This window comes from Micromonospora sp. NPDC005237, assembly GCF_040607775.1.
Lineage (GTDB): Bacteria > Actinomycetota > Actinomycetes > Mycobacteriales > Micromonosporaceae > Micromonospora.
Genome location: NZ_JBEXHJ010000009.1, coordinates 171,433 through 227,940, shown reverse-complemented (window position 1 = coordinate 227,940; position 56,508 = coordinate 171,433). Strand labels below are relative to the sequence as shown.

General features: G+C 70.9%; 52 protein-coding genes (1 of these 52 only partly in view). 18 read left to right on the top strand and 34 right to left on the bottom strand.

Annotated features, from left to right (window positions below; translation table 11 throughout):
- Positions 1-654 precede the first annotated feature (654 nt).
- Positions 655-1,701, top strand: a complete 1,047-nt coding sequence (locus ABZT87_RS25090) for a polysaccharide deacetylase family protein (protein ID WP_355138514.1) — start codon at positions 655-657, stop codon at positions 1,699-1,701.
- Here ABZT87_RS25090 and ABZT87_RS25085 read toward each other — a convergent pair.
- Entirely contained in the window at positions 1,649-2,098 is a 450-nt protein-coding gene (locus tag ABZT87_RS25085) for an STAS domain-containing protein (protein ID WP_355138512.1), read from the bottom strand. The two genes, ABZT87_RS25090 and ABZT87_RS25085, sit on opposite strands and share 53 nt — an antisense overlap.
- Before the next feature lie 416 nt (positions 2,099-2,514).
- Here ABZT87_RS25085 and ABZT87_RS25080 point away from each other — a divergent pair, with 416 nt between their 5' ends.
- The 3 genes from ABZT87_RS25080 to ABZT87_RS25070 all read left to right on the top strand — a co-directional run bounded on the left by ABZT87_RS25080 (position 2,515) and on the right by ABZT87_RS25070 (position 6,748).
- Positions 2,515-4,017, top strand: coding sequence for an FAD-binding oxidoreductase (locus tag ABZT87_RS25080; RefSeq protein WP_355138510.1), 1,503 nt, complete (start codon positions 2,515-2,517; stop codon positions 4,015-4,017).
- A 175-nt stretch (positions 4,018-4,192) separates the two neighbouring features.
- Entirely contained in the window at positions 4,193-6,268 is a 2,076-nt protein-coding gene (locus ABZT87_RS25075; RefSeq protein ID WP_355138508.1) for a copper resistance protein CopC, read from the top strand.
- Between the two features lie 108 nt (positions 6,269-6,376).
- Positions 6,377-6,748, top strand: coding sequence for a metalloregulator ArsR/SmtB family transcription factor (locus tag ABZT87_RS25070; RefSeq protein ID WP_354855751.1), 372 nt, complete (start codon positions 6,377-6,379; stop codon positions 6,746-6,748).
- A gap of 34 nt (positions 6,749-6,782) precedes the next feature.
- Here ABZT87_RS25070 and ABZT87_RS25065 read toward each other — a convergent pair whose 3' ends face one another.
- Positions 6,783-7,601, bottom strand: a complete 819-nt coding sequence (locus tag ABZT87_RS25065) for an SAM-dependent methyltransferase (RefSeq protein ID WP_355066418.1) — start codon at positions 7,599-7,601, stop codon at positions 6,783-6,785.
- A 76-nt stretch (positions 7,602-7,677) separates the two neighbouring features.
- Positions 7,678-8,691, bottom strand: a complete 1,014-nt coding sequence (locus tag ABZT87_RS25060; RefSeq protein WP_355138506.1) for a PaaX family transcriptional regulator C-terminal domain-containing protein — start codon at positions 8,689-8,691, stop codon at positions 7,678-7,680.
- 282 nt (positions 8,692-8,973) lie between these two features.
- Between ABZT87_RS25060 and ABZT87_RS25055 the strand changes: the two genes are divergently transcribed.
- Entirely contained in the window at positions 8,974-10,362 is a 1,389-nt protein-coding gene (locus ABZT87_RS25055) for a PHB depolymerase family esterase (protein WP_354855754.1), read from the top strand.
- A 136-nt stretch (positions 10,363-10,498) separates the two neighbouring features.
- Here ABZT87_RS25055 and ABZT87_RS25050 read toward each other — a convergent pair whose 3' ends face one another.
- The gene (locus tag ABZT87_RS25050) at positions 10,499-11,113 is read right to left on the bottom strand and encodes a dihydrofolate reductase family protein (protein ID WP_354855461.1); all 615 of its coding nucleotides are present in this window, start codon (positions 11,111-11,113) and stop codon (positions 10,499-10,501) included.
- A 153-nt stretch (positions 11,114-11,266) separates the two neighbouring features.
- On the opposite strand from ABZT87_RS25050, the gene ABZT87_RS25045 reads away from it, so the two are divergent.
- Positions 11,267-11,977: a DNA alkylation repair protein gene (locus tag ABZT87_RS25045; protein ID WP_355138504.1), complete on the top strand. Its 711-nt coding sequence runs from the start codon at positions 11,267-11,269 to the stop codon at positions 11,975-11,977.
- An 89-nt stretch (positions 11,978-12,066) separates the two neighbouring features.
- Here the strand turns inward: ABZT87_RS25045 and katG are convergent, their stop codons facing one another.
- Together katG and ABZT87_RS25035 are read right to left on the bottom strand one after the other, a co-directional pair.
- Entirely contained in the window at positions 12,067-14,343 is a 2,277-nt protein-coding gene (gene katG, locus ABZT87_RS25040) for a catalase/peroxidase HPI (RefSeq protein ID WP_355138502.1), read from the bottom strand.
- A 23-nt stretch (positions 14,344-14,366) separates the two neighbouring features.
- On the bottom strand, positions 14,367-14,795 hold the full coding sequence (locus ABZT87_RS25035; protein WP_355138500.1) for a Fur family transcriptional regulator: 429 nt from the start codon (positions 14,793-14,795) through the stop codon (positions 14,367-14,369).
- A gap of 440 nt (positions 14,796-15,235) precedes the next feature.
- On the opposite strand from ABZT87_RS25035, the gene ABZT87_RS25030 reads away from it, so the two are divergent.
- Complete coding sequence (locus tag ABZT87_RS25030; protein ID WP_354855465.1) at positions 15,236-16,276, top strand: glycoside hydrolase family 11 protein; 1,041 nt, start codon at positions 15,236-15,238, stop codon at positions 16,274-16,276.
- A 100-nt stretch (positions 16,277-16,376) separates the two neighbouring features.
- Here the strand turns inward: ABZT87_RS25030 and ABZT87_RS25025 are convergent, their stop codons facing one another.
- The 4 genes from ABZT87_RS25025 to ABZT87_RS25010 all read right to left on the bottom strand — a co-directional run bounded on the left by ABZT87_RS25025 (position 16,377) and on the right by ABZT87_RS25010 (position 20,072).
- Positions 16,377-16,796, bottom strand: a complete 420-nt coding sequence (locus tag ABZT87_RS25025; protein WP_355066424.1) for a VOC family protein — start codon at positions 16,794-16,796, stop codon at positions 16,377-16,379.
- 88 nt (positions 16,797-16,884) lie between these two features.
- Complete coding sequence (locus tag ABZT87_RS25020; protein WP_355138498.1) at positions 16,885-18,624, bottom strand: multicopper oxidase family protein; 1,740 nt, start codon at positions 18,622-18,624, stop codon at positions 16,885-16,887.
- Positions 18,621-19,073 carry a DUF6220 domain-containing protein gene (locus ABZT87_RS25015; protein WP_354855468.1) on the bottom strand — a complete coding sequence of 151 codons (453 nt, stop codon included), beginning with the start codon at positions 19,071-19,073 and terminating at the stop codon, positions 18,621-18,623. The genes ABZT87_RS25020 and ABZT87_RS25015 overlap by 4 nt, the downstream gene beginning before the upstream one ends.
- A gap of 9 nt (positions 19,074-19,082) precedes the next feature.
- Positions 19,083-20,072, bottom strand: coding sequence for a carboxymuconolactone decarboxylase family protein (locus tag ABZT87_RS25010; protein ID WP_354855469.1), 990 nt, complete (start codon positions 20,070-20,072; stop codon positions 19,083-19,085).
- A 143-nt stretch (positions 20,073-20,215) separates the two neighbouring features.
- On the opposite strand from ABZT87_RS25010, the gene ABZT87_RS25005 reads away from it, so the two are divergent.
- Positions 20,216-21,343: a sensor histidine kinase gene (locus ABZT87_RS25005; RefSeq protein ID WP_355138496.1), complete on the top strand. Its 1,128-nt coding sequence runs from the start codon at positions 20,216-20,218 to the stop codon at positions 21,341-21,343.
- Positions 21,344-21,368: 25 nt separating this feature from the next.
- Complete coding sequence (locus ABZT87_RS25000) at positions 21,369-22,031, top strand: response regulator transcription factor (RefSeq protein WP_354855471.1); 663 nt, start codon at positions 21,369-21,371, stop codon at positions 22,029-22,031.
- Positions 22,032-22,113: 82 nt separating this feature from the next.
- Here the strand turns inward: ABZT87_RS25000 and ABZT87_RS24995 are convergent, their stop codons facing one another.
- Entirely contained in the window at positions 22,114-25,110 is a 2,997-nt protein-coding gene (locus ABZT87_RS24995) for a glycoside hydrolase family 95 protein (RefSeq protein ID WP_355138494.1), read from the bottom strand.
- A 506-nt stretch (positions 25,111-25,616) separates the two neighbouring features.
- Positions 25,617-25,751, bottom strand: a complete 135-nt coding sequence (locus tag ABZT87_RS24990) for a hypothetical protein (RefSeq protein WP_354855473.1) — start codon at positions 25,749-25,751, stop codon at positions 25,617-25,619.
- A 48-nt stretch (positions 25,752-25,799) separates the two neighbouring features.
- Between ABZT87_RS24990 and ABZT87_RS24985 the strand changes: the two genes are divergently transcribed.
- Positions 25,800-26,291 carry an LLM class flavin-dependent oxidoreductase gene (locus ABZT87_RS24985; RefSeq protein ID WP_355138492.1) on the top strand — a complete coding sequence of 164 codons (492 nt, stop codon included), beginning with the start codon at positions 25,800-25,802 and terminating at the stop codon, positions 26,289-26,291.
- Between the two features lie 29 nt (positions 26,292-26,320).
- The gene (locus ABZT87_RS24980; protein ID WP_355138490.1) at positions 26,321-27,064 is read left to right on the top strand and encodes an NADPH-dependent F420 reductase; all 744 of its coding nucleotides are present in this window, start codon (positions 26,321-26,323) and stop codon (positions 27,062-27,064) included.
- 13 nt (positions 27,065-27,077) lie between these two features.
- Here the strand turns inward: ABZT87_RS24980 and ABZT87_RS24975 are convergent, their stop codons facing one another.
- The 3 genes from ABZT87_RS24975 to ABZT87_RS24965 form a co-directional block, all read right to left on the bottom strand.
- Positions 27,078-28,310: a tetratricopeptide repeat protein gene (locus ABZT87_RS24975; RefSeq protein WP_355138488.1), complete on the bottom strand. Its 1,233-nt coding sequence runs from the start codon at positions 28,308-28,310 to the stop codon at positions 27,078-27,080.
- A gap of 205 nt (positions 28,311-28,515) precedes the next feature.
- A complete protein-coding gene (locus ABZT87_RS24970) occupies positions 28,516-29,091 on the bottom strand; it encodes a TMEM175 family protein (protein ID WP_355138486.1) in 576 nt (191 codons plus the stop codon).
- A gap of 131 nt (positions 29,092-29,222) precedes the next feature.
- Positions 29,223-30,821 carry a polysaccharide lyase family 1 protein gene (locus ABZT87_RS24965; RefSeq protein ID WP_355138484.1) on the bottom strand — a complete coding sequence of 533 codons (1,599 nt, stop codon included), beginning with the start codon at positions 30,819-30,821 and terminating at the stop codon, positions 29,223-29,225.
- A gap of 28 nt (positions 30,822-30,849) precedes the next feature.
- Here ABZT87_RS24965 and ABZT87_RS24960 point away from each other — a divergent pair, with 28 nt between their 5' ends.
- The 3 genes from ABZT87_RS24960 to ABZT87_RS24950 all read left to right on the top strand — a co-directional run bounded on the left by ABZT87_RS24960 (position 30,850) and on the right by ABZT87_RS24950 (position 34,040).
- The gene (locus tag ABZT87_RS24960; RefSeq protein ID WP_355138482.1) at positions 30,850-31,059 is read left to right on the top strand and encodes a hypothetical protein; all 210 of its coding nucleotides are present in this window, start codon (positions 30,850-30,852) and stop codon (positions 31,057-31,059) included.
- A gap of 83 nt (positions 31,060-31,142) precedes the next feature.
- Positions 31,143-31,811, top strand: coding sequence for a CDP-diacylglycerol diphosphatase (locus ABZT87_RS24955; protein WP_355138480.1), 669 nt, complete (start codon positions 31,143-31,145; stop codon positions 31,809-31,811).
- A 495-nt stretch (positions 31,812-32,306) separates the two neighbouring features.
- Positions 32,307-34,040: a cellulose binding domain-containing protein gene (locus ABZT87_RS24950; RefSeq protein ID WP_355138478.1), complete on the top strand. Its 1,734-nt coding sequence runs from the start codon at positions 32,307-32,309 to the stop codon at positions 34,038-34,040.
- Here the strand turns inward: ABZT87_RS24950 and ABZT87_RS24945 are convergent.
- Positions 34,030-35,058: a DUF1731 domain-containing protein gene (locus tag ABZT87_RS24945; RefSeq protein ID WP_355138476.1), complete on the bottom strand. Its 1,029-nt coding sequence runs from the start codon at positions 35,056-35,058 to the stop codon at positions 34,030-34,032. The genes ABZT87_RS24950 and ABZT87_RS24945 overlap by 11 nt on opposite strands.
- A gap of 168 nt (positions 35,059-35,226) precedes the next feature.
- Here ABZT87_RS24945 and ABZT87_RS24940 point away from each other — a divergent pair, with 168 nt between their 5' ends.
- Positions 35,227-36,162 carry a hypothetical protein gene (locus ABZT87_RS24940; protein ID WP_355138474.1) on the top strand — a complete coding sequence of 312 codons (936 nt, stop codon included), beginning with the start codon at positions 35,227-35,229 and terminating at the stop codon, positions 36,160-36,162.
- A gap of 42 nt (positions 36,163-36,204) precedes the next feature.
- Here the strand turns inward: ABZT87_RS24940 and ABZT87_RS24935 are convergent, their stop codons facing one another.
- The 3 genes from ABZT87_RS24935 to ABZT87_RS24925 form a co-directional block, all read right to left on the bottom strand.
- Positions 36,205-37,287 carry a glycosyltransferase family 2 protein gene (locus ABZT87_RS24935; RefSeq protein ID WP_355138472.1) on the bottom strand — a complete coding sequence of 361 codons (1,083 nt, stop codon included), beginning with the start codon at positions 37,285-37,287 and terminating at the stop codon, positions 36,205-36,207.
- A gap of 54 nt (positions 37,288-37,341) precedes the next feature.
- Complete coding sequence (locus ABZT87_RS24930; RefSeq protein ID WP_355138470.1) at positions 37,342-39,126, bottom strand: hypothetical protein; 1,785 nt, start codon at positions 39,124-39,126, stop codon at positions 37,342-37,344.
- A 171-nt stretch (positions 39,127-39,297) separates the two neighbouring features.
- Positions 39,298-40,764: an endo-1,4-beta-xylanase gene (locus ABZT87_RS24925; protein WP_355138468.1), complete on the bottom strand. Its 1,467-nt coding sequence runs from the start codon at positions 40,762-40,764 to the stop codon at positions 39,298-39,300.
- Positions 40,765-41,371: 607 nt separating this feature from the next.
- Here ABZT87_RS24925 and ABZT87_RS24920 point away from each other — a divergent pair.
- Both ABZT87_RS24920 and ABZT87_RS24915 read left to right on the top strand, forming a co-directional pair.
- Positions 41,372-42,199 (top strand): hypothetical protein, encoded by an 828-nt coding sequence (locus tag ABZT87_RS24920; RefSeq protein ID WP_355138466.1) that lies wholly within the window; start codon positions 41,372-41,374, stop codon positions 42,197-42,199.
- A gap of 12 nt (positions 42,200-42,211) precedes the next feature.
- A complete protein-coding gene (locus tag ABZT87_RS24915; RefSeq protein ID WP_354855487.1) occupies positions 42,212-42,493 on the top strand; it encodes a hypothetical protein in 282 nt (93 codons plus the stop codon).
- Between the two features lie 79 nt (positions 42,494-42,572).
- Here the strand turns inward: ABZT87_RS24915 and ABZT87_RS24910 are convergent, their stop codons facing one another.
- From ABZT87_RS24910 to ABZT87_RS24865, 10 genes are all read right to left on the bottom strand, one after another.
- Positions 42,573-42,959, bottom strand: coding sequence for an AtzH-like domain-containing protein (locus ABZT87_RS24910; RefSeq protein ID WP_355138464.1), 387 nt, complete (start codon positions 42,957-42,959; stop codon positions 42,573-42,575).
- A gap of 82 nt (positions 42,960-43,041) precedes the next feature.
- Positions 43,042-44,679 (bottom strand): regulator, encoded by a 1,638-nt coding sequence (locus tag ABZT87_RS24905; protein ID WP_355138462.1) that lies wholly within the window; start codon positions 44,677-44,679, stop codon positions 43,042-43,044.
- A 12-nt stretch (positions 44,680-44,691) separates the two neighbouring features.
- Positions 44,692-45,381: a cysteine hydrolase gene (locus tag ABZT87_RS24900; RefSeq protein ID WP_355138460.1), complete on the bottom strand. Its 690-nt coding sequence runs from the start codon at positions 45,379-45,381 to the stop codon at positions 44,692-44,694.
- A 9-nt stretch (positions 45,382-45,390) separates the two neighbouring features.
- The gene (locus ABZT87_RS24895) at positions 45,391-46,080 is read right to left on the bottom strand and encodes an isochorismatase family cysteine hydrolase (RefSeq protein ID WP_354855491.1); all 690 of its coding nucleotides are present in this window, start codon (positions 46,078-46,080) and stop codon (positions 45,391-45,393) included.
- Between the two features lie 38 nt (positions 46,081-46,118).
- On the bottom strand, positions 46,119-47,921 hold the full coding sequence (atzF, locus tag ABZT87_RS24890) for an allophanate hydrolase (RefSeq protein ID WP_355138458.1): 1,803 nt from the start codon (positions 47,919-47,921) through the stop codon (positions 46,119-46,121).
- An 84-nt stretch (positions 47,922-48,005) separates the two neighbouring features.
- Positions 48,006-48,662: a GntR family transcriptional regulator gene (locus tag ABZT87_RS24885; protein WP_355066601.1), complete on the bottom strand. Its 657-nt coding sequence runs from the start codon at positions 48,660-48,662 to the stop codon at positions 48,006-48,008.
- 151 nt (positions 48,663-48,813) lie between these two features.
- Positions 48,814-49,737 (bottom strand): SpoIID/LytB domain-containing protein, encoded by a 924-nt coding sequence (locus ABZT87_RS24880; protein WP_355138456.1) that lies wholly within the window; start codon positions 49,735-49,737, stop codon positions 48,814-48,816.
- Between the two features lie 6 nt (positions 49,738-49,743).
- Positions 49,744-50,628, bottom strand: coding sequence for a peptidase inhibitor family I36 protein (locus tag ABZT87_RS24875; protein ID WP_354855494.1), 885 nt, complete (start codon positions 50,626-50,628; stop codon positions 49,744-49,746).
- Positions 50,629-50,660: 32 nt separating this feature from the next.
- Positions 50,661-51,518, bottom strand: coding sequence for a peptidoglycan-binding domain-containing protein (locus tag ABZT87_RS24870; RefSeq protein ID WP_355066535.1), 858 nt, complete (start codon positions 51,516-51,518; stop codon positions 50,661-50,663).
- Positions 51,519-51,717: 199 nt separating this feature from the next.
- Complete coding sequence (locus ABZT87_RS24865) at positions 51,718-52,641, bottom strand: NBR1-Ig-like domain-containing protein (protein ID WP_354855496.1); 924 nt, start codon at positions 52,639-52,641, stop codon at positions 51,718-51,720.
- 137 nt (positions 52,642-52,778) lie between these two features.
- Between ABZT87_RS24865 and ABZT87_RS24860 the strand changes: the two genes are divergently transcribed.
- Positions 52,779-53,195, top strand: coding sequence for a hypothetical protein (locus ABZT87_RS24860; RefSeq protein ID WP_354855497.1), 417 nt, complete (start codon positions 52,779-52,781; stop codon positions 53,193-53,195).
- 87 nt (positions 53,196-53,282) lie between these two features.
- Here ABZT87_RS24860 and ABZT87_RS24855 read toward each other — a convergent pair whose 3' ends face one another.
- The 5 genes from ABZT87_RS24855 to ABZT87_RS24835 all read right to left on the bottom strand — a co-directional run.
- Complete coding sequence (locus ABZT87_RS24855) at positions 53,283-53,861, bottom strand: dihydrofolate reductase family protein (protein ID WP_355138454.1); 579 nt, start codon at positions 53,859-53,861, stop codon at positions 53,283-53,285.
- The gene (locus ABZT87_RS24850) at positions 53,858-55,057 is read right to left on the bottom strand and encodes an RNA polymerase sigma factor (RefSeq protein ID WP_355138452.1); all 1,200 of its coding nucleotides are present in this window, start codon (positions 55,055-55,057) and stop codon (positions 53,858-53,860) included. Before ABZT87_RS24850 ends, ABZT87_RS24855 begins: the two co-directional genes overlap by 4 nt.
- Before the next feature lie 20 nt (positions 55,058-55,077).
- Positions 55,078-55,431 (bottom strand): YciI family protein, encoded by a 354-nt coding sequence (locus ABZT87_RS24845; RefSeq protein ID WP_354855500.1) that lies wholly within the window; start codon positions 55,429-55,431, stop codon positions 55,078-55,080.
- Between the two features lie 37 nt (positions 55,432-55,468).
- The gene (locus ABZT87_RS24840; protein ID WP_354855501.1) at positions 55,469-55,882 is read right to left on the bottom strand and encodes a DUF6069 family protein; all 414 of its coding nucleotides are present in this window, start codon (positions 55,880-55,882) and stop codon (positions 55,469-55,471) included.
- 152 nt (positions 55,883-56,034) lie between these two features.
- Positions 56,035-56,508 carry the 3' portion of a TMEM175 family protein gene (locus ABZT87_RS24835; protein ID WP_355138450.1) on the bottom strand. It continues 177 nt past the right edge of the window, so 474 of the gene's 651 nt are visible here — the last part of the coding sequence; the start codon falls outside the window, past its right edge; its stop codon occupies positions 56,035-56,037.

Sequence of the window (56,508 nt, the reverse complement as noted above, 5' to 3'; positions counted from 1 at the left end):
GCCCGCCGTGCGGGGCGATCCGGCCGGCGGTCAGCTCGCCCTGCGTGAGACCGTTGGCCAAGGTGCGGCCGCCTGCCGTCGCCGCCCGGCAGACCAGGTCGCCGCGAGCGACCCGAATCGACACCCGTCAAGGTCTGTCGATGGCGGAAGTATTGGTAGTACGTCGGCGCACTGTCAACGTTTACCGGAAAGATTGCGGAGCCGCCTGGCGACCCCCGCGCACTTGACGAACTGTCGAGCCTGGCCACGGCCCTGATCAATCTCTCCAGAACGGATGCTTCGGCGAAGCCGTTCGTTGATTGGTCGGATCTCCGTCGGGAATTCCGGGAGGTTTCCGGATCACGACCGTCCGGCCGCCCTGAATACCGAGGCGATCAGCCCCACCGCCGCAGCCACCGGATCGCCATTGCGGCGACATCCCGGCTGCTCCGGATCGGTCCGGTGACGCGAGGACAGCTCCGGGTGGCTATCGGCGCGGGTTCCGGAAATTGTTGACGCGTCGGAATTCTCGCTGTAATACTTCGATCCATTCTGGTCGATGCGATCCCGCTTCCGGCGGGTTTCGGTCGATCTCCCCACCCACCACCCACACGTCCGGACCGGACCATGCCGCCCGCACACCGGGGCACGTTCGGACCGGTAGAAGGGGCACAGATGAGCACTGTCTCCGCTGGCACGCTCGTACGGTCGAGGCGACTACGTGCGGCGCTGTCCATCCTCGCCACCGCCGTCGCGACGTGCGGCATCGTCGTCGTGGCCACCGCCAACCCGTCGAGCGCCGCCACCTGCAACGGCTACGTCGGCCTCACCTTCGACGACGGTCCGACCGGCAGCACCAGCGCACTGCTGAACGTGCTGCGCGCCAACGGCGTACGGGCCACCATGTTCAACATCGGGCAGAACGTGCAGAACAACAGGTCGGCGGCGCAGGCACAGGTGGCCGCCGGCATGTGGGTCGGCAACCACAGCTGGAGCCACGCCCACATGACGTCGATGAGTCAGTCCCAGATGCAGTCCGACCTGTCCCAGACGAGTTCGGCGATCCAGTCCGCGACCGGCATCCGGCCCCAGCTGTTCCGGCCGCCGTACGGGGAAACCAACTCGACCCTCCAGTCGGTCGCCTCGTCGCTCGGGATGCGGCAGGTGATCTGGGATGTCGACTCACAGGACTGGAACGGCGCGAGCGTCAGCCAGATCGTGTCGAACGCCAGCCGCCTCCAGGCCGGCCAGGTCATCCTCATGCACGACGGGATCCAGAACACCCGGGACGCCATCGGCCAGATCGTGGCCAACCTGACCAGCCGCAACCTCTGCCCCGGCATGATCTCGCCGTCCACCGGTCGCGCGGTCGCACCCGACGGCGCGACCCCGCCACCGGGCAGCACGACTCCCCCGCCCAGCAGCACGACCCCGCCGCCGTCCGGCGGCAGCTGCACCGCGACGGCGACGACGACGAACGTCTGGGGTGACCGGTACAACACCTCGGTCACCGTCAGCGGCACCAACACCTGGACCGTGGTGGTCGCCCTCACCTCGCCGCAGAAGGTCTCCACCATCTGGAACGGCAGCGCCACCTGGGACAGCAGCGGCAACGTCATGACCGTACGTCCCAACGGCGGCGGCAACACGTTCGGCTTCACCACGATGTTCAACGGCAACAGCAGCGCCCGACCGCAGATCCGCTCCTGTACGGCCGGCTGACACCGCGACGGTCCTGCGTGGCGTCAGCCGGATGCCACGCAGGACCAGAGCCCGTCTTCACTGCCTCGCGGCAGGAGGCGATTCGCTCGAACAGGTGCTCCACCTGGGTGATGCGCAGTACACGCTGGGTGATACCGCCGGCACCCCTGATCGAGAAGCGGGAGCCGCCCCGCTTCGCCCGGTCGGCGGCCAGGAGCAGGACGTGGACCCCTGCGGCGCTGAAGAAGTCGACAGCCGCGAGATCGCAACAGACGTCGGGGTGGCTGTCCAGGGCGCTGGTCAGCGCCGCCCCCAGCAGCGGGGCGGTGTCCATGTCGACATAGGCCGCCGGGGCGACGATCAACCGGTCGGCGGAGAACGGGGCAGACGAGTTGATGGGCTCGGTGTAACGGGCCACGGAGAAGGGCCGTCCCGGGACAGCCGGGCCCCAGAACCCACTCCGGTAGCGACGAGCGAATCGGGTCGATGTCGCCCGCGGAGGCTAGATCGCCATCTCTACGCGGTCGATCATGGGCACACGCCTCCCGTTGGAGATCCTGGACAGGATGGGCGCGTGACTTGACCCAGTCACACCGTAATGAGGATTTCCGCTGGCCGCCAGTGCACTCGTCCCCGCACGACTTGCACGCCGTGGCGTGACGGCCCAGCCGTGCGGGCCCGCCCCGAGCCGGCCCACCCCGATCACTCGACTGGGTTTTCGGACAAAAAGGCTCATCTCCGAATAACTCTCCCGTAATACCGTGAGTTGCGTGCCACTGAACCAGAGTCGCTCTGGTCGATCGCTGGCGTAACCCACATCGAGAGGATCGGACCATGCGCGACCTATCTCGTCGCGAAGTACTCAAGGCGACGGCGGCCGTCGGCGCGGGGGCCGCGGTTTTCCCCGGCATCGTGGCCGCCGGCGCCCCGGGATTCGCGGCCGACGGCGGCCCGGGTCCGTCTTCCACCGCGGAGTATCCGCCGGCGGAGCTGACCGGCCGCATCGTCCGCCCTCAGGATCCGGGGTACGCGAACGCGAGCCTCGGCTGGGACGAGCTGTTCGTCCGCTACCCGCTGGTCATCGTCTTCGCGCAGAACACCCAGGACGTGGTCAACGCCCTGACCTGGGCGCGGCAGAACGACGTCGCGCTGCGGGTACGCAGCGGCCGGCACAGCCTTGAGGGCTGGTCGAACGTCGACAACGGCATCGTGATCGACGTGAGCGAGCTCAAGTCGACCCACATCGACTACGCGAGCCGCATCGCACGGGTGGGCGCCGGGCTCAACCAGCTGGAGGCGGTCACCGCGCTCGGCGAGCACGACCTCGCGGTGACGACCGGCACGGAGGGAAGCGTGGGCCTGTCCGGCGCGACCCTCGGCGGCGGTCTCGGGTTCCTCACCCGCTACCTCGGGATGGCCTGCGACAGCCTGATCGGGGCGGAGATCGTCGTCGCGTGGGGCACCAACGGCGCCAAGGCGATCGAGGTGGACCTGCACAACCACGAGGACCTGCTCTGGGCCCTGCGCGGCGCGGGCAACGGCAACTTCGGGATCGTCACCTCGCTCACCTACCGGGTGACGCCGCTGCGCAGCGTCGCCTACGTCCAGGCGACCTGGGACGGCCTCGGCGACCTGGAGGAGATCTTCGAGACCTGGCAGCGCGTCGCTCCGTTCACCGACTACCGCCTGGGGACCCAGGTCGAGATCCACAAGTCCGAGATCCTGCTGTTCGCGGTGCTCGCCGACGGTCCGGAGGCGGAGGCGCGGGAGCTGCTGGAGCCGATCCTCTCGATCGGCAATCCCGAGGTCACCGTGCAGACCGGGGGCTGGGGCGAGATCTACGCGGGCTTCCAGATCCCGACCGAGGACGAGCCCGCCAACTGGAAGTTCTTCTCGCAGTTCTCCAACAGGCCGTTCCCGAAGAAGGCGATCAGCGTGGTCCGCGCCTTCATGGAGGAGGCGCCGACGGACGACAGCAACTTCTTCCTCCAGGCGTTCGGTCGCGGGGCCCAGGCGCACGAACCCCGTGGCGGCTCCGCGTTCCCGCACCGCGACGCGCTCTTCTACTCCGAGCCGGGCGCCGGCTGGGGCACCCGCGGGGAGCCGGACAGCGGCGATGCGCTCACCCCGATCGCCCAGACCTGGATCGCCGAGTTCAGCCAGGCCCTGCGGCCGTACGTCGACGGCGCCTACGTCAACGTGCCGAACATCGGGATGGCGGAGTGGGAGTCGGCCTACTGGGGGTCCAACTTCTACCGACTGCGCAAGGTCAAGGCGAAGTACGACCCGCACAACGTCTTCCAGTACGAGCAGAGCATTCCACCCGCGACCTGCTGAAGCGACGGTCCCGGGCCACGCGTGGGCGTGGTCCGGGGCCGCGGCCCCTCGGCGACGGTCGTGGCCTGTCCCGGCGTCGGCCAGCCGGAGCGAGCGGAGCGGCGCCAACTTTTGCCGTCCATGAAAAAAGATCAGCTCCTTGTGAAAAAAGCCTCACCCCGGTGAGGATATTCAGATGCGTCGTCTCCCCCAGAGTCTCGGCCGGCTGATCGCGAGCCTGCTCGCCCTCGCCCTCGCCACGGCGGTCACCCTCCTCACGTCCGCTCAGCCCGCCGCAGCTCACGGGACGCTCGCGATGTCCACTCCCGAGAGCGGCGCCACGGTACAGGGGCCGGTGACGTCGGTGGCGCTGTACTTCACGGAAAAGGTCGGCGCCAACGCGTACTTCACGGTCACCGCGCCGAACGGCGTCCGCGTCGACAACGGCTGGACGTACGGGGAGCCGAAGACGCTGACCAAGCCGGTGCGGGAGTACTTCCTGGTCGACGGCCAGTTCCAGCCACGCGAGTACACGACGGGGTTTCCGGCGATGGTGTCGGTCGCGCACCTACCGGCGGCCGGCCAGTACTCGGTGAGCTACCTGTCGGTGGCCTCCGACGGTGACGCGGTGCGCGGCACGATGACGTTCCGCTACACCGGCCGGGCGACCACGGCGCCGCAGGGTTGGCAACCGCCGACCCAGCAGCCCGACCCCGCGCTTCTGGCCGCCATCGACCAGCACGCGTCCACGGGGCAGCAGCCGGTGGCCTCGGCGGCGCCCGCCGGATCGCCGAGCACAGCGCAGGCGGCTCCCGCCGTACCCTCGGATGGGCGAAGCGGCCCGGGCGCGCTGCTCTGGGTCGGCGGGGCGGTCGCGGTCCTGGCGGCGGTGGCGGGCTTCGTCGCGTGGCGTCGTCGCTCGTCGACGGCGGGTGGACCGCCTGGCCGGGCCCGCCCGTCGAAGGCTCCGACCGGCCGGGGTGGCCGCGTCGCACCCTCGGCACGCAAGCCCGTCGCCCGCAGGAGCGCGGCAACCGCGAGCAGGAGTGCGGCAACCGCCGCCAAGAACGCGGCAACCGCCGGCACGAACGCGGCAACCGCCGGCGGCGGTCGCCCGGCCGGCGGCAGACAGCGAAGCGCCGCCGTACCCGCGGCGCGCAGGAGCGGCGCGCTCGCCAGCGCGCGGAGTCCGGTCGTCGTTGAGTCCGCGCCGGCGGGACGGCCGGCGCCGTCCGCGCGGGCCCTGGCCACACCGGAGGACACGTCGACAGTCGACCGGCCGCGACCCGAGGCGCAGGACAGCAGCGTGGTACGCGGGTCACGGCTGACCAACACCCACCTGGCGCTGCTCGTCGGCGGCTTGGTGGCGGCTCTGCTGGCCGGCTTCGGGCTCGCCCGCATCGGCACCGGCGACGCGTCGCCGGCCGGTGACGCGCGTCGGCCCGCGGCCGCCGGCGGAGTGCCGACCGGCTCCGGGGAAGCCCTGTCGGCCGGGAACGGGCACGACCACGCGCCCGGGACCGGGCCGCACTCCCATCCGGGGGACGTCAGCACGGGTGAGACGCTGGCGACCGGGACGACGGTAAGCGCGGGCGGCTACACGTTGCAGCCCCTGGAGCGGACCCAGCCGCCCGGCGTACGCGCGGACTACCGGTTCCGGATCGTCGGGACCGACCGGCAGCCGGCGACGCGTTTCGCCGTCGTGCACGAGAAGCCGTTGCACCTGATCGTGGTGGGTCGCGACCTGGGCGGCTACCAGCACCTGCACCCGACGATGGCGCCCGACGGCACCTGGAGCGTCCCCCTGACACTGGCCCGGCCGGGTGGCTACCGCGTCTTCGCCGACTTCTCCGTCAGCGCCCCCGACGGTCGACAGGTGCCCCTCGTGCTGGGCGTCGACCACCACGTGCCGGGCGCGTACGCCCCGGCCGCGTTGCCACCGGCCCAGGCGCAGGCGACGGCCGGACCGTTCACGGTGTCGATGACCGGGACGCCCACCGCCGGGGTGACGGCGCCGGTGCGATTCCAGCTCACGCGCACCGACGCCGCCGGGCCGGTCCAGCCGCAGCGGTACCTCGGCGCGTACGGGCACCTGGTCGTCGTTCGCGAGGGTGACCTCGGGTACGTGCACGTCCACCCGGAGCAGGAGCTCGTCGACGGCGCGGTCGCGTTCTGGCTGACCGTCCCCAGCTCCGGCCGGTACCGGGCCTTCTTCGACTTCCAGGTCGACGGGAAGGTCCAGACCGCCGAGTACACGATCAACCTGCCCTGACAGCTGGCCCACGCGGCCACGACACGCGTCGATGGTGTTGTGATGAGCACAGCATCGGCTCGGGGATTTGTCCGGTTCCGCCGCTCTGTTCCCCAGGTTGGTGGAACGATGGCTGTCGTGGGAACTGCCGATACTGCCATGCCTGCCATCTCGCCGCTTGCCGGTGAGCCGATCAAACGCGCGGATGCCGAGCGGCTCGCGGGGGTGCTGAAGGCGTTCGCCGATCCGGCCCGCCTGCGACTGCTCAGCCTGATCCAGGCCGCCCCGGAGGGCGAGGCCTCGGTCACCGACCTCACCGCGCCGCTCAACCTCTCTCAGCCGACCGTGAGCCATCACCTGCGGATTCTCACCGAGGCCGGTCTGATCGAGCGCGAGAAGCGCGGCGTCTGGGCGTATTACCGCATCGTGCCGTCGGCGATCGCGGCGATCGCCGACCTGTTGACGCCGCCCCGCAAACGGCCGACGAAGAAGACCCGCTGAGCGACCGCGGCACCGGCTTCGGTGGCGGTCGTCGTCACCGGACCCGGGCGACGGCGCCGTTGAACGACACGTCCTGCACGGACGGACGCGGCTGCGGCGCGTCGTCGGCGTGCCACCGCGCCACGGACACGACGCCGGGCTCGACGAGCTCCAGCCCGTCGAGAAGGGCCGCGAACTGCTCGGTCGTCCGGGCCTGGAACCGGCCGTCGCGGTTGTTGGCTTCGAGCTGAGCGATGGCGGCGGGCGGCAGGTATTCCCAGGTCACGTGCGAGGCGACCACGTAGCTGCCGGACGGCAGCGCCGCGATGAGCCGATCGAGGATGCCCTTGGGGTCCTCGTCGTCCCGGATGAAGTGCAGGATGGCCACCAACATCAGCGCGACGGGTTCGGTCAGGTCCAGTGTCGTGCGCAGGTCGGGATGGGCGAGGATCTTGTCCGGTTCCCGCAGGTCGGCGTCGAGGTAGGCCGTCCGCCCCTCGGGCGTGCTGGACAACAGCGCGCGGGCGTGGGCCAGGACGATCGGGTCGTTGTCGACGTAGACCACCCGTGCCGACGGTTCGATGGCCTGGGCGACCTCGTGGGTGTTGTCGGCGGTCGGGATGCCGGTCCCGATGTCCAGGAACTGCCGGACGCCGTGCTGCGCCAGGAAGCGCACCGTGCGTTGCAGGAACATCCGGTTCTCCACGGCGGCGAGCCGGATGGTGGGCATCGCGGCCGCGAGCGCGTCGCCGGACTCCCGGTCGGCGGCGAAGTTGTCCTTGCCACCCAACAGGTAGTTGTACCGACGGGCAGGGTGCGCGACGGAGGTGTCGATCCGGTCGGCCGCCGAAAGGTCTGCACCGCGTGACGTCATCCGGCCTCCCCAGCGCTGCGCGTTCTCCACAAGGTACACACCTCGTCGCCGGTGGGGAGACCCCGTCAGTTCCCGTTCAGGTCGCGCAGCTCTCGACCGTCGCCGATGCACCGCCCGGGTCCGGAGCCGGGTCCGCACGGAGTACCCCGGCGAGGAGGTCGGCGGTGGTGTGCGCCTGGATGCCGGGCTGCGTGCCGTCGACGAACCGCGCGACGACCGACCGGACGTGGCGCGCGGCGGGTTCGGCGAGGCCGTCGTAGACGGCTTCGAACAGCTCCCGGGCCGGCCGTCGGAGCCATCCCGCCGGCAGCAATTCCAGCGGCAACCGGGGGTCGAGGGTGGGAAACCGGCGGAAGGTGTCCATGACCTCGGTACGCGCCCGCACCGCCGCCGCGCCGTCGACGGCTCCGGATCGCAGCATGGGCACCAGGGGCGTCCACCGTCGCAGGAACTCCTCGTAGTGCCGACCGATCGCCTCGATGTCCCAGGCGTCGATGGGAGCGCGCTGGCCGATCACGTCGAGCGCCGCCTGTCGCCCGCGAAACACCGTGACGGCGCCGAGGGTGAACCGGGCGAGCTTCGCCCTGCCCTGCGCGCCCAGTTCGTACGGCGAGATCCACAGCCCGTCGTACAACGGCGCGAACCCGAGCCAGCGGAGCTGGCCACGCAGGGCCCGCCGCTGGGTGCTGTGATCCTGCGGCAGGGAGAAGGCGACGAGGGTCCAGCATCCGTCCCACGCCGTGACCTCGGTGGTGGCGGCCAGGATCCAACTGCCTCCGCTGGACAGGTTCGCGGCGGCGGCGCGGCTGATCCGGTAGGAGCTGCGCCGTCCCTCCCGGCTGCCCTCCAGCACACCCCGACGGGCCAGGCGGCTGATCGCGGCGCGGGCTCCGGCCGTGCTCACCCCGGCCTCGGCGAGCAGCGCGACGAGGGCGGCGGACGGGATCCGCGCGCGGTACCGCAGGGTGTAGTCGGCCAGCAGGGTCACCGCGAGATCCTGCGGCGAGCTGCCGGCCTGCCGCCGGGGCAGCCGCGGCGGGTCGTCCCCGTCGTCGGGATAGATCTCCTCGATGGTGAAGGGGCTTGCCACAGGCGCTCCCGGCTCGGCTCAGGGACGGTGCACCGACTGTAGACGGAGGGCCCGTGCCGCCGGGCCCGTCGCGGCGGGCACGACCACGCATGCAATTGAGGTACGTCGATTGACACTTCGGCGACCGCGAGGAACACTATCTGCTACGCGACGCCGCACGGAGCCGGGCACCGGGCAAGCACACGTAGTGGGCGAGGCGCGATCACCACGGGCAGTCGGGCGCACCCGTGACCGCCCCGCGACCACACGCAACCCGCACAGGTGATCGAAGGAGTCGTCCCCGTGAAAATCCGAAGGAAACTGCTGCTCGCCCTGGTCACGTCGCTGGCGGCGGCCGGCCTGGTGGCACCCGCGCTCCAGCCCGCGTACGCCGCGTCGCTCACCGAGGTGACCAGCTTCGGCGACAATCCGGGCCGGATGCGCATGCACGTCTACGTGCCCGACACCCGCCCGACCAGACCCGCGATCGTGGTCGCGATGCACGGCTGCGGAGGGTCGGGCCCCGGCTTCTACTCCGGCAGCGAATTCGCCGCCCAGGCCGACCGGTACGGGTTCATCGTGATCTACCCGACGGCCACCCAGCAGGCCGGCTTCGGCAACTGCTTCGACACCTGGTCGGATGCCGCCAAGCGCCGCGGCGGCGGCAGCGACCCCGTGTCGATCATCTCGATGATCCGCTACGCACAGCAGCAGTACGGCGGCGACCCCGACCGGGTGTACGCCACCGGCAGCTCGTCCGGCGGCATGATGACCAACCACATGCTGGCGTTGTACCCCGACGTGTTCAAGGCCGGCGCGGCGTTCATGGGGGTCCCCTACAACTGCTTCGCCAACGCGGCGGACTATCCGCCCGGGAGCAGCCAGTGCACCGGCGGGAACATGAACCGCACGCCGCAACAGTGGGGTGACGCGGTCCGGCAGGCCTACCCCGGCTACTCCGGCCCCCGCCCGCGCGTGCAGTTGTGGCACGGCACCAGCGACACCCTCGTGCCGTACTCGCTGCTGCAGGAGACCATCGAGCAGTGGACCAACGTGTTCGGGCTCAGCCAGACACCCACCTCCACCGACACGCCGCAGACCAACTGGAACCGGCGTCGGTACGCCGACGCGAGCGGGACCGTCCAGGTCGAGGCGTACAGCATCCAGGGCGCCGGGCACAGCCTGCCCGCCGGCGGCATGGCCGCTGCCGCCGTCGCCTTCTTCGGCCTGACCGCCCCGCCGAACCCGACCACGCCGCCCCCGAACCCGACCACGCCGCCGCCCAACCCGACCACCCCGCCCCCGAACCCGACCACGCCGCCGCCCAACCCGACCACGCCGCCGCCGAACCCCACCACGCCGCCGCCGAGTTCCGGCGCGTGCCGCGTGAGCGTGGCCATCAACGCCTGGAACACCGGCCTGACCGAGAACCTCACCATCACCAACACCGGCGCCAGCGCCGTCAACGGCTGGTCGCTCGTCTTCACCCTGCCCGGCGGGCAGAGCGTCACCTCGGGCTGGAACGCGACCTACTCCCCCGCGTCCGGCCAGGTGACGGCCCGGAATGTCGCCTACAACGCCAGCATCCCGCCGAGCGGATCGGTCACCATCGGCTTCCAGGCCACCCACACCGGCAACACCGCCCGACCGAGTTCGTTCACTCTCAACGGCGCGACCTGCACGATCGCCTGACCGCGGGCGATCCCCGACGTCCACCCGGGCCGAGCTGTCCGAGCCCGTACGAGATCGAGCCGGCCCCGTCGCGGCAAGCGACGGGGCCGGCTCGGACCAGGCGTCGGGCGGCCGGCGAGATGGGTGGCCGAGTCGCCTAGTTTCCCGCGGGCACCTGGTCCTTGACGTCGTCGTAGCCGACCGCGCCGGGCGCGTCGGTCGGCGCGTAGATCACGCGGAGCACGCCCGTCGGGAACACCTCGGTCGCCATCACCCGCAGGTGGTACGGCGTGTCGCCGTCGTCGAACAGCCTGCGGCCCTTGCGCGCCGCCACCGGGTGCACCAGCAGACGCAGCTCGTCGACCAGCCCGGCGGCGAGGAGCTGCTGCACCACGGAGATCGACCCGGGAATGAGGATGCCCTTGATCCCGGCGTCGGCCTTGAGCGCGGCGACGGCCGCCGGGAGATCGCCGTCGATGACCTCCGAGTTGCGCCAGGAGAATTCCAGCGGCTGGCGGGAGACGACCACCTTGCGCACGTCCCCGAGCTGCTTGGCGAACCCGGCGTCCTCGCCACCCGCCGCCTCCCGGTCGGGCCAGGCTCCGGCGAAGCTGTCGTAGGTCACCCGGCCGATGAGCAGCACGTCGGACGTGTCGTAGTCCTCGGTGACGGCGCGGCCCATGTTGTCGTCGAAGTACGGGAAGTGCCAGTCGGGGTCGATCTCGGCCACGCCGTCGGCCGAGATGAACAGCGTGGAGATGACCTTCGCCATCGCGGTGCTCCTTCACGTCAGGTGCTGTCGGCAGATAGACGGGCACAGCATCCCAAACTCGTCGGCCACCTACCGTCCCTCGAACCGCGCGCCGCCGACCGAATCCGCCGAGAACGGCGGAACCGTCGGATGCGGCCGGTAGGTTGCACGGACATGGCCACGCCCGCCGACGTCCGACGCGAACTCGCGAGCCTCGCCGACCCGGCCCGGGCGGCCGGATCGAGCCGGTTCCTCCAACTGGGCCCGGGCGGCTACGGCGAGGGTGACCGGGCGATCGGGGTTTCCGTACCCGAACAGCGCCGGGTGGCCGCCCGGTACTGGCGCGATCTCTCCCTGACCGGCACGGCGGAGCTGTTGACCAGCGACGTGCACGAGGAGAGGTTGACGGCACTGTTCGTCCTGGTCCGCAAGTTCGCCAGGGGCGACGAGGAGGAACGGGGCCGCGTCGTCCGCCTCCTGCTGGACAACACCGACCACATCAACAACTGGGACCTGGTGGACTCGTCCGCCCCGTACATCCTCGGGCCGTGGCTGATCGACAAGGACCGGAGCGTCCTGGATCGCCTGGCCGCGTCGGACCTGGTGTGGGACCGGCGCATCGCCATCATGGCGACCTTCGCCTTCATCAGGATCGGTGACTTCGACTGGACGTTCCGCCTGGGTGAACGGCTCCTGCACGACCCGCACGACCTGGTCCGCAAGGCGGTGGGCTGGATGCTGCGCGAGGTGGGCAACCGCGACCGGGCGGCCGAGGAGGAGTTCCTGGCCCGGCATCACCGGGTCATGCCGCGCGTCATGCTGCGGTACGCGATCGAGAAGTTCGAGCCGCAGCGACGCAGGAAGTACCTGTCCGGGCTGGGCTGACGGGCCTCCCGTCTTCGGCGGCGGCAGGACGCGGACGAGCCCCGGTCGATCGCTGACGGATCGGCCGGGGCTCGTCGGTGAGCGCAGGATCAGGCGAGGTCGAAACGGTCGAGCTCCATGACCTTCGTCCAGGCCGCGACGAAGTCCTGCACGAACTTGTCGCGCGCGTCCTGGCTGGCGTAGACCTCGGCGAGGGCCCGCAGCTGGGAGTTGGAGCCGAAGATGAGGTCGACCGCGGTGGCGGTCCACTTCACCTCGTCGGTGGCCAGGTCCCGGATCTCGTACACGTGCTCGTCGGACTTCGACGCGCTCCACCGGGTGCCCGGGGAGAGCAGGTTGGCGAAGAAGTCGTTGGTGAGCACACCGGGCCGGTCGGTGAGGACGCCGTGCTGGCTGCCGCCGGTGTTGGCGCCGAGCGACCGCAGACCGCCGACGAGGACGGTCATCTCGGGCGCGGTCAGGTTCAGCATGTAGGCACGGTCGACGAGCAGCACCTCCGGCTGGGTCTTCTCACCCGGGCGCAGGTAGTTGCGGAACCCGTCGGCGCGCGGCTCCATGACCCGGAAGGACTCGACGTCGGTCTGCTCCTGGGTGGCGTCGGTGCGGCCCGGCCGGAACGGCACGGTCACCTCGACACCCGCGTCGCGCGCCGCCTTCTCGACCGCTGCCGAGCCGGCCAGCACGATCAGGTCGGCGAGCGAGATCCTCGCCCCACCGGCGGCGTTGAACTCCTGCTGGATGCCCTCCAGGGTGCTCAGTACCGACGCGAGCTGCTCGGGCTGGTTGACCTCCCAGTTGCGCTGCGGCTCGAGGCGGATCCGCGCGCCGTTGGCGCCACCGCGCTTGTCGGTGTACCGGAAGCTCGCGGCAGAGGCCCAGGCGGTGGAGACCAGCTGGTCGATGGTGAGACCAGAATCCAGAACCTTGGCCTTGAGGGCGGCGATGTCGGCGTCGCCCACCATCTCGTGGTCGACGGCCGGCACCGGGTCCTGCCAGAGCTGCGGCTCGGCCACCCACGGCCCGAGGAAGCGCTCGATCGGGCCCATGTCGCGGTGCAGCAGCTTGTACCACGCCTTGGCGAAGGCCAGCGCGAACTGGTCGGGGTTCTCCAGGAAGCGGCGCGAGATCTTCTCGTACGCCGGGTCGACGCGCAGCGACAGGTCGGTCGTGAGCATCGTCGGCCGGTGCTTCTTCGACGGGTCGAAGGCGTCCGGGACGATCGCCTCGGCATCCTTGGCGACCCACTGCTTCGCGCCACCAGGGCTCGTGGTGAGCTCCCACTCGTAGCCGAAGAGGATCTCGAAGAACCGGTTGCTCCACCGCGTCGGCTGGTCGGTCCAGGTCACCTCGAGGCCGCTGGTGATCGTGTCACGGCCCTTGCCGCTGCCGTGGGTGCTCAGCCAGCCGAGGCCCTGCGCCTCCAGCGGGGCGCCCTCGGGCTCCGCGCCGACGTGGCCGTCGGCGACGCCGGCGCCGTGGGTCTTGCCGAAGGTGTGGCCGCCGGCGATGAGGGCGACGGTCTCCTCGTCGTTCATCGCCATCCGGCGGAAGGTCTCGCGGATGAAGTGCGCCGCCGCCGCCGGGTCCGCGTTGCCGCGGGGGCCCTCCGGGTTGACGTAGATGAGACCCATCTCCGTCGAACCGACGCCGGCCGCCATCTCCTTCTCGGAGGCGTACCGCTCGTCGCCGAGCCAGGTGTCCTCGGGGCCCCAGAAGATCTCCTCGGGCTCCCACACGTCCTCGCGACCGAAGCCGAAGCCGAAGGTCTTGAAGCCCATCGACTCCAGGGCCACGTTGCCGGCGAGCACCAGCAGGTCGGCCCAGGAGATCTTCTGGCCGTACTTCTGCTTGACCGGCCAGAGCAGCCGGCGGGCCTTGTCCAGGTTGGCGTTGTCCGGCCAGCTGTTGAGCGGCGCGAACCGCTGCCCACCGTCGCCGGCGCCGCCTCGACCGTCCTCGATGCGGTACGTGCCGGAGGCGTGCCAGCTCATCCGGATCATCAGGCCGCCGTAGTGGCCGAAGTCGGCCGGCCACCAGTCCTGCGAGGTGGTGAGGACCTCGACGATGTCGCGCTTGAGGGCCTCGACGTCGAGCTTGGCGAACTCCTTGGCGTAGCTGAAGTCCGCACCCAGCGGGTTGCCCTTCGACGAGTGGGCGTGCAACACCGAGAGGTCGAGCTGGTTGGGCCACCAGTCCCGGTTGCTGCGCGGACGACCACCGGTCTTCGGGGTCGGCGAGTCGATCGCCGGGTTCTCGCTCTCGCTGCCGTGCGCGGTCACCGAGTCGTGCGCGACCGGGCAGCCGGCCGCGGCCTTCTCGTCCACGCCCTGCGCGCTGATGGGGCCGTTGTCCTGGGTGTCGCTCATGTACTTCCTTCCGAACTGGCGGATCACTGGGAGGTGCGAGCGGCCGCGCAACCGGGGCAGGTGCCCCAGTAGACGACCTCCGCCTCGTCGACCACGAACCCGTGGTCATTGGAGGCGGTCAGACAGGGGGCGTGGCCGACGGCGCACTCGACGTCGGCGATGGCGCCGCAGGAGCGGCACACGACATGGTGGTGATTGTCCGCCACCCGGGACTCGTAGCGGGCGGTGGCGCCGGCAGGCTGGATCCGGCGTACCAGACCGGCGTCGGTGAGCACCCGCAGCACGTCGTACACGGCCTGGTGGGACACGGTGGGATGCTCCGCCCGCACCATCGCGATCACCGCGTCGGTGCCGACGTGGGGGTGGTCGCGCAGGGCCGCGAGCACCGCCAGCCGGGGCCGGGTCACGCGCAGCGAGGCGGCTCGCAGTTGCGCCTCGAAGTCGGGCATCACCCGAGGAACACTAGCTCACTATTTTGGAACGGATCAAGTTTTAACCCATCCGGCACGCCGGAGTGGCGGTGCCCCCTCCCGGACCCACTTCCCGCACCTGGTGGTCAAGGTCCGGAAAGTCTTCGGAAATTTCGGCGGCTTCCGGCCGAAGTGAGGTCCGTCGGCGCCGGCAGTCGTATGACGATACCGAACTCTGATTGACTACTGACCTGGCTCGACACGCGTCCCTCCCGCAGGGGGAGCCGAGAGCGATGTTGCCACGGCGTTTCCGGAAATTGTTGACAAGTCGACGACCTGGTTAATACGGTCCCCATCGACGACGCTCAATCACCGTCAGCACCAGCCACCACGGCCCACTCCTCCGGTCGTCGTGCAGGACGACCGGCCAACCACCACCACGCGGCACGACGCCGTGGCCGTTACGAGGAGGAACCACCCACATGACCGACACCAGCCACACCCCCACCAGGCCAGGGAGGCGCGGCCGAATCCGGTTGCTCCTGGGCGCCGCCTGCGCCGCCGTCCTGGCCATCGCCGGCACGGTGACGGCGACCAACGCGTACGCCGAGGCCGACCGGACGCTCACCTCGAGCCTGACCGGCACGCACAACGGCTACTACTTCTCCTTCTGGAAGGACGGCGGCAACGCCAGCATGACGCTGCGCGCCGACGGCCGGTACTCCAGCAGTTGGGACCGCAGCACCAACAACTGGGTCGGCGGCAAGGGCTGGGCCACCGGCTCGCGGCGGACGGTCAGCTACTCGGCCAACTACAACCCGGGGAACAACAACACCTACCTCGCCCTGTACGGATGGACGCGCAACCCGCTCATCGAGTACTACGTGGTGGAGAACTTCGGCAGCTACAACCCGAGCAGCGGCGCCCAGCGGCTGGGCACGGTGACCACTGACGGCGGCACCTACGACATCCTGCGCAGCCAGCGGGTCAACGCCCCGTCGATCGACGGCAACCAGACGTTCTACCAGTACTGGAGCGTCCGTCAGAACAAGCGCTCGAGTGGCACCATCACCACCGCCAACCACTTCGACGCCTGGGCCCGCGCCGGCCTGAACCTCGGCACCAACCACAGCTACCAGATCATGGCCACCGAGGGCTACCAGAGCAGCGGCAGCTCCGACGTCACCGTCCAGGAGGGCGGCGGCGGCAACCCGACCTCCGGGCCCACCTCCGGGCCCACCACCGGTAACCCGGGGACCGGCACCTGCAACGCGACGCTCTCCGCCGGTCAGCAGTGGGGCGACCGCTTCAATCTGAACGTCGCGGTCAGCGGCACCAGCAACTGGGTCGTCAGACTCGGACTCGGCGGCGGCCAGAGCATTCAGAACAGCTGGAACGCCTCCGTCAGCGGCACCAGCGGAACCGTCACCGCCAGGCCGAACGGCAACGGCAACAACTTCGGCATAACGATCATGGCCAACGGCAACTGGAACTGGCCGACGGTCAGCTGCGGAACCAGCTGATCCCGACCGACTCCGCGCACCGACACCCGGCCCCGCCGCCACGCGACGGGGCCGGGTGCTGCGCCTGCCCGATCCGGCGGCCCGCGATGGGACTCCGCGGCTAGAGGCCCTGCCCGATCTCCACCAGATAGCCGTCGGGGTCGCGGAGGTAACAACGGATCTCCGTGCCGTGGTCCTTCGGCTCGGTGAGGAAATCCGCGCCGCGGGCCTTCCACTCGGTGTAGAGCGCGTGGATGTCCCGGACCCGGACATTCATCGCGCAGCTCAGGGTGTTGGAGTCGACCGGGGCCTTGGCCTGGACCGTCGGCTTGTCGTCCGTCGGGCCGCCCTCGACGTTGATGATGATGTAGCTGTTGAAGAACCTCATGATCAACGGGTTCGCGTCATGGACGCACGTCGCCCCGAACACCCGCTCGTAGTATTCCCGCGACCGATCGATGTCGCGGACGATGAGCAGCGTCGCCAGGAACATGCCGTCTTCGGGCTCGAAATAGTCGGGAGCCGGGTTGGCCAGGGTCATAGCCACCTCTTCGTCGCCTGCCTCCGCTGCACGGGCGGCGACGGGGTTCCCGCCAGGGTCGGGCCGAAACCGGGAACGGCGCGGGAGATCACGAGTACATCAGGTGCAGCGTCATCCCGGCGTCGGCGTGCCCCAGGTTGTGGCAGTGGTTGGCCCACATCCCCGGGTTGTCGGCCTGGAACGCCACCTCCCACACCTCACCCGGCCGGACGTCGAACGAGTCCAGCCACAACGGACTTCCGATCGCCGCCTTCCGGGTGCGGGACAGCACGAGGACGTGGTGGCCGTGCAGATGCCACGGGTGCACGGTCTGCGACCGGTTGACGATCGTGAAGCGGACGACGTCGCCGCGGCGGACGACCTGCGGCGGGATGTCCGGATCGGCCGCGCCGTTCACGGTGTGGGCGTATCGCGGGAGCAGTCCGTGCAGGTCGAGACCACGGTCGAGGACGAGGGTGAACTTCCGGTCGAACCGGGCCCACGGCACCGGAGCCGGCACGCCGTAGGTGAGCGGGTCCAGGACGGGCCACCCGCCGGTCGCCGTCGACACCTCCCCGGTGGAGTAGACCACCCGTCCGTCGACGAACAGCGCCACCGGGCTGGCCGGCGCGGTGAACACCAGGTCGTAGCGGCCTCCGGCCGGGATCAGCACGGCGGTGTCCGCGAGCGGCGTCGGACCCCGCAGATCAGAGCCGTCGATCGCGGCGACCCGGAAGGCGGCCCCGGCCAGGGCGTACCGGTGCGTCGTGTTGTCGGTGTTGATCAGGCGCAGCCGCACCGGCACGCCGGCCTCGACCCGTTCCACTCGCGCCGGGGGCAGCGGACGACCCGCCAGGGTGTGCACCGGCACGGTGACGTCGAGGCCGGTCGTCGGCCCCGGGCGCACCACCAGGACGCCGTAGAGGCCCATCCGCACACCGACGTCGGACACCGCGTGGGTGTGGTACCAGTACGTCCCGGCCTGATCGGCACGGAACCGGTAGACGAACTCCTGGCCGGGCAGCACCGCTGCCTGCGTCACCCCGGGCACCCCGTCCTGGCTGTTCGGCACGTCGTACCCGTGCCAGTGCAGGGTGACGCCCCGCCCGATGTCCCGGTTGTGCAGCGTCACCTCCACGACGTCGCCGACGGTGGCGGTCAACTCCGGCCCGGGTACCTGCGCGTTGAACGCCCACGCCGCGACGTCGCGGCCACCCACGTTCACCCTGGCCGTCCCGGCCGTCAGGGTGAACCGCCGAGTGGGTTCGTCGGTGGTCCGGATCTGCGGATAGCCATGATCGAGCGGTACGGCGGGCGCGGCGTCCGTGGCGACGGCCAGCCCGGTTCCGGCCAGCAGGGCCGCGACCGTCACCACGGTGGCCGCCCGGGACACCGTCCGGGACGGGCGCGCGTCGAGGAAGCGCCACGAGACCGCCGCCGCCGTGCCGACCCCGGCGACCGCGAGCAGCCCCACCGAGGCCGACGCCGGATACCCGTGCAGGATCGTCACGAGCAGGGCGCCGCTCACGGCGTACCCGGCGAAGAGGAGCGGGACCGCGACGGACCGGAGGTCGCCCGCGGCCCGCAGCAGCCGCGGCCCGGCGACGACCACCGCGGCGAGCGACAGGGGCGCGGCGATGAGGACCTTCTCCGCGGCGAACCACCAGCCGGCGCGGGCGAGCGCGATCACCGTGAGCGCGCGGCCGAGCGTGGCGAGCAGCGCGACGGCGGCCAGCCCGAGTGCGAGCGGACGGCGCCGGGCGGCCGCCGCGGCGCCGCCACCCAACCATCCGGCGGCGGTGAGAACCGCGAGCACGAGGTCCGCCACGAGCAGCGAGCCGGTGGTCATGCCGGCTCCCCCTCCCGGACGGCCTCGCGGATGTCGCCCACCGGCGCCGGACCACCCAGCCTCCGCGCTGCCCGAAGGACGCCGACCACGACGTGCACCGCGACGATGCCGTTGAGCGCGTGCAACCCGCCGAGGGTCAGGCCGAACGCGGTGCTGACTCCGGCGGCGTCGGTGGAGGCGTTGGCGAGCATGGCGAGAAGCGCCTGCACGACGACGAGGCCGACCGGCAGGATCGCCAGTCCGACGAGTCGGCCCGGCGCCTTCGCCAGCGCGGCGAACAGGGCGGTGAGCAGGGTGAGGACGGGGATGACGGCCATGCCGTTGACACTGTGCAGGGCGTACGCGCCGTCGCCCCCGGGTTTCGTGAACGCGCCGACGGCGGCGAAGACGAACTGGACGGCGAACGCGATGAGCAGCAGGGCGGCGCTGACGACGAATGCCTTACGCATGGTGATCTCCTAGAGGTGCGCCGAGGCCAGGGCCTGGGCGACATGGTCGGTGGCCGTGATCGCCCCGTACGCGACCAGCCGGACGAGGTCGGCGTCGGCGGGGTGCGACAGCCGCCAGAGGGCGACGTCCCCCACGCTGATCGCGCTGGGCGCGAACGCCGCCAGCAACGCGATCCGGGTTCCGATACGGTCCCTGCCGGGCACGTCCCGGACCAGGTCGACGGCCCAGTCGGCGGGCCGGGCCGGGAACCGCCCGTCCTCCCAGCGCACGGTGGCCGTCACGGTCTGGCGGGCCACGTCGCCCAGCAGGTCCCCGCCCCGGGTGGCGGCGGTTCGCAACGACGCGTAGGCGACACCGACCGGGCTGTCCCCCGCCCAGGCCGGCGGCGGCGTCGGACCCGCCTCGATGAGCGGGAGACTGCGACCGGGTTCCCTCGGCTCCCGGGCGGCCCTGGCGTACAACCGGCCCCCGACCGAACGCACCAGCGGGGAGCGTTGCAGGCCGCCGGGGAGCAGGTCGGGGTCGAGCAGCGCCGAGACGATCCGGTTGATGAAGTGGAAGGCGAGCAGCGTACCGGTGACCTCCGGGCGGTACGTGCTGCTCCAGTCGGCGGCGCGAGGGCTGCGGCTGGCCTGGGCCCAGCGGGCGAGTTCGGCGTGCCTCGGGTCGGGTGGCGTCCCGCCCCGGGCGACGACCTCGGCCAGAGCGTGCTCGCCCAGGGCGTGCAGCAGCAGCACGTGGGCGTCGACGCAGAACTGACAGCGGTTGGCCCGGGACACGGCCGCCGCGACGAGTTCGCGCTCGACCCGGGACGCGTCCCCGGCGAGCAGGGCCTCGCGCAGCAGCGACCAGGTCGCGGCCAGCACCTCCGGCACGGCCGAGAGCACCTGGAAGGTGGGCAGCGGCCCGAGGAAGTCCTCGCGCGACTGCTGGTAGACCTCCGCGGTGCGGCCGGTGGCCGCCTTCGTGGGGATGGGGGTGAAGAAGCGGTATGTCATGAGGTCGATGCTTGCCGTGGCGGGCTGGGAAAACGTCGTTCCGCCGCAGACACTTGCTCCGCCGCGATACCACCCCCGTGGTACGCCTGATCTACCGCACGCGCGGGATGCTCCACGGACGACGGCCGTTCTACAGTGCGACCATGCGCCGCGACCTGCCGTACGCCCTCAGTGGACTCGCCCTCGGCGGCCTGCTGCTCGGCAACGCCGCGCTCGCACCGGACGCCGCGACCGTCGGGGCCCTCGACGTCGCCCTGGTCCTCGCCATGGCGGCGGCCCTCGCGGTGTGCCGGCGGTACCCGGTGGTCGCGCTGGGCGTGGTGACCGCCGCCATGCTGGCCCTGCACATCCGGGTGCACTCCGGGGTGTCCGCCGCGTTCCCGGTGCTCGGCGTGGTCTACCTCGCCGCCTGGCAGGGTCGCCGGGCGGCCGCCGCCGTGGCCAGCCTCGCCTTCCTCGGTGGCTTCCTGGCCCGCGACGTCTCGGTGGCGCCGGCCGACCGCCCCAACCAGCTGATCGTCGAGCGGACGGCCCTGCTGCTGGGATGGTTCGTGGCGGCCAACGTCGCCGGGCTCGTCGGCAGGCAACGCCGGGCGTACCTGGAGCAGGTCGAACAGCGGGCCATCGAGGCCGAACGCACCCGCGAGGAGATGGCGTTGCGCCGTGCCGGGGAGGAGCGTCTGCGCATCGCCCGCGACCTGCACGACTCCCTGACCCACAGCATCTCGGTGATCAAGGTGCAGGCCGGGATCGCCGTGCATTTGGCCCGCAAGCACGGCGAGGAACCGTCGGCCACGCTGCTGGCGATCCAGGAGGCCAGCGGCGCCGCGATGCGGGAACTACGCACCACCCTCGACATCCTGCGCGCCCCCGACGACGACCGCGTCGGGCTGGCCCGGGTGGACGAACTCGCCGAGCGGACCCGGGCGGTCGGCGTGCCGGTCCAGGTCACCGTCAGCGGCCGGCCCCGGAGCCTGCCCGACGAGGTCGACCAGGCCGGCTACCGGGTCGTCCAGGAGGCCCTGACCAATGTGGCCCGCCATGCCGGCCCCGCGACCGCGCACATTCACGTCGAGTACGCCCCGGCCGGGCTGACCGTCGCGGTCACCGACGACGGGCGGGCGTCGCCGGCGCGGCCCCCGACACCGGGGGTGGGACTGCGCGGTATGCGGGAACGGGTTACCGGACTGGGCGGCACCCTGCAAGCCGCCGCCCGCGACGACCACGGGTTCACGGTGCGGGCCACGTTCCCCCTCGACGAGCCGGCATGACCGGGCGACGGCGCGGGGAGCCGGCATGATCCGGGTCCTGCTCGCCGACGACCAGGCGCTGATGCGAGCCGGGTTCCGGGCGCTGTTGGAGGCAGAGGACGACCTGGAGGTCGTCGGCGAGGCCACCGACGGCACGTCGGCCGTGCACCTCGCGCGACGCCTGCGCCCGGACGTCGTACTGATGGACGTGCAGATGCCGGGCCTCGACGGCATCGAGGCGACCCGGCGCATCGCCGCGGACCCCGACCTTGCCGCGATCCGGATTCTCATTCTCACCAACTACGGGCTCGACTCCTACGTCTTCGCCGCCCTGCGAGCGGGCGCCAGCGGTTTCCTGCTCAAGGACGCCGACCCCGCCGACCTGCTGCAGGCCGTCGCCGTCGTGGCGCGCGGCGACGCGCTGCTCGCGCCGGCCGTCACCCGTACGCTGATCAGCGAGTTCGTGGCCGGCCCACCGCCAGCCGTGCCGGCGGCGGGCCGGGACGTGCTGACCGCCCGCGAACAGGAGATCGTCGAGCTCGTCGCCCGCGGGATGACCAACGACGAGATCGCCGTGCGGATGGTGATCAGTCCGTTGACCGCCAAGACACACGTGAACCGGGCGATGACCAAGCTGCACTGCCGTGACCGGGCCCAGCTGGTCGTGTGGGCGTACGAGTCGGGACTGATCACGCCGCGCCGCCGGTGACCGCGCTGCCCGCCGGCGGCCCGGCCGCGAGATCTCGCCACCTCCCCGACGTTCAGCGCCGGGGAGGTGGCGAGGCGAAAGGTCAGGACCCGATCGCGATGGCGAAGACGTGCATGGTCGGCACGTTCGCCGCGGCCCGTGCGCTGATGTTGGGCAACACGACCTGGGTCACCGCCTTGCTCTGCAACGCCACGCCCACGTAGTAGATGCAGGCCGCCGTGGCCTGGCGGGCGTTGTTGGGCCGGTTCTGGTAGGCCGACACGATGGCGGCGGTCGCCCCGGACTGCGGCCCGCCGTACCAGTCGGGCGTGCTCAACGTGAACGTCTGGCGGGTGCCGTCGGCGTACACCACGGTGCCTGTTCCCGACACGGCGCCGTAGGTGCCGGTCAGGAGGAAGCCGAGCGTGCTGCCGGTGCCGCTGACGCCGATGGTCTGGCCCGAGGCGATGGCGTTGTCGGCCGTACCGGGGCTGACGTTGGGCCAGCGGAAGGTCACTCCGTTGCGGCTCACCGTGCTGCCCGGGCTGGCGCCGGCCTGCGCCAGGGCCTGCGCGGAGAGACTGGCGCCGTTGCCGTCGAAGTTTGCGACGTTGGTGTTGCTGTCGTTGCTGATGCCGGCATTGGTGAAGCTCTGCTCCAGCGTCGGCGTGGCGACACCCGTGCTGGTCACCCGGTAGGTCCGTCCCGCCTGCACGGTGACTTCGATCAGGTCGGATTCGACGCGGGTGACCCGGGGCGACGTCCCGTCGGCGGTGTCGACAACGCTGACGGTGCCGGTCAGGAACCGCGACCGCAGGCGGACGGTGCCGGCACGGTCCGGACGGACGAGCACCTCGGTGGCCGCGCCGCTCGCCCACGTGATGCTGACCGTGTGCCCACCGCGGCCCCGCAGGCCGGTCACCCGTCCGCTGGGCCAGGCCGGCGGCAGCGCGGGCAGGATGTGCAGCTCACCGATGTGGCTCTGGAGCAGCATCTCGGCGATGCCGGCGGTGGCGCCGAAGTTGCCGTCGATCTGGAACGGCGGGTGCAGGTCGAACATGTTGGGCGCGAGCCGGGCGGTGGTGGCGAGGTAGCGGATCAGGTCGTGGGCCCGCTTGCCCTCCTCCATCCGCGCCCAGAAGTTGATTTTCCAGGCCAGCGACCAGCCCGTGCCGTCGTCACCGCGCAACGCCAGCGTACGGCGGGCGGCCTCGAACAACTGCGGGGTGCCGCGCTTGGTGATCTGGTTGCTGGGGGCCAGCCCGTACAGGTGCGAGATGTGCCGGTGGTTGGGCTCGGTCTCCACCCAGTCGTAGAGCCACTCCATGATGTTGCCCCGCGAGCCGATCTTCATCGGCGCGAGCCGGTCCCGGGTGGCGCGGACCTGGGCCCGGAAGGTGCTGTCCACGTTGAGGATCTCGCTCGCGCGGGCGCACGCGTCGAACAGGTCACGCAGGATCTGGTTGTCCATGGTGGGGCCGGCGCAGACGCTGGCGTTCGCGTGGTGGCTGAGCTCCGGCGAGTTCGAGGGGTTGGTCACCAGATAGCCGAGGGTCGGCTCGGTCACCAGCGTGTCGAGGAAGAACTGCGCGGCGCCCTTCATGGCCGGGTAGTTCGCCCGCAGGAACTCGACATCACCGTTGAACTGGTAGTGGTCCCAGATCAGCGTGGACAGCCAGGCGCCGCCGGTCTGCCACATGCCCCAGAACGCGCCGTCCACGACGGCGGTGGCCCGCCACGCGTCGGTGTTGTGGTGGGTGACCCAGCCGCCCGCGCCGTACTGCACCTGGGCGGTGCGGGCGCCGGCCACCGACAGGTCGCGGACCATGTCGAACACCGGGTTGTGGCACTCGGCCAGGTTGGTCGTGTTGGCCGGCCAGTAGTTCATCGGCAGGTTGGCGTTGATCGTGTACTTCGAGTCCCACGAGGGGGTCAGCGAGTCGTTCCAGATGCCCTGGAGGTTCGCCGGCTGGGTGCCGGGTCGCGACGACGAGATCAGCAGGTACCTGCCGAACTGGAACAGCAGCGCAGAGAACTGCGGGTCGTTGACGCTGTTGTGCTGGGCGATGCGGACGTCGGTCGTCTGGTCGGCGGCGGAGGTGCGGCCCAGGTCGATGGTGACCCGCCCGAACAGCGCCTGGTAGTCGGCGACGTGCCGGCTGCGCAGCTGGTCGTAGCTGTAGGCGCGCGCCGCGCTGAGGCGCTGTCGCGCGATGCCCCCGTAGTCGCCACCGACGTTGCGGTAGTTGACGTAGCTGGAGCCGATCGAGACGAGCACTGTCACGCTTGTCGCGTTGGTGACCCGCAGGGTGCCGCCGGAGCTGGACACGGTGCCCCCGGTGACGGTGGCGTTGGCCAGGGCGAGGAAACGGACCTGCCCGGTGACGCCCTCCTGACTGCCGGAGACGCCGTCGAGGCCGATCGTGGCGCCGTCCGGGCTGGACACCGTCGTGCGCTGAGGGCTGTCGAACGTGGCGGTGAAGCTGATCGAATTGGTGCGGTCGGCGGTCAGTCGCATCGCGATGACCTGGTCCGGCGCGCTGGCGAAGACCTCACGCTGATAACGGATGCCACCCAGGACGTACGACGTCGTGGCGGTGGCGGTGGTGAGGTCGAGCGTGCGGTTGTGCTGGGACGCTCCGCTGGCGGATCCGAAGGCGAGCCGGAGGTTGCCGACGGTCTGGTACGCCAACTGCCCGCCGGGGTTGCCCATCATGGTCTGGTTGATGAGATCCTGGGCCTGCGTCCACTGGTTCGCGTTGACCAGTCGCCGGATCTCCGGCAGCGCGGCCGCGCCTCTGGTGTTGCTGGGGTCGTGCGGGCCGCCGGCCCACACCGTGTCCTCGTTGAGCTGAAGTCGCTCGGTGTCGACGTTGCCGAACACCATCGCGCCGAGCCGGCCGTTGCCGATCGGCAGGGCCCGCAGCCAGTCGGTGCCGGCACCCTCGTCGTACCAGAGGGCGAGGTCGTTGGCCGCCAGCACCTGCGGCGGCGCGACGGCGTCGGCTTGGGCGATCGCCGTCCACGGCAGCGGCAGCAGGGCACCGCCCGCGCCGGCTGCGCCGATCTTGAGGGCTTGGCGCCGGGTCAGGTCTGACATCGATCCTCCAAACGGTGACCGATCCGGCCACCCCAAGCGCGACAACGCCGAAGCCCGATAGCGGATCCGCGCGGTGGCACCGACCTGACCTCGCTGCGCAGGCCGTTGGCAGACCCTCAGACGACGAAACGTCTGATGTGTTTCGGGAAGATTACTCCGGCGTCACGCAATAGGCAACGGTCGATAGCTGGAAGGATCGTGGGCGGCGACCCGACCCTTATCAGGAGAGATCGGACTCGCCCGGAGCGGTGGCGGGGGCCGGCGGCCACGGTGGACACCTGCACCACCGACCAACCTCGCCAATACATCCGACGATTCTTGTCGGTGTGCCGGTGGAGGCGGACACGCAGCAACACCGCCGCGCCGGCCTCGGTGGACGGTGGGGCGGGCCGACGTCAGGTCGCCGTCGACGCGCCCCGGCACCGGGTCGTGATCGCGTGCGGGCAGCGCCGTCGGCGATCACCGCGCCACGTCCTGCGCCGGCGGCGGGTGCGGTGTTCCCGGCATCAGCCGGGTGCCGCCCTCGTCGCTCTGCGCACCCCGAGCAGGGCGACGAGGGCGAGGAGGATGACGGCGACCGAGTACTCGCCGGCCGTCTGCGGCAGACCGCCGGCGTAGACGACGAGGAAGCCGGCGATCACGGTGGGCAGGCCGAAGCCGACGTAGCAGACGACGTAGAGTGGGTGGGCGTGGGCGGCTCCCCCCAGTCGGTGGTGCGGACCGCCCGGTACGGCCTGCCGCTCATGCTCGCCATCATCGGCGGCGCTCCCGAGCGTTTCTCGCCCTACATCGACCTCTACCGCCGGGCGGCCGACCAGCTCGGCGCCACCGCGCACCCGGTCGGGATGCACTCGCCCGGCTTCATCGCCGACACCGACGAGGAGGCCAAGGAGCTGTTCTGGCCGCACTACCGGGTCATGCGGGACCGGATCGGCGCGCTGCGAGGCTGGCCACCGATCCGCCGTACGGAGTTCGACTCCGAGGTCGAGCACGGTTCGCTCTACATCGGCTCGCCCGAGACGGTGGCCCGCCGGATGGCTGGTGCCATCCGCAGCCTGGGCGTCGGCCGGTTCGACCTCATCTACACCGCCGGAGCGCAGCCCGTGAGCGCCCGGATGCGCGCCGTGGAGCTGTACGGCTCCCGGGTGATCCCCATGGTCCGCGACATCCTGGCCAGCTGACCCGCCGGCCGACCCTCCCGAAGGAAGACATGAACGACAGCGGCCCCGACCGCCCCCGGACCCTCGCCGTCCTCGGCGCCGGCAAGGTGGGCACCGTCCTCGCCCGGCTCGCGCTCGCCGCCGGCTACCGGGTGCTCGTCGCCGGCTCCGGCGACCCGGCGAAGATCGCCCTGACCGTCGAGGTGCTCACGCCCGGGGCGGTGGCGACCACCGCGGTCGACGCGGTGGCCGGCGCCGACATGGTCATCCTCGCCCTCCCCCTGGGCAAGTACCGTGCGCTCCCCGCCGAGGCGCTGCGCGGCAAGCTCGTCGTCGACGCGATGAACTACTGGTGGGAGGTGGACGGCATCCGCGACGACCTGACCGACCCGCGCACCTCGTCCAGTGAGATCGTCCAGGCGTTCCTGGCCGACGCGCGGGTCGTCAAGGCGTTCAACCACATGGGCTACCACGATCTTGAGGACGAGGCGCGGCCGGCGGGCACGGCCGGCCGCAAGGCCATCGCGATCGCCGGTGACGACGAGGTCGACATCGCCACGGTCGCGTCCCTTGTGGACGATCTCGGCTTCGACCCGGTCGTCGCCGGCCCCCTCGCCGAGGGGGTACGACTCGAGCCGGGCAGCGAGTTGTTCGGCGCCAACGTGAGCGCTGACGAGGTGCGCGCGATGCTCGACCGCTTTCCCGGGTCGGAGCGCGGCCAGGCCGTCGCCGCCGCGCGGGCCCGTGCGGGCGACGATCACGATGCCCGGTCGGCCCCCGAGCCGCCGGCCTGACCGCCCGTACCTCTCAGTGGTCGTCGTCGAACGCCGTACGGGGATCGAGGTGCCCACCCCGCTCCTGCGCGGCGGCGTAAGCGGCGGGGCCGAGCGCCTCGATCGCGGCGTCTCGCACGGCGGCGAGGTCGGCCGCGTCGTCCGGGTCCGGCACCTGGCCGAGCGCCGCGAACGCCGCGTCCGCGAGACCGACCATGAGCGCCGCTCGCGGGTGGTCGCCCTCGGCGGACGCGAGCGCCGCGCCCGCCACGCAGACGTACGGCACGAACTCGTCCCAGCCGTGCCGGAACACCCGGGTACGGCTGAGGGTGAACAGCCTCCTCGCCTCGGCGAGGTTGCCGAGACCCAGCTCGCAGAAGGCCAGGTTGTGCGTCTCGGAGTTGACGGTCTCCGGCCGACCCAGCGTCTCGTTCAGCGCGATGCTCTCCCGGTACAGATCCCGCGCCCGGGTCAGGTCGCCGGCCATCCGCGCCACCGCGGCCAGCACGTGTCTCGGCCGCTCCTCCAACGCGCGATCGCCGGAGCGCACCGCGACGTCGAGTGCCTCCCGCGCCCGCGCCTCCCCGAGCGTCAGGTCGCCGCCACGAATCGCCACCCGCGCGAGGCTGTACCGGGCCTCCACCTCGCCCGCCGCGTCGCCGACGCTCCGAGCCCGCTCGATCTCGGCCGTACTCATCCGCACCACCGCGTCGGTCTCCCCACGCCGAAAGGCCGAGCGGACATCGTCACTGAAGCTCACGGTCGAGGTCCCCTCGTGTCTCGTGCACGGGCCCGTCGACGCGTCGACCGCGCCGCGACCCCGACCGCCTCGGCGCGTGGTCACGCATGGAAGGCCGTCCAGTTCTCCAGTGCTGTCCGCCGCGCCGACCCGGCGCACGCGCTCGCGCTGCGCCTCGTCAGCCCGCAAGGCCAGCTCGCCCGCCGTGCAGGCCAGCAGCGGCAGCTCGCTGCGCTCCCGGAGCCCGTGGCGGCCGGCGAGATCAGCCACCGCGCCGTCGGCGTCGCTCCGAACCATGATCGACCAGGTCTCGACCTGCCGGGCCACGTCGGTCGTCACCGCGTCCAGCGAATCGAGGTCCGGCTCCCGCGACAGGTCGTACGCCACGTTCAGAGTCGGCGCTCCCGCATGGGTCACCGCCGCACGGGCGGTGCCCCGCTTCGCGTACCAACCCTTCGGAGTCGCCCCACACAGATCCTCGATGGCATCGTCGTACGCCGCGGCCATCCGATCGGCGATGGTGTCCATGGCCCTCCCCCAGACGGTCTCCACCGAAGTGCAGAAAGATAGCCGCAGCGGTGTGACCTGCGCGAATCGAGGTCCAATGGGACGCGGGTGGATCAGCTCCGGCGGGCGTCGCGGATCCGCCGCCGCAGCCCGTGGCGGAGGCCCTGGCTGGTGGCGCCGTGGAAGATGATCATCACGACCACACCGATCAGGCCGAGCAGTGGGGTCACCAACCAACCGAGCACCCGGTCAGGCCGTAGAGCACCAGGCCGACGATCGGGCGGGCCTCCTGCACCCGGACCTGCTCCTGGTCGACGGTGTCGGCACGCAGCTCCGGATGGCGGCGCACATAGGCGAAGAGCACCCACCAGGGCGCCGACATCAGTGCTGCGGCGAACGCGTACAGGACGACCGCCACGCGCAGATCGTCGGTGTTGCCGTCGGCCAGCGCCGACGCCAGGACGGCGGCGGGAAACGGAATGATCACCACGCCGAAGAGGATGCCGAGGTTGATCGAGCTGAAGGCGGCAGTGGTGCCCCGGACCAACTGGAGCACGGCGTGATGATTCAGCCAGAGAACACCGACATAGATGAACGACACGACGAAGGCCAGATAGGCCGGCCCCTCCCCGAGGAGCCCCTCGGCCAGCCCACCCTCGTGGAACTCCGGGACCCGCAGATCCAGCACCAGCAGGGTGATGACGATGGCGAACACGCCGTCGCTGAATGCCGCCAGGCGACCCGCGTCGGTCACCCCGGGACCGCCGCCGCTCGCCTGCGTCCCCTCTCGACCTGCGGACATCGCCGTACACTAACAGTCATTCGACAGCCACCGAGCGTGATTGCCCGGGACCAGCGCGATCCGGCCCGCGTCCTTCGTGGACCACGACGGTGGCGGGAGCGGCCCGGCCGCCACCCCCGCCCATCCGGCGGCTAGTTGGCGTACGTCTCGAACTCGCCGACCCGCGGCGTACCGCTTGAGCTGGTGATCCTAAAGGTGATCTTGCTCAGTGCCGTCGCGGTGAAGGTGATCGCGCCGGCGCCACTGCCGGAGGCCAGGACGGCGCCGGTGTCGTGGTTGACGAGCTGCCAGGAGCCGATGGAGCCCTGGGTCCCGGAGGGCTCCCGAATGACCACCCGGGACACCCGGGTGGCGGATCCCCACTTGATCGAGATGGAGCCGGTCGATCCGGCCGGCGACCAGTAGGTGCTGATGTCGCCGTCGCGCACGTTGCCGTAACTGGTCCCGCTGGCCTTGCTGGAACCGTCGGCCCCGGCCCCCAGACTGAGGTTGGTCCCGCTCGTCGGCGGCGGCGTGGTCGGCGGTGCGGTGGTCGGCGGCGCGGTGGTCGGCGGCGCGGTGGTCGGCGGTGCGGTGGTCGGCGGCGCGGTGGTCGGCGCAGCGGTGGTCGGCGGCGGCGTCTGCGGCGAGCAGCTCCCGTCGGAGACCCGCAGGCCCGTGTTGGCGCCGGCCGTCTGACGGACGACGTCCGGTACGCAGCTCGCGCCGTCGAGGCGGTACGCGTACGGAATGCTGACGGTGGTGTTGGACGTCGGGTTGGGGCCGGCGGGGTAGTTCTCACTGCCGGCGCTGGACCAGGTGACGTTGTCGAAGGTGTTGCCGCTGACCTGCCAGTAGCCGCGCTCGTTGGTGTAGAAGGTGCCCAGGACGTCCTTCGAGTTCCGGAAGTAGTTGTTCTCCACCTTGGCCCGTGCGCCGGCCCGGGAGTTGATGCCGGACTCGTGCAGGCTCACGTAGTGGTTGTTGTAGATGTGCGCGATGCCGCCGCGCAGCAACGGCGTACGAGAGTCGATGTTCTCGTACAGGTTGTGGTGGAACGTGATGAAGCCGTTCGAGAGGTCGCTCTCGCTGGAGCCGATGAGGCCGCCACGACCGGAGTTGCGCAGGATGCTGTACGACAGGGTCACGTACTGGGTGTTGTCCTTCATGTCGAACAGGCCGTCGTAGCCCTCCGACTCCCCGCCGGACGCCTCCAGGGTGACGTGATCGACCCAGACGTTGCGGACCGTGCTCTCCATGCCGATGGCGTCTCCACCGTTGGAGGTGGGCGAACCCGACTTCTTGACGTTCCGGACCGTCACGTTCTGGATGATGATGTTGCTGGAGTCGCGGATGTGGATGCCCAACTGATCGAAGATCGCACCGCTGCCGACCCCGATGATGGTGACGTTGCTGATCTGCTTGAGCTCGATCACGCCGTCGGCGGTGTTGCAGCTCGAACCCGACACCTTGCTGGTGTTGCCGTGGTTGATCGTCCCCGTCACCTCGATGGTGATCGGGGTGCTGCTGCTGGCACGCCCGCACAGCGCCGCGTGGATCGCGGTGCCCGTGCTGGCCCGTACCGTCTGCCCGCCCGCGCCGCCGGTGGTCCCGCCGTTCTGGGTGGCGTAGCCGGTGGCGGTGCCGGCCGCCGCCGACGCCTGCGGGGTGGGCAGTGTTCCCCCGACCGCGATCCCGACAGCGGCCGTGGCCAGCGCCGCCAGAAGTCGCAGTGCGACTGGTCGTCTCATGTCGCGTCTCCTTCGTCATCGTCTGAATGTGCCGACGGCAGCGGCGATCGACACGCCGACCCTCCACGGGTACGCGATTCAAGTCGATCAGTGTGCATTGACGGCAATCAATTGTCTGCTCATCGCGGAGAACCTCATCGCCCTGGCGTGCGCGGCGAAACCGCTGGCCAAGCGGCGCGTCGTCGAAGGCGCATCCCGATACGCGCCCGCCCAGTTCGGCGATGAAACATCGATGTAACGCAATCGTAGGAAAGCGGTTTCCCTCTGGGCAAGGGTTAGCGTTTGCAGGTTTTTTGCAGACGTTGCGACCTCTGGGACAGGGTGCAGGTCTGCGAGGGCACCAGGACCGGCCCTCCGTTCCCCCAGTGCCTGCGGACCACCCCCACCTACGTGATCCTCAATGGAGGATCCGGGTCGAACCACGACTTCCTGCTGGTCCCCAGTTGTCGGATCCGCGGCATCGAGTGCCCGTTCATCACCACCGCCAGCGCGCCGAACTACTGGCTCGACGCGTGGGACAACGCCCAACCGGGCCAGGCAGGACACGTCGTCTATCCCCACGTCGGGCTGGGCATCAACTCGGCCGACCCGGCGATCCGTACGCAGGACCAGCTGCACATCCACCTGGCCGGAATCCACTCGGGCATCCAGACCCAGCTCAACACCCACGACAGCACGATCACGAACAAGCCGTCGCGGTGGCGCAACCAGATCGTGCCGATCTGGGGACTGACGAGCACCGGCGCTCCTGCCCCCCGCTCGTACCGGATGCTCCACGTCGCGAACCTGAACACGAACCTCTTCCGGCTCCTGCTCGACAGCGTGGTGCGGCCGACCGGCGCGACCATGGCGGCGCAGACGATGGCCGTGACACCCCGCCTGATCGGCAGCGGCGGCTTCTACGTCCTGAACAGCGAACCCGGTCTGCCCGTCGCCCCGGGCCAGCCCGGCGGCACCGGGACCGTCGACTTCCTGCTCGCGTACGCGTGACGCATTGACAGGCACCACTTGGCGAAATAAATTCCTGACAACAAGAAACTATTTCGTACGCTCGCTGTGCGGCACTCACCCGCGAGCCCGCGAATGAGCAGCGAGGCCGGCCCGCCCCAGGAGCCGGCCGACAGAGGAGGGTGCCACAGTCCCGCTGGACCCGTTCGCCGCACCATCAGTCCTGCCGCCGCTCGCGTATCCGCGACCGATGGCACGAGGGCCGATCGGTGCCGCCGCCCCGGCCTCCGCACCGGCGTTCCCCCGGTGTCTTCTCCGCGCCTGTCTGCGTAGCGCGAGAGTCGGTGGCCGACAGGTGATGTCGCGGGTTGCCATGCGGGACTGAAGTGGACGGGCGATATTTCGACACCCCGCCGCCGCACGCTTGGGAGCGCTCCCGAGCATCGCCTGACGCACTGCTGACGTACCGCCCGGCGCTCGCCCGAAGACCGCACCACCGGACGCGTCGGCCGCCACCACCCCTTCAGGAGAAGTCTCATGAGAAGACGAAGAGTGACCAATGCCGCCCTGGTCTCGGCCGGTGCCGTCCTGCTGGCGTCGACGGCGGTCGCCCTGGCGGCGCCGGCCGGTGCCGCAGCCGCCGGCTGTGCGGTGAACTATGCCGTGTCGTCGCAGTGGCAGGGCGGCTTCGGCGCGAACGTCACCATCACCAACCTCGGCGACGCGGTCAGCAGTTGGACGCTGACCTGGTCCTACAGCGCTGGCCAGACCGTCACGCAGGCGTGGAACACGACTCTGACCCAGAGCGGCGCCGCGGTCACCGCCAAGAACGTCAGCTACAACGGGGCCATCCCCACCAACGGCACGACATCGTTCGGGTTCAACGGCTCGTGGACGGGCAGCAATCCCGATCCGTCCAGCTTCGCGTTGAACGGTGTGACCTGCACCGGCGGCACGACGCCGACCACACCGCCGCCGACCTCGGCACCCCCGACGACACCGCCGCCGACCACGCCGCCACCCACCACTCCGCCACCCACCGGGCCGGCGGACATCACGGTGAACAGCGCCACCCGGTACCAGACGATCGACGGGTTCGGGGCCGCCCAGTCCATCTGGGGCAGCGCCTGGTCGACGACCGACACCCAGACGCTGGTCGGGATGGGTGCCAACCAGCTCGGGCTGTCCATCGTGCGCACCGGCCTCTCACCGGTGTCCAGCGAATGGTCGACCCACGTGAACTCGTTGAAGACGGCGAAGTCGTACGGGTCCGGTGTGAAGATCCTCGCCTCACCGTGGACGGCGCCGGCGGCGTGGAAGACCAACAACAGCCGAACCAACGGCGGCAAGTTGAAGACCGACTACTACGACGACTACGCCAACCACCTGAACAGCTATGTCCAGTACATGCGCGGCCAGGGCGTGACCATCGACGTCACGTCGGTGCAGAACGAGCCGGACTGGCACCCGGACTACGACTCGATGGACTGGAGCGGCACCGAGCTGCGCAACTTCGTCCGTGATCAGGGCACGAAGGTGCAGAACAGCAAGCTGATGGTCGCCGAGGCGGTCAACATGAACTACGGCTACACCGATCCGACCCTGAACGACGCGACCGCCCGGAACAACATCGGCTACATCGGCGGCCACCTGTACGGCACCGAGGCCGCGGGTCGGCTGGCGCCGTACTCCCTGGCCGCTCAGTACAACAAGCCGGTGTGGATGACCGAGTGGAACTACCACGAGGCGGACGGCGGCGGTTCCAACATCTGGGGTAACCCCGCCAACCTGGCGGTCTGGAACGAGACGCTCGACGACATCATGCGCACGGTGCACAAGTCGATGGAGTCGAACTGGAGCGCCTACATCTGGTGGTACGGCAAGCGTTACTACTCCTTCATCGGCGACGGCGAGGCGGCCTACGGCACCACCGCGGGCGCTCCGCTCAAGCGCGGGTACGCGTTCTCCCAGTACGCGAAGTACGTCCGGCCGGGCTATCAACGGGTGGCCCTGACCAAGAGTTCCAAGGCCTCGCCGCTGGAGGTGACCGCCTACCAGGGCGACGGCAAGATCACGCTGGTGATCCTCAACCGGTCGAACAGCGCGGTCAACAACGCCGTGATCCAGGCGCCGCAGAACGTCAGCAGGGCCGAGTACTACCTCACCTCGCAGAACGCCAACGCGGCCAGCCAGCCGACCAGCGTGAACGGAGGACAGGCCACCATCAACGTCGGCGCACGCAGCATCTCGACCCTCGTGTTCACTCTCTGACCGCTCCCGGGAGTCGGTCGCGCGGCGACCGGGCGTGGGGGTGCGAGCGACCGTGCGCTCCCCCACGCCCCACCGCGCCAGCGTGCCGGCGTCGCAGGGCCAGGTCCACGGCGGCATCGGGCCACCCCGGATGATCGAACGTGAAGCCCGCGGCGGAGAGCCGGCCCGGGGCGACGCGCCGGCTCTTCAACAGCAGTTCGGTGTCCGACCGGAGCACGAACGCGCCGACCTCCGCCATCAACCTGGTGGCCGGCAGGCCGACCGGCATCCGCCAGGCCGACCGCAGCGCCCGCATGAATTCCCGCTGTGGCACCGCGCCGGGCGCCGCCAGGTTCACAGGCCCGGCGAGGTCGTCGCGGTCGATCAGAAAGCACACCGCGCGGACGAAATCCTGGTCGTGGATCCACGAGACGTACTGCCCACCGCCCGCGACCGAGCCGCCGAGCCCGAGCCGCGCGAGCCAGCTCAGCACATCGAACACGCCACCGCGGTCGGGGCTCATCACCATGGCCGAGCGCAGCGCAACCTTGCGCGTGTGGGGAGTCGCCGCCCGCTCCTGCGCGGCCTCCCAGTTCTGGGCGATAGCGACGCTGTACGACCAGTACCCGGGCACACCGTGCTCGCCGCCGCCGAGCACGCCGTCGCGCTCGTCGTTGGCGGCGTCGAAGCGGTGCGCGTAGATGGTCGCGGTGCTCATCTGCATCCACACCCTGGGCGGCCGGTCGGCCGCGGCGATGGCCTCGCCGACGACCCGCGCCGACTCCACCCGTGAGCGCATCATGGCGTCGAGGTTCTCCGGGGTGTACCGACAGCTCACGCTGCGCCCGGCCAGATTGATGACCACATCGCTGCCGTTGATCTGCCTGGCCCAGTCGCCGAGCGTGGCGCCGTCCCAGCGAACCTGACGCGCACCCCTGGGCGAGCGGGTCAACAGCACCACGTCGTGACCCTGCGCGGTCAACGCCCGGTCCAGGATCGCGCCAACCTGGCCGGTGCCGCCGGGAATGACGATCTTCACGGTCGATCCTCGGCCGGCACCAGTTTTTGAACATGTTCAACCATGCTCCGAGCGTACGGCGGAACGGCCGCAGGATCAAGATCGATCACCGCGGCTCCCTCCCTGCGGGGAGCGCCTTCCCCGACAGGAGGGGACCGCTCCGGTCGGGGCCCCGCGAGGATCGGACGCATGACGACACCGACAGCGATCGCGCGCAGGAGCGGCAACCGCCTGACGTACGCCGTACTCGCCTGGACCGTGGCCTATGGCGGCGTACGTCTGGCGTGGACGGTCGGAGAGGCGCCGGAGTTCGGCCCGTTCGGATCCGACCTGCTCGGCTTCACCGGCTGGCGGTCGGTGGCGTTGTGCCTGGCCGCAGGCGCGGCGGCGGTGGCGCTGGACCGGGCGACGACCTGGCGGCCGATGCTCGCGGGACTCGCCTGGGCCCTCGGCGGGGCGCTGGTCGCGGCCGCCGCGATCCTGCTGCCGGAGCTGGTGAGCCTCCTGCTGTTCGCCCGTGGCCCATCCTTCGATCCGGTGGCGTTCGCGAGCCGGCTCGGGTGCGTCACCGGAGCGGCCCTGCTCGGCCTGGCCACCGCCAACTACCAGCGGCGCACCCGGGGCGACTGCCCGGACTGCTGCCGGACGGTCCGACCCGGCCAGCGGCGCTCGGCACCCGCGCCGTGGGCACGCTGGGCCGCGTACGTGGCGGTGGCCGGCCTCGTGACCCGATTCGCGGCCCAGGCGGTGGTGGGCTTCGACGGTCTCACGCAGGACGCCTCGGTGATCGGGTTGGAGATCGGTCTGGTGCTGGCCGGGGCGCTGCTGCCGCTGGCACTGGTGCGGCACTGGGGTGAGGTCTGGCCGGGATGGGTGCCGCTGCTCGCCGGCCGCACGATCCCCCGACGGTTGTTGCTGGTGCCCGGCTTCGGGCTCGGGGCGAGCATCGTGGCCTACTTCGGAATGGGGCTGACGCAGGTGGCATCGGGATCCGCCGGCGAGTTCTCCGACCTGTTCCTCTGGGTGGCCATGTCGGCGTACTGCCTCCTGGGGCTCGGCCTTCTCGCCGCGTCCAGCGATTACCACCTGCGCACCCGCAGCGCGTGCAGGTCCTGCGGTCGCTGACCGACTCCACTCCGGCGGACGCCCGACACCCGCCGGTCCCGGTCAGCCGGTGTCGCGGTCGTGGGCCTCCCGCCGGTGGGGTGCGGGAGTCCGGCCGAGGGACTCCTCCCGGGCCGGTACCGTCCGCGGGCCGCGCGCGGCCGAGCGTGGCGCGGGCGAGACCGGCAGCCGTGGCGCCCCGCCGTTCTCCGCGAGCAGGTGCTCGGTCTCCTGCACCAGGTAGTGGGGTCGGCGCTTGGTCTCGTAGTAGATCCGGCCGATGTACTCCCCGATCACGCCCAGGATCGTCATCTGGATGCCGCCGAGCCCGATCACGCTGACGATGATGGTGGTGTAGCCGGGAACGTCGATGCCCTTCTCGACGGCGTCCGCGACCACCCAGGCCATGTAGACCAGCGCGATGAGGGTGAGGAACAGGCCGCCGTAGATCGCCAGGCGCAGTGGCCGGTTGTTGAACGACAGCAGGCCGTCGAACGCGTAGTTGAAGAGCTTGCCGAACGTCCACCTGCTCCGCCCCGACTGCCGGGTCTCGTTGGGGTGGGCCACCACCGCCGTCCGGAAGCCGATCCAGGAGAACAGTCCCTTGGAGAAGCGGTTGTATTCCGGCATGGCCAGGATCGCGTCCACCGCCAGTCGGGACAGCAGACGGAAGTCACCCGCCCCGTCCTGCAGGCGCACGTCGATCCACCAGTTGATCACGCGGTAGAAGGACCGTGAGGCGACCATCCGTACGAACCGGTCACCGCGCCGGTCCCGACGGGCGATCACCTGGTCGAAGCCCTGCTGGTACAGCATCACCATCTCGGGCAGCAACCGCGGCGGATGTTGCAGGTCGGCGTCCATGATGACGACCGCGTCGCCGGTGGCCCGCTGCAACCCGGCGAGCATCGCCGCCTCCTTGCCGAAGTTTCGGCTGAGCGACGTGTAGCAGACAGCGGGGTCCGCGGCGGCGAGCCGGCGCAGCGCCGCGAGGGTGCCGTCCTCGCTGCCGTCGTCGACGTACACCACCTCGACGTCCACGTCGGGCAGTTCGGCGAGGGCGGCGCACACGGTCTCGTGCAACCGCTCCACCGACGCTTCCTCGTTGAAGCAGGGCACCACGACTGACAATCGCACTGTCGTCACCCCGCCCCGCCCGTACCCGGGCATCCGCCGCCGGCCGGCCCGTCGCCCGCGCGGTCAGAGGTGGTAGACCAGCGTGCCATCAAGATCCTCCCGGGTGATGCCCAGCCCGTCGATGGGCCGGGCCGCGATGCCCTCCCACGGCGTCCCCGCGGCGCGGCTCGGCACGAACACCACCGACCGCACGCCTATCCCCCGCAGGTACGCCACGCTGCCCGCATCGGGGAACGACGCCACCGCGGTCCGGGTCTGTGCCTGGCTGACCGGCTCGAAGCCGGCCAGACCGTTGGTCACCCGGGGGAACCCGTCGGTCGTCCACAACATGTACGTCAGATCGCCCACGCTGCCGGCCGGCAGCACCAGGATCGGGTCCTGCACCGTCCGCATCGCGGCCGGTGGCTGTGGCACGGTCGGGTGGGGTGTCCGGTTCACGCCCTCCAGGGTGACCATGGTCAACGGCACCAGCAGGACCAGCGGCGTGAGGATCCGCGTCCACTGGCGGGGCGAGGACTCGCGCAGCGATTCGGCCAGCGCCGTCACCGCGCCGGCGGCCAGCACCGCCAGCAGCAGGCTCGTCCAGTGCATCATCCGCCCGGGGGTGCGCAACGCGTCCCAGCCCGGCAGGAGCGTGGACAGTGTCAGGTAGCCCGGGTCGCCGTCACCGCCGAGGGTGGCGCCCAAGCCCAGCAGCACCGTGCCGAGCACGCCGAGCCCCAGCACGACCCGGTGGCGCAGCGGATACACCGAGAGGAACAGCCCCGCCGCGGCCAGCCCGATCAGCATCATCCCCGGCAGCAGCGCCATCTCCGGCGGCCAGGACAACTGTTCGCGTGCGGCGGCGTGCCGCTCGCCCCACAACCACGAGTCCGCCGGCGCGGTGACGAACCCGATCAGCGGAGGCGAGAACATCTTCGTCCAGTCCAGCGTCCGCTCGGCCTGCGGGTTGAGATCGACGACGCGCAGGTAGACCATGCCCAGCAGCAGCGTCACCGCGCCGAACGCACCCCCACCGAGCAGATCCGCGAGCAGCAGCCGCCGGCCGAACGGCGGGCGCTCCCGCCGCCGCCACCAGGACCAGCCGTAGCAACCCGCCGCCACCAGCACCGCGGCCAGCAGGAAGTACACCAGCGGCAGACCGATGCCGAAGCCGAGGCTGATCTGCCAGGCGGCGACCAGCCACCCGGCCAACGCCCAGCCCGGCCGGCGGAGCTCCGGCCGGTACCCGTGGCGCAGCGACCAGCCGTGACCACGAGCCAGCATGGCAAGCGACAGCGCGATTCCCGCGCTGGACAGGATGTTCAGGTGCCCGGAGTGCGCCAACCGCCAGGGCGCGTACGCCCACGCGATCGCGGCGACGGCCCCGCCCCACCGGTTCGCGCCGAGCTGCCGCGCCAGGGCGTACGCCCCGAGCGACGCCAAGGCGTGCAGCAGCACGTACAGCACGTTGTACCGGACCACGGCTGCCTCGAAGCCGGACCCGAGCATCCCGATCGGCGCGTAGCCGAGCAGGGTGTCGCTGTAGGCGTACGTGTACTTCTCGGGGTAGAACGTGTTGGAGTGCCAGAGGTCGGCCGGGTTGCTGAGCAGAGCGTGCCCCGACCAGGCGACCTGCCAGGCCTGCAACAGCGGGTCGCCCAGGTCGCCGGGGATCGTGCTCGCCGGATGCCGCAGCGTCGGCCAGGTCAGCACCGCCGCCAGCAGCAGGCTCGCCAGTACCGCCACGGTCCATTCGGAACGGGCCCAGCGCCATCGACCCCAATCGGCCGGTGGCCGGTCGTCGGAGGTCGGCTCGGGCGTCGCGTTCTCCGTGGTCGGTGGCGGGGTGGCGGACCGGATAATCATGAAATAGATGCTCTCCAATAGTCCTGGCCTTGTCCATCCGCTGTCCGAAGCGTGGATGTGCAGGCACCGGGTTCAACGGTCGCGTACCGCTGGGCGTCGCGGTCAGCGGCGACGGTGGCGCGGACGAGGTGCGTCCGCGCCACCGCGCTGCCGGTTCAGCGGGTCAGGTGGCTACCCGACACGGACCAGTTGCCACTGCTGGTTGTTGCCGCCCCAGTCGGCATACTGCACGATGTTCCCGCCGTCGGCGGTCGACGCGCCCTGCACCTCGACGGCCTTGCCGCTGTTGCGGTTGATCAGACGCAGGTAGCCGCCGGAGGACTCGGCCAGCCGGAACTGCTGGTTCGTGCCGTTGCCGTCGCTCCACTGCACGATCGCCGCGGAGTCAGCGGTGGAGAAGTTGTAGACGTCCAGCACCTTGCCGGAGTTGCGGGACTTCAGTCGGTAGTAGCCGCCACCGGAGTCCACGAACTGCCACTGCTGCCACGCTCCGTCGTTGCGGGCCCACTGGTCGATCCGCGCGCCGTCGGTGGTCGCCCGCTCGTACACGTCGAGCGCCTTGCCGCTGTTGCGGTTCACGAGTACGTACCAGGCGGTGGTGTCCACCCCGGTGCCCGGCGGAGGCGTGGTGGGTGAGGTGCTGCCCCCGTTGAGGGCGTTGAGGACCGAGGTGTACGCCGCCTTCTTGTTGCCCGACCGGTCGAACAGCAGGGCGTTGTCGGAACCACGCCAGGAGTCGCTGTCCCGGACGCCCCAGGTGGTGATGCCGGTGCAGCGGGCGACGGCCAGGCAGGCGCGGGTGACCGAGGCGTAGATGTTGGCCTGGTTGGAGCCGGTCATCACGTCGAGCTCGGTGATCTGCACGTCGACGCCGAGGTCGGCGAAGCGCTGCAGGTTGGCCTGGTAGTCACTGGCCAACGTGGTGCCCAGGTGGGACTGGAAGCCGACGCAGTCGATCGGGACGCCGCGGGACTTGAAGTCGCGCACCATGTTGTAGATGCCGGTGGACTTCGCGTTGATGCCGTCGGTGTTGTAGTCGTTGTAGCAGAGCTTGGCGCCCGGGTCGGCGGCGCGGGCGGCGCGGAACGCCGCCTCGATCCAGTCGTTGCCGGTGCGCTGCAGGTTCGAGTCCCGCCGACCGCCGCTGCCACCGTCGGCGAACGCCTCGTTCACCACGTCCCAGGCGTAGATCTTGCCCCGGAAGTGGGTGGCGACCTGCGTGACGTGGTTGATCGCGGCGTTGCGCAGCGCGGTGCCGGACATGCCCTGCGCCCAACCCGGCTGCTGGGCGTGCCACAACAGCGCGTGCCCCCGCACGCTCATGCCGTTGGCCTGCGCGTGGCTGACGAGACGATCACCACCGGTGTAGCTGAACCGGCCCTGGGACGGCTCGGTGGCGTCCCACTTCATCTCGTTCTCGGGGGTGACGCTGTTGAATTCGCTGTTGAGGATGCCGACGTACTGGCCGTCGGAGAGCTTGCCCGTCGCGACGGCGGCGCCGAAGTAGCGGCCCTTCTCGGCCGCCGACGCCCGCAACGTCGTTCCGGCGCTGGCCATGGGCGCCAGCGCCACCGTCATACCCGCGGTCAGTGCGACCGCGAGGGTCGCCGTCGCCAGCAGAGCTTTCTTGGGTCTCATGTCGTTCCTTCTCAGTGGTTGCATCGGTGGTGGTGATGTGCCACTTCACTCAGGACGGACTGATCCCGACGGCGGACGCCGGCGTGAGCCGAGGAATCCGGAACGGTCATCCTGGGCACTGCGCACCGGCGCACGCAGCCTGGCCGGCGCTCGCCGGCAACCACGCGAGTCCTGAGACGACGTCCGCTGCCCGGGGACGCCATGCTTCGAGGCGCGACCGCGGGACTCGCCCGGTGAGCCACCGACGCCGCCGACCTCTGCATCGAGAGTGAGCGATAACATGCTGTTCGTCAAGACGTAACGAGCCGGCCACATAGCCGCCCGGCCGAATCGGTTCGCGGAGCGTGCCTCATTGCCACCTGTCGACGTCCGTACGGGAACGGGTCGACGATCCGTGCGGCCTCGACGCTGTGGGCGCACCGGGCAATGGCCTTGTTATCGCTCACAGTCCAGGTCACCTGCCCCGCGTACCGCAGGGGCGCCCAGCGGGAATCCGCGCGCCGCTCGTGCCCGGCGAAGCTGGACCGGCGCGGTGGCCGCGGATCGGCCCGCGACAGGTGTAGCCCGAGTTGCCCGGGGGCAAAAGTCCGCGCATGGATGGGACGGCGTGAGGCGGCCGACGCGGTGTTCGCCGCCGGCGGCGCTCGGCGCGGCGGCGTTCGGAGCGGCAGCGCTGGGTGCGGCAGCCCTCGGCGCGGCCCTCGGCGCCGAGCCCGCGCACGCCGCCCCGTTGCCGTCACCGTCGCCGACCACCCGTGCACCGGCGGAGGACGCCACCGCACCGGGGATCGTCGGGGCGCTGGTGCACGACGTGGTCGAGACGCCGCTGGACGTCGGCCTGCCCCTGCCGACGGCCCTCCCCCGACCCGCGCCGACAGCCGTCCCCCGGCCCGTGCCGACGGCCGTCCCCCTGCCCCTGCCGACCGTCACCGCTGCGCTGTCGGTCGTACCGTCGACCGCCGCGCCAACCCGACCACCACGTGCGCGACAGTCGTCCCCGCCGCCGGCCGCGCCCGTTCCGTCGCCGTCGGCCTCGCCGGCCGCACGCACCACCGCGCCACCGTCGCCACCGCCGCCGACCCACGTGACAGCGATGGCGTCCCGGGCCAGCCTCCCCGGCATCGTCAACGGCGGCGCGCCGGCTCGAACGCTGGCGACGATGACCGCGCAACCGCTGTCGGCACCGCCCCCTCCCGCCGGGCCCCTCCCGGGGCAACCGGCGCTGGTGCCGGCATTCGTGTCCGCACCCGCCGGCGCCGGCGCCAGTGGGCTCGACCAGAAGGCGTCGGCGACCGGCGGGCCGCCGTCCATCGCACCGCTGCACCGGGGGCGCGCCGTCCTCCCCTGCGACAGCCACGCGGCCGGTCGGCCCGTGGAGCGGGGTCCCCCACCGCCACGGCAGCTCCTGATCTTCCACCCGCGTCCACGACGTTGATCAGGAGAGATCATGGAACTAGCCGTTATCTGGGTACCCGCCGACATCGAGCCGTCGGAGCACGCCATCGCGACGTGTCTGACCCACCTCCGCCAGCATGACTACCGACTGAACGGGATCATGCGGGCACCGTGGGAGGCCGTCGAACAGAAGATGATCGACGGAGAGGTGGACGTGGTCGTGATCGCCGACCGCGCTCATCTTCCGCCGGACCGGTCGCCCCGGATCGAGGTGGCCGCCCCGGCGTCGAACGCGGACGAGGCCCGACCGGTGCCCGGCACAGACGTCGGCTGAACCGACGAAGCACCCCGTCCATGCCGGACGGGGTGCTTCGTCGAGCCCTCATTCGAAGCCGACGAGCCGTCGGGTCCATTCAGCCGGGGTCCGCGGCCGGTTCGGAGACGTGGGCGGTGACGATCCGCCAGCCGACGGGCAGGCGTACCCAGGTCTGGGTCTGCCGCCCGGTGACGGCGGCGCCGGCGTACCCGAATCGGGTCGTCACGACCGCGAGGTCCGCGCCGAACGTGCTGATCATCGGGTCGACCAGCCGGCGGCCGGCCGGCAGCGGTGGCTGCGCGGCCCGCCACTTGCGCTGCTCGTCCAACCCGTACTGGTGGTCGGCGAGGCCGAACCGCACGGTCCGGTCGGAGTCCCAGAAGTACCCGCAGATCCCCTCGGCGTCGCCGTCGACCAGCGCCCGCTCGTAGCCGGCGAAGGCCGCCGCCACCTCGGCGACCACGTCCGTCCGATCGATCTCCACCCGGTACGTCCTCTCGATCCGTCGGGTCGGCACCTGGCCGCTTCGGTGCGAAGGCGTCGGCATCTCCTCCGGGACCGCCGGCTCAGCCGCTCAGGGCCGACGTCTTCTGCTCGTCTTCCGCTCGATCGGTGGCGGGGCTGGTGGAAGCGGCCGGATTGGGCGGCCGGTCCAGCTCGGCCTCCTCCGGGTCGGGATCGCGCGGCGTGGGCCGACCGAGCGCAACGATCACGCAGATCGCCGCGACGAAGAGGTAGCCGAGCGCCACCTGTCCGTTGGCGTTCCACTCGATCCGTTCGCCGTGGATCAGCCCGATGAACGAGAGCACCGCGCCGGTGCCGGCGAAGATCGCCGCCCGGACGAACCGCTTGTCGATGATGAAGACCACCACCGCGCCGAGCACCAGGCCGGCGAGGATGGCTCCCCGGCCGAGCACCAGCAGCCCGTCGTACACCACGCCGGCGCCGTTGAGCGCGTCGTCGCCGACCGCGGCGGCGCTGGTGCCGGCCGCCGCCAAGGCGTTGTCGATCTGCCCGGTCGCCCAGGCGGCGATGTTGGGAATCAGCGCGGCGACCACGGCCGCGGCGTGCGCCCGTGGGGTCGCCTGGAACGCCTGCGCCCCGATCAGCAGACCGATGTAGAGCAGGATCGGCACGATGGCCGCCGTCGGGAAGATCGCCGCGAGCAGCCCGAACATGCCGAGGAAGCAGAGCACCGCGATCACCACGCCGGTCGCCATCGAGTAGCCGCTGCGTCCACCCGCCGCCTTCCAGCCCGGGTGGCCGACGTAGACGGCGGGCGGGAACGGCGACCCGAGCGCCGCACCGATCACCGCGCCCGCGCCGTCGGCCAGCAGCACACTGCGCAGGTTGTAGTTGTCCCCGGCGGTCGCCGCGCTCTCCACGTTGGTCATGCCCTCGGTGAAGTTGTAGACGCCGAGCGGAATCGCCGTCGCCAGCAACGGCGCCATGTCGGCCAGCCCGGTGACCAGCAGGTCCAGCTTGAGCGAGGGTACGGCGACCGCGATGTCCCGCGCGGCCGCCGTGACGTCGGGCACCGACATCGCCCCGCCGGCCCAGCCGATCGCGGTGCCCACGAGCAGCGCCGCGAGCCCGATCGGGAAGTTGAACGGCAGCTTCACGTCGGTGAGCAGACCGATCAGCAGCAACGCGAAGACCGGCAGGGCGACCCAGGCCATGCGCCACATCTGCCCGGCCGGGTTCATCGAGATGAAGGTGATCGAGATCCCCGCGAGGGTGCCGAGCAGCGCGGCCCGGGGCGCGTACCGGCGGATGTAGGGCCCGACGAACGCGCCGATCAGCACGATCACGCCGATGATGAAGGCCCACGCCAGCCCGGCCTCCCAGGCCCGCACCGGATCCTGGGTGCGCAGGTAGATCGGGAGCATGATGACGAAGATGACGATGAACATGTGCGGCACGCTCGGCCCGTACGGCAGGGCCGTCACGTCGGCACGGTTCTCCCGGCGGGCGAGGCGGCGGGCCAGGAAGGTGTAGTAGACGTTGCCCGCGACCAGGGCGATGCCGAGCGCCGGCAGGATGGTGCCGAACACCTCCCCCTCGGGAAGGTTCACCACGGCGATGCAGAGCCCGGTCAGAGTGAGCACGTTGACCAGGACGTTGACGCCGAAACCGAAGAACGCGTTGGTGTCGCCGCGCACCCAGTACGGGAGCGGGACGACGGTGGGCTTCGTGGGGACCATGGCTGCTCCCGGTCAGGAAGAGGGCTGCAACGCGGACGTGGTGGGCAGCGCGGCGCGTACCTGCGCCGAGTCGGCGACCCACCCGAAGATCCCGCCCTGGGCGGCGATCATGTCGAGCCCGACCCGCTGGAACTCGGGGAAGTAGGACCCGACACAGTCGGCGAGCACGAGGCACTCGTACCCGCGGTCGTTGGCCTCCCGGACGCTGGTGTGCACGCACACCTCGGTGGTGACCCCGGTGACCAGGAGGCTGCGGATGCCCCGCTCGGCGAGCAGGGCGTCCAGATCGGTGGCGTGGAAGGCACCCTTGCCGGGCTTGTCGATGACCGGCTCGCCGGGCAGCGGCGCCAGCTCGTCGACGATGTCGTGGCCGTACTCGCCGCGGATCAGGATCCGGCCCTTGGGGCCGGGGTCACCGATCCGCTTGCTCGGCGCGCCCCGGTGGAGCTTGGCGGGCGGGCAGTCGGACAGGTCGGGCAGGTGCCCCTCGCGGGTGTGCACGATGGTCAGGCCGACGGCGCGGGCGTCGGCCAGCAGCGCCGCGAGCGGCGCGATCGTCGTGCGTAACTGGCTGACGTCGTTGCCCAGGCTCGCACCGAAGCCGCCGGGCTCCAGGAAGTCGCGCTGCATGTCGATGACGAGCAGCGCGGTGCTCGGGAGGTCGAAGGAGTACGGGCCGGGTCGTGCGGCGATGGTCAACATGGGCGCACCTCACTTCGCCGTGGCGGCGATGACGTCCTCGGATGTGGTGACGCAGCCGAAGACGCCGCCCTGCATGGTCACCATGTGCAGCGCGGCGTCGTGGTTGGCCTTGTCGGTGGCGCCGGTGCAGTCGGAGAGGATCAGGCACTCGTAACCCCGGTCGTTCGCCTCGCGCATGGTGGTGTGCACGCAGACGTCGGTGGTGATGCCGGTGAGGATCAGGTGGGTGATGCCCCGGGTGCGGAGCACCAGGTCGAGGTTGGTGGCGTAGAAGGCGCCCTTGCCCGGCTTGTCGATGATCACCTCACCGGCCACCGGGGCGACCTCGGGCACGATCTCCCAGCCGGGCTCGCCCCGGACCAGGATCCGGCCGGCCGGACCGGCCGCCCCGATCTCGGCGCCGATGCGCGCCGAGCGCCACCGCTTGTTCGCCGGCAGGTCGGACAGTTGCGGGTCGTGCCCCTCCCGGGTGTGCACGACGAGCATCCCGAGCGATCGGGCGTGCTCCAGCAGCCGGGCGGTGGCCGGCAGGCCGGCCCGGGTGAGGCCGATGTCGTAACCCATCGCGTCGACGTAGCCGCCCGGCCCGCAGAAGTCGGTCTGCCAGTCGATGCAGAGCAGTGCGGTACGCGCGGTGTCGGCCGCGCCGTCGTACGGCCACGGGTAGGGGTTGGCCGGTACCGGTCCGATGCTGCCCATCCTCTCGCCTCCTGTCGTGATCGCTGGTGCCGCCCGCGTCAGCGCCGGACGGCGGAACGGCGGTAGGCCCGCCACCCACCGCTGGCGCTGATGTCCTCGGCCGGCGGGCCCGCGGCATACGCTTCGCAGAGGAAACCGAGCACGTCCCGCCCGTCGTGCAGGCGGACCCACCCGAGCGAGAGGGGTGCGGGCACGCCGGCCAGCAGCCCACCGACCGCGGCGCTGGGCAACCGCCACAGCTCGACCTCGATGGGATGGCCCGACGGCCCGTCCGGGGCGATCCGGACCAGACCGGGCAGTCCCTCGCCGTCGGACGTGTCCATGCGGTAGAGCCGGTAGAGCGGCGCGGTGCGGGCGGTGCCGGCGAGGACCGCGCCGTGCCCGAGCAGCTCGCCGTTGCGGGACTCGCCGGCCAGGTGCCGGCCGACCACGGCGATCAGCACGTCCGCCGGGCGCTGCGCCTGCGGTGAGCTGGACTCGACCGCCCCGGTCGGTGGACCGCCCTCGGTGAGGGTGGCGGCCAGCCGGGCCAGTGTGGTGTCGCTGAACGCCGGGCCGAGCAGGGTCAGGCTCGCCGGCCGGCCGGCGGCGGTGAACCCGTTGGGTACGGTCACGGCGGCCAGGTCGAGCAGGTTGGCGAACTGGGTGTAGCGGCCGAGCATGGCGTTGCGCCCGATCGGGTCCTCGGCGATCTCGTCGAGCGTGAACGTGGTGCCGACGGTGGGCACGACCAGCACGTCGACGTCCTGCCAGAGCTGGTCGACCTGCGCGCGCAGCTCGCGCAGCCGGTGCTGGCCCCGGAAGGCGTCGATCGCGTCGTAGCGCCACCCGGTCTCCAACACGGCCCGGGTGACCGCGAGGACCGACTCCGGGTGCGACCGCAGGAAACCGCCCAGCGCGACGAGCCGCTCGGCCACCCAGGGCCCCTGGTAGAGCAGGTCCCCCGCCGCGAAGAAGGGGCCGAGCGGCACCGACCGCGGGGACCCGACGAGGGTACGCAGCAGTTGCACGCCGGCGGCGAACCGGGCCTCCTGCCCGGTGTCGCCGAAGAATTCGAGGTCTTCTGCCCGCGGCACCCCGAGGCGTAGGGTCCCCGGCATGCGGGGAACCACCCGCTCGGCCGGCAACGGACGTCCCCACGGGTCGGCCGAGGTGACGGCACGGGCGGCGTGCAGCACGTCGAGGGCGCCGGCCACGTCAGGGGCGAAGACCGACACGCAGTCCAGCGAACGGCAGGCCGGCACCACGCCGGCCGTGCTGAGCAGACCCCGGGTGGGCTTGAGGCCGACGATCCCGTTGAGCGCCGCGGGCACCCGGCCGGAGCCGGCGGTGTCCGTACCCAGGGCGAAGCTGACCTGGCCCGCGGCGACCGCGACCGCGGAGCCGGAGCTGGAGCCGCCGGAGATGAGGCCGCCGCCGAAGACGCTCTGGCAACTGCCGTACGGCGAGCGGGCCCCCGTGAGGCCGGTGGCGAACTGGTCCAGGTTGGTCTTGCCGACGAGCAGCGCGCCGCCGTCGAGCAGTCGGCGCACCACCGGAGCGTCCTCGGCGGCCAGGTATCCGAAGTCGGGGCAGCCGGCCGTGGTGACCATGCCGGCGACGTCGATGTTGTCCTTGACCGCGAACGGGATCCCGTACAGCGGCAGTGCCGGATCACCGTGGCGGGTCAGCGACTCGGCCCGTTCGCGCAGCCGGTCGGCCGGGACGGTGCTGATCCAGACCGGCTCGCCGTCGCGCCCGGCCAGGCCGTCCAGGATGCGCTCGGCCTGGTCGACGGGGGTCCGGCCACCCTCGCGGTACGCCGTCCGAAGCTCCGAGATGGACTCCACTCGTTCTGGCATACTGTCGATTGTCGACCGTTCTGTTACAGCGAATCACGCGCTCTGTAACGAGGACATGACGGCACGCGTACCCCGGCCGGGGGCCTAGTCGAGGTACGAACGCGCCCCGTGCGCGGACAGCACGGCGAGAACCTCCTCGGGGTCTCCCCCGACGACCGCCTCGAACAGCCGCTCGTGCCGGTGGACCCCGTCCAGCGGCTGCGCCACCTCCGCCTCGCGGCGCAGGTTGATCGCCATGTAGAGCTGCAACTTCACCAGGATCGAGCCGTACACGGCGGAGAGTTGACGGTTGCCGGCGAGCGCCACCAGCGCGACGTGGAACGCCCGGTGCGACTCCGCGACCGTCATCCGGTCGCCGGCCCGGGTCGCCTCCCGCATCTGGTCCAGCGTCGCCCGCAGCCCCGCCAGGTCGCTCTCCCGGCCGACCGGGATCCCCGCTCGCACCGAGAATCGTTCCAACACGTCCCGCAGCTCGTACAGCTCCCGCACGTCGCGGTCGGACAGGGTGGCCACCCGGACTCCGCGCCGGGGCACGTGCTCGACCAGGCCCTGCTGGGCCAGCAACCGCAGCGCCTCCCGCAGCGGAGCCCGGCTGATCCCCAGCCGGCGGGTCAACTGCTCCTCGACGAGGCGTTCACCCGGGTCGCTCTTGCCGCTGAGGATCTCCCGGGTCAGCCGGGAGACGGCGAGGTCCACCAGACTGACGCTCTCCAGCTCGCCGTCCACCGTCGATGCGGCCATGTCGTTCACGCCGACGAGTCTGCCACCCGTCGCCGTACGACCGGCGCGGACGCGTCCTGTCGGCCCGGCGGCCGACCCGGCCGCGCCGGGCTCCCCACGCGCGTGCCGCCCGCCGCGGAGGTGCGGCGGGCGGCACGGTCGACGCGTGACGTCAGGAGATGACCACGTCGCGGTAGTAGTAACGCAGGATCGCCTGGTAGTTGCTGCCCGAGTTGGCGAGGTCACGCGAGCCGTACTGCGACAGCCAGTCCCCGTCCACCCAGCCACCGCACGCGGTGGTGGTCGCACAGTAGTGCGCCCGCAGGATGTTGCCGCTCCGGGTCATCCGGGTCGACCAGGTCCGGTCCACCGCCGCCGACGTCGACGTCTGCGCCGACGACGGCCGGTAGACCTGGTCGCCGGTGTCGTCCCGAACGTCGTAGCACTGGCCGCCGGACGTCTTCCGGGTCGAGTGCAGCGCCCAGTACCACCCGTAGCTCTTGACGGCCATCGCACCGGCGTCCAGCGAGGCGGCCGGCCAGCTCGTCACCCACTCGTTCGGGAGGACGTTCTTGACGTACGTCTTGAAGTCGACCCGATCGACTCGTCCGAGACTGACCCGGTAGACGAGGATGGTGCTCGGCAGCTTGCTGTTGGTGCCGTCGGTGCTACAGCCCGTCGGTCCGCTCAACAGCTCGTGCGAGGCGTTGTTGTTCTTCAGCGTGGCGTTGAGGTTGCCCTTCGCCCCGGATGCGAAGTCCTGGGTGGCGCCGGCGAAGTTGCTGTTGAAGTAGACCCGCACGGTCTTGCCGGTCCGGTTCCACACCGACGCCGCGTTGTTCTTCACGCACAGGCCCTTGCCGGAACCCGCGCCCTTGAAGTCGTAGCAGGTCGGCTGGGTCGTGCCGTAGTCGTCCAGCGAGTCGGTGAAGTCGGAGACCGAGCCGGCCTGGTTGCTGTTGTAGTAGTAGCAGAACTCGCCGCTGTCGCAGGTTCCGTCCCGTTCGGCCGCCGCTGCCGGCGAGGCGACACTCAGGATGGAGGTGGACATGGCGAGGACGGCGCCGACGACGGCGAGGCCCTTGCGGATATTCATGGCGTCCTACCTCTCGTTGTAGCCCTGGGAGTTCCAGAACGCGGTCGGGTCGGCGTTGTCCAGGGTGGGGTCGCCGACGCTGACGGCCGCGTGGGTCTGCCGGCCGGCCCGGACCTCGACGTGGGTGTGCGCACCCGAGCTGGAGGACACTCCGTGCCACGACTCATCGGCGATGATCTCGCCCTTGCTGATGGCGTCGCCCACGCTCACCCCGGACCTGGGCGCGGTGTGCAGGTAGATCACCGTCTTGTTGAGCGAGGAGTTGTAGACGGAGATCGTGGACAGGCCGCCGCTGCCGGTGCTGCCCTGCGCGACGTAGATGACCGTTCCGGAGACCAGGGCGCGCACGTCCGAGCCGACGCTGCGGGCGATGTCGATGCCCTCGTGCCGGCCGGGCGTGGTGGTGTAACCGTCGAAGCCGCACGTGACCGTGCCGCCGCTGGCCTGGTACAGGGCGTACGACAGGTTCGTGCGCGTCGACGGCGAGAACTGGTGCGAGGCGTTGTTGTTCTTCAGCGTGGCGTTGAGGTTGCCCTTCGCGCCGGCCGCGAAGTCCTGGTAAGAACCGGCGTAGCCGCTGTTGTAGTAGACGCGGACGGTCTTGGTGCTGCGGTTCCAGACCGAGGCGGCCTCGTTCTTGATGCACAGGCCCTTGCCAGCGCCAGCGCCCTTGAAGTCGTAGCACGAGGGCTGCTCGGTGCCGTAGTCGTCGAGCGATCCGGTGAAGTCCGAGATCGATCCCGCGTTGTCGCTGTTGTAGTAGTAGCAGAACTCGCCGCTGTCGCAGACCCCGTCTCGGGCCGCCGCCGACGCGGGCGATGCGACGCTGAGGATCGAGGTGGTCGCGGCCAGCGCGACGCCGACGGCGGCGAGGCTCTTACGGATGTTCATGGTGTCCTTTCAGAACGGTGAGGGGGTGCGGGTCACTGCCCGCGCTGGTACTGCTCCCAGGTCTTGATCGGGATCTGGGGGCCGTCGTCCGGTCCCTGGTTGGCCAGGCCGTTCATGCCGAGGTAGTAGTCGCCGACCTGGTGCTGCGCCTGACTGGACAGGTCCGTGTCGTTGATCGCCGTGGCGTGGATGTGCCATGGCCAGTCGCCCTGGTTCGGGTTGCGGACCCAGGCGGCGAAGCCGACCTGGCGCAGGGCCCGGGCGACGGCGGTGCGCCGGGCCGCGGTCATGCCGGTGACCGCGATGTCCACCACACCCCCGCCGTCGTGCGTACCGGCCGAGGTGGGGTCGCCCCCGGGGTTGTACGAGCCCTGGTCGAGCACCAGGGTGTAACCGAGCAGACGCTGGGCCTCGGCCAGCATCGCCTGGGTACGGGCGTTGACGACGTACCCGTCGCGCTGGACCTTCGCGCCCGGACCGATCGTGTTGCCGACGGTGTAGCGGTTCAGCCCGAGCTTCGTCAGCGACGTCGTGCCGGGCAGCCCGTTCGCGGCCAGCCCGGTGTAGCCGAGTGAGCGTTGGTACGCCGCGTACGCCGAGACGGTCACCGTGCCGAAGTAGCCGTCGACCCACTGCGCGTTCAGCAGGCCCTGCGCCTGCAACGCCTGCTCCACGGCGAGCACGGAGTTCTTCGCACCCGGAGTCAGTGTGTTGTCGGCCCGGCGGGGGTCGATCTGGGCGGCCAGGACGGTGGCCTCCATGTCCACGACCGGCCGCGCGGCCGTGGCGGCGGTCGGCTGCGCTGTGGCGCCGGATGCCGCCGCGTGGGCCGGGACGCCGACGGCCACGCAGAGCGCGGCGAGCCCGACGGTTAACCAGGGACGGCGCAAGATGGGTCCTCCTCGTAGCTGGTGAGTCGTTCTCGGTGCGACATCACCCTGCGAGAAGTGCCCCGCTGTTCGGTACCCCCGGTGTCCTGTCAGATCCGTCAGGCCGTCACCGACCTCGATGAACGCGGTGTTGTCAGCTTGGGTCGAGCCCGCGCCTGACATCGAGCGTGCGCATCCGCACGCCGCTCGGGGCGATTCGTCAGGCGGTCACGGTGACCATGAAGTACACCGGCCGCCGGGTGGGGAAGTACTCCCGCCCGGTCTCGTCGACCATCTTCCAACTGACCCAGCACCTGCCGGGGCGGCTCGGCGCGGTGACCCGAACGCGGATCATCACCTGCTCACCGGGCGGCGTGTCACCGATCGGCACCCGATTCGGTGTCTGGCAACCGTCACCGTCGGCGGTGGGCTCCGTACGCGCCAGGTACCGGTGGTGCCAGTCGACCCCTCCCACGTTCGCGAGAGCCCACACCTTGTCGAACTGGGTGTTCACCTTCACCTGGGTGCCGTCGGGGATGGTGACGTCGGCGACGAACCTGCTCGAGTCCCCGGGAATCAGCGAGTCCGAGAACGCCGTCGTGGACGGCGACGCCACCGACGACGGTGACGCGGTCGGGGTGCCGGAGCCGTCGGGGCCCGACCGGCCACGAACGATCAGGCCCAGGACGGCGGCCACCGCCACCACCAGCACCACCGCGGCGGCGTTGAGCCACGGCAGGCGACGCCGCCGCGTACTCGCGACGCCATCCGCGGCCCGCGGATACTCCACGACCTGCAACGCGCCCTGCTCCGTCGGCGCGGACGCGGCGACGACCGGCGCGAGGTCACCGTCCCCGCTGGGCTGGGCCATCCCCGGGCGCTGCGCGTCCTCCCATCGGCGCCGCCACTGGGCCTCGTCCGCCTCGCAGGCTCGGACGAACTCCCGCGTGGTCTCCCACGAGGGAAACCTGGTCCCGGCGGCGGCCTCGTGCAGGGTCGTGTGCGAGATCCGACCCGACCGCCCCGCCATCTTGCGGAACGACGGGTCTCCCGCGGCGCTGCGCAGTGTCCGCAACTGCTCGGCGAACCTCTCGGCGGCCCGTCCGTCCTGACTCGACTCCGCGGCGGCACGCTGGTCCTTCATCAGTCCCCCATGTCAGACGACTCCGTCAGACGTTGTCAAGGCGTGTCAGAGGCTACCGAACGGGCCACGGTGACCATCAATGTGGTGCATCGACGACACGGGGATCGACGGTCCCGGTGCATTGAAGGAGGTCATCGATGAAGAGCCTTTCCCGACGCGGCGTACGCATCCTCGCGGCCGCTGGGCTGGCTGCGCCCGCGACGTTGGCGTTCGCCGGCCCCGCCCACGCCGAGACGAACCCGCGCTGCGCGAGCTCGGTGCAGATCGGCGCGACGGCGTACGTCACCGTCGGCGGGCAGACCGCCGCCTCGGTCAAGCAGTACAAGGGCTGCGGCAAGAACTACGCCTACACGTACGTGTGGCAGCAGTACCGGGCCAGCCACGGCTTCTACCAGGTCTGCACCTCGATCGTCACCGGAAGCACGCTTCGCGACCTGCAGTGCTCGAGCGGCCCGGACGTCTGGTCGCTGGGCGCCAACACGCTGACGGTGTGCACCCGGGCCCTCGGTGGGATCTCCGACGTGGCGCAGAAGGAGACCGAGGTGCGCTGCTGACCGGCACGGGTGGGCGTCCGGTGCCGCCGCCGGGGATCACCAGGCACGGCCGGCGGCACCGCGCCACCGTCGGGTGGCAGGGACGACTCAGCTGTGCAGGGTGGGTCGGTAGATGAGTTCCTGGGAGCGGCAGTCCAGCGTCCGGCTCTCGATCAGCTCCAGGTCGTAGTCGGCCATCCCGTGGAAGATCGGCTCCGTTCCGGTCTGACCGGTGAGCACCGGAAAGAGCGTCACCTGAACGAAGTCGACCAGACCGGCGGCCAGCAGTGCCCGGTTCATCGAGAGGCTGCCGTGTGACCGCAACGGCACCTCGGACTCCTCCTTGAGCCGGGCGACGACGTCGACGGCGTCACCGCGCACGATGGTCCCGTCCGGCCAGTCGAGGGGGCCCTGCACCGTGTTCGACACGATCGTCGCCGGAAGGTTGACCATGCGGGTGACCCACGCGTCCCGGACGTCGGACTCCTCGGTGCTGTCGGCCAGCATTCCCACGAACACCCGGTAGGTGCCGCCGCCGAAGACCATTCGCTGGTCCTCGCCGTACGTGGCGAGTCGGCGCTCCAGCAGCTCCGGCCCCTGCTTACCCCAGTAGCCGCCCCAGTTGCCAGTGCTGGCGCCGAAGCCGTCGAGGCTGGCGAAGACGTCGAAGGTGTAGGTGGCGGTCACGATGGTCTCCTCGGGTGGGTGAGTTCGGTACGACGCGTCCGCAGGAAGGCGCGCTCGGTCTCGTTGCTGGTCAGTGCGATGGCCTGGTCGTAGGCGGCGCGGGCCTCGGAGTCGCGTCCGAGCCGGGCCAGCAGCTCGGCCCGGGTGGCGGGCAGCCGGTGGTAGCCCGGGAGGTCGACGTCAGCCAACGCGGCGAGGGCCGCCGCCGGCCCGTGCACCTCGGCGACCGCGACGGCACGGTTGAGCGCGACGACTGAGGTCGGCGCGAGCGCGAAGAGCTGGTCGTACAGCGCCAGAACCTGCGGCCAGTCGGTGGCCGCGCCATCGGTGTGCACCGCGCCGATCGCGGCCTGGATCTGGTACGGCCCGGGCCGGTTACGCCGCAGGCAGCGCCGGACCAGATCGTGGCCCTCGGCGATGAGTGCCCGGCTCCACAGTGACCGGTCCTGGTCGGCGAGGAGCACCAGTTCGCCGGTCGGGCCGAGCCGGGCCGGCCGGCGCGCCTCGGTCAGCAGCAGCAGAGCGAGCAGGCCCAGGACCTCGGGTTCGTCGGGCATCAACGCGGCCAGCTCGCGGGCGAGCCGGATCGCCTCGGCGCACAGGTCCGTTCTGATCAGTGGCCCGGCGGTGGAGGCGTAGCCCTCGTTGAACATCAGGTAGAGCACGGTGAGCACGGGCGGCAGCCGGTCCGGCAGCTCGTGTTCAGCGGGTACCCGGTACGGGATGCCGGCGTCCCGGATCTTCTTCTTCGCGCGCACGATCCGCTGCGCGATTGTCGTTTCCTGAACCAGGTAGGCCCGGGCGATCTCCGGTACCTCGAGACCGCCGAGCAGACGGAGCGTGAGGGCCGTCCGCGCGTCCGGGGCGAGCGCCGGGTGACAGCAGATGAAGATGAGTCGTAGCTGGTCGTCCTTCACCGGTCCCACCTCCTGGGGCTCGTCCTGTTGGTGCAGCAGCAGGGCCTGGGCGTGCCGGGCCTCGCGGGTCGACTCCCGGCGGAGCCGATCGATGGCCCGGTTGCGTGCGGTCGTCACGATCCAGGCGCCGGGGTTGGGTGGCAGGGTCTGCCACTTCTGCAGCGCCGTGGTGAAGGCGTCCTGGACCGCCTCCTCGGCGAGGTTGATGTCACCGAGGAGGCGGGCCAGGGTGGCGACGCAGCGGCCGTACTCCGCGCGGTAGACGCTCGCCAGGTCCATGTCGGGCGACGGCTCCCCGCTCAGGCCTGGGACAGATCGTCGAACGGGCGCACCTCGACCGCGCCGCAGGCCGCCGCGCACCTCTCGGCCCAGGCCAATGCCTGGTCCAGGTCCGCGCACTTGATCACCCAGAATCCGACGATGTGTTCCTTCGTCTCGGCGAACGGCCCGTCGCTCATGGAGGTGGCGCCGTTCTCGACCCGGACGACGGTGGCGCTGTCGGGTGACGTGAGCCCCCCGGCGAAGACCCAGGCGCCCGCGGCCTGCATGTCGTCGTTGATCCGCCCGGTCTCCCGGAACATGATCTCCATCTCCTCGTCCGACGGCGTCGGCGCGCCCTCGACGAAGTGCACGGACAGCAGGTACTGCTTCATGATGATCCTCCGATAGCTCGACGATGGGTGGAACAGGTCAGGCGGCCAGGCGGCGCGCGACGGCCGGGATCACGATCGCGGCCGCGACCAGGTGGGTGAGCATCAGCAGCGCCTTGGTGGCCGTCCCGGCGTCGGCGAGCACGTCCGGCACCAGGGACAGGACCGTCAGCACCACAGTCGTACGGACGAACGCGCGCCGCGGACGCCGCGCGAAGCGGGACAGCAGCACGGCGAGGAGCACGCCGATCGACGAGAAGACGGCGGTCAGCACGCCGAACCCCGTGACCGGAATCGGGGCGCCGCTCATGTCGAGGCTGATTCCGGCCGCGTGGCCGACGGCGGCGACGGCCATGGTGGCGGCGCTCGCGGCGACCGTGGCGATCACGCCGGCCCCGATCAGCGCGCGGAAGGCCGACGTCGTGGTGCGGGTGGTCTGCGCGGTGGTGGTCATCGTGCCCTCCAGCGGGGTGTGGCCCGTCTCGATTCCGGGCTCTCACCATGGCTACGAAGAGAGCCGGTCCCGATCGACAGCCGCACCCACAATATTTCGACGGCCTCGTCGCCGATGTACGCCGAGCCGGTCTCCGGGCCACCCGGTCCGGCTCAGCCGGGGCGGTCGGTGGTCTTGTCGTCCTCGCCGTACTCGCCGCGGATGGGCAGGTAGTAGGCGGGCAGGAAGGCCGCGATGATGGCGACGCCCGCGATCGGCACGAACGCGCCGACGAGGATGCCGCCGCCGATCCAGACCAGCGCGAGTGCGAATCGGCGGCCGATGGCCCGGACGCCGAAGGCGCCGAGACTGGGGTCCAGGAGTCTCGCCCGGCGAAGATGGACCCAGATGACGTTGAACAGGGCCGCTGCCAACCACAGTGTCGTGCCGTAGACGACGACCGCCGTCCGCAGCCCCTGCTCCGCGCGGAGCGCGGCGGCGAGCAGCGACGTGGAGAACGGCAGGAACGCGATGACCATCAGGAGCAGCGTGTTGAGGAACAGGACCGGACGGTCGACGTGCCGGACCCGGTCGAACATGACGTGATGATTGACCCACACCTGCCCGACGAGCAGAAAGCTCAGCGC

Excerpts from the sequence above, each read along its gene's own strand:
- ABZT87_RS25015 (WP_354855468.1), bottom strand. The coding sequence starts at position 19,073 with ATGCGTAAGGCATTCGTCGTCAGCGCCGCCCTGCTGCTCATCGCGTTC.
- ABZT87_RS24840 (WP_354855501.1), bottom strand. The coding sequence starts at position 55,882 with ATGACCACCACCGCGCAGACCACCCGCACCACGACGTCGGCCTTCCGC.
- ABZT87_RS24940 (WP_355138474.1), top strand. The coding sequence starts at position 35,227 with ATGACGACACCGACAGCGATCGCGCGCAGGAGCGGCAACCGCCTGACG.
- ABZT87_RS24925 (WP_355138468.1), bottom strand. The coding sequence starts at position 40,764 with ATGAGACCCAAGAAAGCTCTGCTGGCGACGGCGACCCTCGCGGTCGCA.
- ABZT87_RS25025 (WP_355066424.1), bottom strand. The coding sequence starts at position 16,796 with ATGACCCTGGCCAACCCGGCTCCCGACTATTTCGAGCCCGAAGACGGC.
- ABZT87_RS24860 (WP_354855497.1), top strand. The coding sequence starts at position 52,779 with ATGAAGAGCCTTTCCCGACGCGGCGTACGCATCCTCGCGGCCGCTGGG.
- atzF (WP_355138458.1), bottom strand. The coding sequence starts at position 47,921 with ATGCCAGAACGAGTGGAGTCCATCTCGGAGCTTCGGACGGCGTACCGC.
- ABZT87_RS25045 (WP_355138504.1), top strand. The coding sequence starts at position 11,267 with ATGGCCACGCCCGCCGACGTCCGACGCGAACTCGCGAGCCTCGCCGAC.
- ABZT87_RS25020 (WP_355138498.1), bottom strand. The coding sequence starts at position 18,624 with ATGACCACCGGCTCGCTGCTCGTGGCGGACCTCGTGCTCGCGGTTCTC.
- ABZT87_RS24965 (WP_355138484.1), bottom strand. The coding sequence starts at position 30,821 with ATGAGACGACCAGTCGCACTGCGACTTCTGGCGGCGCTGGCCACGGCC.
- ABZT87_RS25050 (WP_354855461.1), bottom strand. The coding sequence starts at position 11,113 with ATGGCGAAGGTCATCTCCACGCTGTTCATCTCGGCCGACGGCGTGGCC.
- ABZT87_RS25030 (WP_354855465.1), top strand. The coding sequence starts at position 15,236 with ATGACCGACACCAGCCACACCCCCACCAGGCCAGGGAGGCGCGGCCGA.
- ABZT87_RS24845 (WP_354855500.1), bottom strand. The coding sequence starts at position 55,431 with ATGAAGCAGTACCTGCTGTCCGTGCACTTCGTCGAGGGCGCGCCGACG.
- ABZT87_RS25075 (WP_355138508.1), top strand. The coding sequence starts at position 4,193 with ATGCGTCGTCTCCCCCAGAGTCTCGGCCGGCTGATCGCGAGCCTGCTC.
- ABZT87_RS25005 (WP_355138496.1), top strand. The coding sequence starts at position 20,216 with ATGCGCCGCGACCTGCCGTACGCCCTCAGTGGACTCGCCCTCGGCGGC.
- ABZT87_RS24895 (WP_354855491.1), bottom strand. The coding sequence starts at position 46,080 with ATGGGCAGCATCGGACCGGTACCGGCCAACCCCTACCCGTGGCCGTAC.
- ABZT87_RS24885 (WP_355066601.1), bottom strand. The coding sequence starts at position 48,662 with ATGGCCGCATCGACGGTGGACGGCGAGCTGGAGAGCGTCAGTCTGGTG.
- ABZT87_RS24995 (WP_355138494.1), bottom strand. The coding sequence starts at position 25,110 with ATGTCAGACCTGACCCGGCGCCAAGCCCTCAAGATCGGCGCAGCCGGC.
- ABZT87_RS24980 (WP_355138490.1), top strand. The coding sequence starts at position 26,321 with ATGAACGACAGCGGCCCCGACCGCCCCCGGACCCTCGCCGTCCTCGGC.
- ABZT87_RS24905 (WP_355138462.1), bottom strand. The coding sequence starts at position 44,679 with ATGGTCCCCACGAAGCCCACCGTCGTCCCGCTCCCGTACTGGGTGCGC.
- ABZT87_RS25080 (WP_355138510.1), top strand. The coding sequence starts at position 2,515 with ATGCGCGACCTATCTCGTCGCGAAGTACTCAAGGCGACGGCGGCCGTC.
- ABZT87_RS25065 (WP_355066418.1), bottom strand. The coding sequence starts at position 7,601 with ATGACGTCACGCGGTGCAGACCTTTCGGCGGCCGACCGGATCGACACC.
- katG (WP_355138502.1), bottom strand. The coding sequence starts at position 14,343 with ATGAGCGACACCCAGGACAACGGCCCCATCAGCGCGCAGGGCGTGGAC.
- ABZT87_RS24950 (WP_355138478.1), top strand. The coding sequence starts at position 32,307 with ATGAGAAGACGAAGAGTGACCAATGCCGCCCTGGTCTCGGCCGGTGCC.
- ABZT87_RS25010 (WP_354855469.1), bottom strand. The coding sequence starts at position 20,072 with ATGACATACCGCTTCTTCACCCCCATCCCCACGAAGGCGGCCACCGGC.
- ABZT87_RS24880 (WP_355138456.1), bottom strand. The coding sequence starts at position 49,737 with ATGAATATCCGCAAGGGCCTCGCCGTCGTCGGCGCCGTCCTCGCCATG.
- ABZT87_RS25090 (WP_355138514.1), top strand. The coding sequence starts at position 655 with ATGAGCACTGTCTCCGCTGGCACGCTCGTACGGTCGAGGCGACTACGT.
- ABZT87_RS25070 (WP_354855751.1), top strand. The coding sequence starts at position 6,377 with ATGGCTGTCGTGGGAACTGCCGATACTGCCATGCCTGCCATCTCGCCG.
- ABZT87_RS24975 (WP_355138488.1), bottom strand. The coding sequence starts at position 28,310 with ATGGACACCATCGCCGATCGGATGGCCGCGGCGTACGACGATGCCATC.
- ABZT87_RS24930 (WP_355138470.1), bottom strand. The coding sequence starts at position 39,126 with ATGATTATCCGGTCCGCCACCCCGCCACCGACCACGGAGAACGCGACG.
- ABZT87_RS25000 (WP_354855471.1), top strand. The coding sequence starts at position 21,369 with ATGATCCGGGTCCTGCTCGCCGACGACCAGGCGCTGATGCGAGCCGGG.
- ABZT87_RS24900 (WP_355138460.1), bottom strand. The coding sequence starts at position 45,381 with ATGTTGACCATCGCCGCACGACCCGGCCCGTACTCCTTCGACCTCCCG.
- ABZT87_RS24970 (WP_355138486.1), bottom strand. The coding sequence starts at position 29,091 with ATGTCCGCAGGTCGAGAGGGGACGCAGGCGAGCGGCGGCGGTCCCGGG.
- ABZT87_RS24865 (WP_354855496.1), bottom strand. The coding sequence starts at position 52,641 with ATGAAGGACCAGCGTGCCGCCGCGGAGTCGAGTCAGGACGGACGGGCC.
- ABZT87_RS24850 (WP_355138452.1), bottom strand. The coding sequence starts at position 55,057 with ATGGACCTGGCGAGCGTCTACCGCGCGGAGTACGGCCGCTGCGTCGCC.
- ABZT87_RS24875 (WP_354855494.1), bottom strand. The coding sequence starts at position 50,628 with ATGAACATCCGTAAGAGCCTCGCCGCCGTCGGCGTCGCGCTGGCCGCG.
- ABZT87_RS24915 (WP_354855487.1), top strand. The coding sequence starts at position 42,212 with ATGGAACTAGCCGTTATCTGGGTACCCGCCGACATCGAGCCGTCGGAG.